Origin of the sequence: Salinicoccus sp. ID82-1 (assembly GCF_021991715.1) — a bacterium.
In the GTDB taxonomy this organism is placed as follows: domain Bacteria; phylum Bacillota; class Bacilli; order Staphylococcales; family Salinicoccaceae; genus Salinicoccus; species Salinicoccus cyprini.
The window spans coordinates 286,416-344,086 of record NZ_JAGFLY010000002.1 but is presented as its reverse complement, the minus strand read 5'-3'; the positions used below and the strand labels follow the sequence as shown (position 1 = coordinate 344,086).

The window sequence follows — 57,671 nt, the reverse complement described above, 5'->3', positions numbered from 1 at the left end:
CGTTCACCCATACATATCCGACAGCCCCTGCAAGGACGAGGTAGAAGATGGTCGGAATAAGGAGCCTTGATATCAGTGTCCCCTCTTTGCCGATCAGCCCTGCAGCGGCACTCGCAGCGACAACATTATGCACACAGATCATATTTCCTGCTGCCCCGCCGACTGCCTGGAGTGCGACGATATAGAGCGGGTTGGCTCCAATCTCGTCGGCCACCCCGAACTGGAACAGACCGAACATCATATTGCTGACCGTATTGCTGCCGGCGGCAAAGGCGCCCATCGCCCCGATTGCAGGAGACACGAGCGGCCAGTTATCTCCGAACAGGCTTGCAGCACCTTGTGCCAGTACAAGCGGCATGGAATCGAACCCGGCGTCGTTGAGTCCTGAATTGATGAACACCTGTACAAGGGGTACGGAAACAATCAGCGCTGCCATGGCTGCCACTATCGTCCTGCCCGAAACCTTGAATGCATTTGCCATCCCCTTGCCGTCAAGGCCATGCAGCCATCCTGAAAGGATTGCAACCACAATGAATACGACACCTGGAATCATGAGTGGCGTCAGATTGTGCGTGATGTCGGTCCCCAATATATTTTCAAAGGAAATGACCCAGCTTGAAACGATTGCCTTGAGTCCGAGTGCCTCGACGCGTGTGATAACCAGCAGTAGTGCCACGAGCACATAAGGCATCCAAGCCTTGACCATTGAAATCTTCTTTGTCGGCTTAACATCTGCAGCAATATCGCTGAGCCATGACTTCTGCCATGATTCACGCGGCTCAAAATCGAATGTGGTTTTTGGCATCAGGAATCCTTTCTTCGCTAATGGAATGACGATTGCCATCCCAATAAGGCCACCGAGCAGTGACGGAAATTCAGGTCCCAGGAAATTGGCGACCAATGTAAAGGGAATGACAAATGCAAGCCCTGCAAAGATTGCAAAGGGCCATATTGCGAAGCCTTCCCTGAAACTTCTGTTCCTGCCGAAGAATTTTGTCAGCATGGCCGACATGAGAAGCGGCACAAATAGACCGACAATGGCATGGAATATTGATACTTGACCGCCCACCTCAAAGATGAAGTTCGACATTTCCTGACCGCTGCCATCTATGTAGTTGTTGACGACAGGCTGATTTTCAAGACTTGTATTCACCCCGACGAGGATCGGCGTCCCTACCGCGCCATATGAAACCGGTGTGGACTGCAGCATCAGTGCAACCATCACTGCAGCCAGTGCGGGGAAGCCGAGCGCAATCAGAAGCGGACCTACAATCGTTGCCGGCGCCCCCCATCCTGCTGCGCCTTCGAGAAATGTTCCGAACAGCCAGGCAACGATGATTGCCTGGACCCTTCTATCCGGAGATATGCTTGTAAATGATGCCCGGATCGTATCCACTGCACCGCTCTCCTTGAGCATATTCAGCAGAAGTACTGCGCCGAAAACAATAACACCGACCTCAAGCGCGGTCATGACACCCTTCAGCGACGCTGCTGTGATGCTGACAGCCCCCATCTGCCAGCCGAAATACGCAATAAGCACCGTAATGATGAAACTGAAAAACATCCCTTTTCTGGCTGACCACCTTAATATGACGAGAAAGAAGAAAATGGATAAAATCGGCAAAAGACTCATTAGAATCAGCATGAATAACCTCCATACTCCATATTTGGCTACAGTCAACCAGTCATCAGATGACTATATCTCTCCATATTCTATGAAAGCGATTTCTTTTTGTCAAATTATTTTTAAAAAAAAGAGACCACCAGGTCTCCCAGATTGAAGACAAACCCCGTTTTGACACGGTGTTTGTCTTCTTTTTTGTATTTTTATGGATCCCGAATCGTGGGCGCTACCATGGCGAGTTAGAGGGCTAATTCACCATCGTGGGCGCTACCATGGCGAGTTAGAGGGCCAACTCACCGTCGTGGGCGCTACCATGGCAAGTTAGAGGGCCAACTCACCGTCGTGGGCGCTACCATGGCAAGTTAGAGGGCCAATTCACCATCGTGGGGTCTACCATGGTGAGTTAGAGGGCCAACTCACCATCGTAGGCGCTACCATGGCGAGTTAGAGGGCCAACTCACCGTCGTGGGGTCTACCATGGCAAGTTAGAGGGCCAATTTACCATCGGGGTCGATTGTGATGATGACCGGCGACGGACTATTATCGTTCAGGGGAATCGGCTTTTCCATCCTGCACCCGCTGTCTGTTGGTTTCAGCATACTCTTCCCCCTGATCTGCAGATTCCCATACATCCAGATAAAAAGACTGCAGACATGTCATTTTAATATGACTTTGTCTACAGCCTGAGAGACCTCCAGGTCTCCTCTTCCATTCATTTATGCTGTTTCAAAAGGACCATCGCCACTTCTTCAAGGTGTCTGAGCATTGCGCCTGTTGCTTTTCCCGAATCTTTTTCTGCAATGGCTCTATAGATGGCCTGATGCTCATCAAAAATCTTCTGTATCGATTTCTTCTCTTCATACAGCCATATTCTTCTTGTTTCCTTCATCGTCTCAAGCATTTTCTCCGATACATCACCGAGCAGATCCACGAGCATCTGATTGCCCGTCGATTGTGCGATTGCCATGTGGAATTCATAGTCAGCCTGTTCTCCGAGCTCATTGTTCATTACAGCTGTACGCATCTTGCCGAGCGCATCCTGCATCCTTCCCAGATCTTCTTCATCTGCATGGCTGCATGCCAGCTCCGCGCAGCCGACCTCGATGATTTTACGGAGGTCCAGCAGGTTTTCGATATCCTTCCGTGTGATGATCTGGAACTCATGTTCGAAACCGAGAGGCATACGTTCTTTTATATAGGACCCCTGGCCATGCTTGACTTCTATGACGTCCATTACACTCAGAGTATTCAACGCTTCCCTGATGGAAGCCGAAGACACCTGGTAGTGCTCAGCCATCCTGGTAATCGATGGCAGCTGGTCGCCTGGATTCAACACACCATCCTTGATATCCTGCATGATCAGGTCCGCAATTTCTTCATATATTTTTTTCCTTGAAATGCCCATTGGATCGACCTCTTTTGAATTCTTAATGTCCGTATTATGATAGCACATATCAAATCTTTACAGTAACTTATCAATATATTAGTAATTTGTAATGAAAATGAAATCGAAATTATCAGAAAATATGTTGCTTTATGCTTCCGAACTTGTTAAGATGTATACAATTTTCAAATATAGGGAGGCATTAGATATGTTGACACTTACATTTTCCATTCTACTACTTATTCTTGGCTATATGGTGTATGGAAAAATTATTGAGAGAATTTTTGTCATCGATGACAGCAACGAAACACCGGCATACAAGAGCGGTGACGGTGTCGACTATATTCCTATGCACCCGATCAAGGGCTGGCTGGTACAGCTGCTCAATATCGCAGGACTTGGTCCTGTGTTCGGCGCAGTCGCGGGTGCATTATACGGACCCGTCGCACTCATCTGGATTGTCGCCGGCTGTATATTCGCTGGCGCAGTACACGATTACTTTTCAGGAATGCTGAGCATGCGCAACAATGGCTCACAGTTTCCTGCCCTTGTAGAGAAATACCTCGGTAAAAGTGTAAAGCTTTTCATCTATGTCGTTTCACTGGCGCTCATGATCCTTGTCGCTGCGGCATTCACTGCTGGACCTGCCGAGCTCATTTCACTGAAGACAGGCGGAGCCATCCCGTTCTTCGTTGCTCTGGTCGTCATTTTCGCCTACTTCCTTATGGCGACAGTTCTGCCGATCAACAAGATCATCGGCAAGATCTACCCGATATTCGGTGCGATACTGATCATCATGGCAGTGTCGGTATTCATCGGCCTCCTCTTCTCAGGCGCCCAAGTACCGAACTTGACACTGTCCACTGCACATCCTGAAGGTTTGCCTGTATGGCCGCTTCTGATGGTCACCATCTCCTGTGGCGCCATCTCGGGCTTCCACTCGACGCAGAGTCCGATCATCGCACGTACTGTACGCAAGGAATCCGATGCAAGACGCGTGTTCTTCGGTGCCATGATTGCTGAAGGCATCATTGCACTGATCTGGGCGACGGCCGGCATGACATTCTTCGGTGGTACGGAAGGCCTTGGTGCAGCACTGGCCAACGGCGGCCCTGCTGGTGTCATCGACACGATCTCCATCGAATATCTCGGCGCAGCCGGAGCATTCCTGGCATTCATGGGGGCAATCGTCCTGCCGATCACGACAGGTGATACGGCACTCCGCTCTTCCCGGATGATCCTGACCGAAGCAGTCGGAAACTTCGTCAAAGTCGGCAACAGGAAGAAGATGCTGATCATGACAGTATGTGTGGCAGTGCCTTCCTTCCTGCTCGCTACAATCGACTATTCCTTCCTATGGAGGTATCTCGGCTTTACCAACCAGACCGTTTCAGCTACAATGCTCTGGGTTGCAACCGCCTACCTCATCAAAGAAGGCAAGTTCCACTTCATTGCAGGCATCCCTGCACTGTTCATGACCGGCGTCGTCGGCACCTACTTCTTCTACGCACCTGAAACACTGAATATGAGCTACGAAATATCACTGGTACTCGGAATGATTCCAGTTCTTGCTACAGCTGCGCTCTACGTCAGAGCCGCCTATAAATACAGAGTCAGAGGCATCGCAAAACCTACGCATATCGGTTAACAATTAAGGAGGAATTCATATGGGACAGACATTACAGATAGAACGGGCAAACCAGTTGAAGAATAAACCGGACGTTTCAACCATCAAGTTCGGTACAGTATTTACAGATTATATGTTTACAAGCAGGTACACACCGGAGTATGGCTGGTCGGAGCATTCCATCATACCGTACCAGAATCTCCAGCTCTCCCCGAGCTGCCAGGCCATCCACTATGGTCAATCCGTTTTCGAAGGACTCAAGGCCTACAAGAATGGCGACGACGTACTGGTTTTCAGACCCGATCAGAATTTCAAACGTATGAACCAGTCCCTATCCCGTCTTTCCATGCCCGAAATAAATGAAGAGAATGCCCTCGATGCCCTACTCGAACTGTTGAAAGTCGAGCGCGACTGGGTACCGGATGGCGAGGGACAGTCCCTATATATCAGGCCTTTCGTCTTCGCAGATGAACCATTCCTTGGTGTCAGACCTTCTGAATCCTATCAGTTCAATATCATCCTCTCGCCGGTAGCGAGCTACTATGGTAATCAGCTGAACCCGTCAAGTCTCTACGTGGAGGATGATTTCGTCCGCTCGGTCCGCGGCGGTGTCGGTTTTGCGAAAGCAAGCGGCAACTACGCAGCGAGCCTGCTTGCACAGAAGAAGGCGAATGAACTCGGCTACGAGCAGGTACTCTGGCTGGATGGTGTCGAACAGAAATATGTTGAAGAAGTCGGCAGCATGAACATCTTCTTCGTACGGGACAATGAACTTGTTACGCCGAAGCTGAACGGCTCCATCCTGCCGGGCATCACCCGCAAATCCCTCATTGAACTTGCTGAATACAAAGGCTATACAGTGAAAGAGGAATCAATCCATATCGACGACCTTGCGAATGATCTGCATAGCGGCAGAATCACGGAAGTATTCGGTGCCGGCACGGCAGCAGTCATCTCGCCAGTCGGCCGCCTGAATATCCACGGTGTCGATCACATCGTCAATGACAACCAGATCGGCCCCGTTTCACAGGACCTTTATGACCACTTCACGGACATCCAGTATGGACGGCGTGAAGACCCGTTCGGCTGGGTCGTGAAACTCTAGCATCAGTAGAAAAATCCCTTTGGAGCAGCCACTATCATAGTGGCACTTCCAAAGGGATTTTCTTATACTTTGACTTCAAATGATACTTTGCCTACATTTTCATACTCGACCTGATAGGTGCCGGTTTCGAGCCTGATCGGCAGATTGAATGTTCCTGATGACACGAAAAGGCCTGGTTCCAGCACTTTTCCTTCCTCTGCAAGTGTCGCGGCAAGCCACTTCATCGCCCTGGCCGGATGGCCAAGCACTTCTGTCGAACGTCCTTCTTTGATGACAGTGCCGTCATGCGACAGTGTGCCTCTGATGTCATCAAGATCATCATAATCGTAATGTTCCGCTTCGCCGTATATGACCGCGCCATTCACCGCACCGTCGGCAATGATCTCATTCAGTGTTGTATTCGGGAACCAGTCCTTATACCTTGCATCCGGCACTTCCGCTCCCGGTGCCACCCGGCACTTCTTCATGATCTCCGCTTCCGTATCCTCCGCAGAAATCTCCTCATCTATCAAAAAGATAAGCTCCATTTCGAGCAGTGGCACATTATAGTCGCCCAGGGTAATCTCTTTTTTTACCGTGCGGTCCGTCATGGCACCATAGAGCGGCGAATCGCTATTGAACAGATTCTGTGTCTCAGGACTCGTCAGGCTGATCTTGTACCCCATCAGCACTTCTCCATTCTCTTCCTTCATCTTCATGACAGCATTCTGGATTCTGTAGGCTTGCTCCATGGAAGCAATATCAAGCGCTCCGAGCGCCAGTGGTTCATTTGCTGAATAGGCAGTGTACAACTGTTCTACAATCGACATGAAACTCCTCCTTTGCTTTATTCCAATATAACATATCTGAAAATAAATATTTATCGCCATTTTCGCATCATTATGAATTAGGCATTGTGACCGCTGTGCAATATTGATATCATATTCCTATCTATTCTTAACGCACTTCATTTTCAATATTGCTAGAAGGAGGCATAACATGCTTGATATCAATCCGATTGTAAAGACAATCCAAGTTCCCGGGATAAGAGTTTTCTCGAATAAGGTGGCCGAATATCCGGATGGCATCAATCTGACCATCGGACAGCCGGACTTCCCGACTCCGGAGAACGTCAAGGAGGCAGCAGTCACTGCCATCCGCGAAAGCAGGACAGGATACTCCCATAACGCCGGACTCCTTGAGCTGAGGCAGAGTGTTGCAGATTTCTTCCAGGATACATACTATTTTTCATATGCTCCAGATGAGGAGATCATCGTGACGAATGGTGCCAGTGAAGGGCTGGATTCGGTGCTCCGGACCATCATTGAACCAGGGGATGAAGTCATCCTCCCTGCGCCGACCTATTCAGGATACGATTCCCTCATCAGACTGAACGGCGGCGTACCTGTCCATATGGACATATCCGTATCGAACTTCAAGCCCGAGGCAGAAGCCATCAGACAGACCGTCACGGATAGGACGAAGGCGATCATATTCAACCATCCTTCCAATCCGACGGGTGTTTCTCTGTCCCATCCCGAGATGGCTGTACTGGCGGAGACGCTGGCAGAACTGGACGTGTTCGTCATATCCGATGAAATATACAGCGAAAATACGTTTTCCGGCAAGCATACCTCCTTCGGTTCATTCGAAGCGCTCCATGACAGGCTGTTCATCATCCATGGGCTGTCGAAATCCCATGCCATGACCGGCTGGCGGCTCGGCTTCATACTCGGACCGGCCGAAGTCATGAAATATGTGCTGAGAGTCCACTTGAACAATTCCATCTGTGCTGCGCTGCCAAGCCAGTATGCAGCGATTGAAGCACTCAAGAATACGCGGCACTTCCCACTCGAGATGAATGAAAGATACATTGAACGCAGAGACTTCGTCCATGGGAAACTGACTGCGATGGGACTTTCGTGCGAGACGCCGACGGGTGCATTCTATATTTTTCCGAGCGTTGAAGGGACAGGATTTGATGACATCACTTTTGCAGAACGTCTGCTTGAAGAGGAGCATGTCGCTGTTGTACCCGGCTCCGCTTTCGCCAAGGAAGGGAGAAACCATATCAGAATTTCCTACGCCAGTGCCATGGAACACCTCGAAGTCGGAATGCAGCGCATGGAACGGTTTGTTAAAAAGTATCAGCCGAAAATAAATGGACAGTAGGACAGGAAATCGAGGAGGAATTGCAATGTTTTGGGAATCACAGCAGCAGCTTGAAGAACTGGTATGCCAGCTCGTCTCGTGGGAAAGCCGGACCGGCACGGAGGGAGAGATTCTTTTCCCCTTCAAGCTGAAGGATGAGCTGGTGAAGCTGGAGTACTTCGAGCGTCATCCGGAACATATTGCGCTTCATGATGCAGGCAGGAACAGAAATGGGCTGTCTGCCCTGTATAAGCATGGATCGACGAGTAGAACCATCATTCTGATGAGCCATTTTGATACAGTACATACCAAGGAATTCGGTTCGAACAGCCATCTGGCATTCTCACCGCATGAACTCGGTCACCGTTTCAAGGAGATTGCGGATGATTTTCCGGAGGAAGTCAGGGCGGATATACTTTCCGATGACTACCTTTTCGGCCGGGGCACGATGGATATGAAAATGGGGATTGCGCTCCATATGCATCTGGTTGAAAAGGCCATCGCGCATGACTGGCCGATCAACCTGCTCCTTCTGACTGTACCGGATGAGGAAGTGGATTCTGCCGGCATGCGGACGGCAGTCGACCAGCTGGAAGGTCTTGCGCAGACACATGATCTCGACTATGCCCTATTCCTGAACAGCGAACCGAGCTTCACCCAGTACCCGGACGATCCGAACTACTATTTCTACTCCGGGACAATCGGGAAGATCATGCCATCGGTCCTCTTCTACGGGGTCGAGACACACGTCGGTGAACCATTGCGTGGCTTGAATGCACACTACATGGCCTCTTTTCTCAACCAGCAGATGGAGTTCACCAATGTTTTTGACGAAACGGCCTACGGTGAACGGACACCGCTTCCGGTAACTTTGAAATATTATGATATGAAGGCCGACTACTCGGCCCAGACATCGAATCATGTTGCATCACTCTACAATGTCTTTGCCATGGAGCAGAATGCGGACGACATCTTCAGCAAGTTCCATGAGCTTGTGGAGGACACGATGACACAGTGCCAGAATCACTACGAAGCGATCTGCCGGAGAGAAAATACGCGTCCGGTCGGCAGCATCCGCACCATGTCCTACCAGGCACTTCACGACTATATACTGAAGAAGCACGGCCAGGTGAAAATTGATGAGATCATCACCCAGTACATTGCCCGTGATGATCTCGATGATCGCGAGAAGTCGATGCAGATCACGAACCGCATGCTCACCTACTGCAAAGAGCTGGTTCCACTTGCGGTAACGCTGTTCGTCCCACCATACTATCCTGCTGTAAACGCTTCAGAGGACCCGCTCGTCAGAAGCATCTCCGGCTTGACGCAGGAGTTCCTGAACAGCAACTACGGCATCGTGCCGAAAGAGATCCACTATTTCAATGGCATATCCGACGCCAGCTATGTCAGCTACGACAGCCATGATGACAGCTGGGAGACCTACAAGGCCAATACCCCCGTATGGGGAAAGACCTATACCATACCGTTCCAGTCCATGCAGAAGCTCCAGGTGCCGCACATCAATATCGGGCCGTTCGGCAAGGATCCGCATAAGCTGACCGAGCGGCTCCATAAGCAGAGCGGATATGAAATCACCCCGAAATTGCTCGAAGCCGTCGTGAAGCACTGCATGACCGTCACAGTCTAGATGCCGAGAATATAGAGGCAGATCGGTATCGTAATGAGACTGAGCAGTGTAGTGACGAGCGTCGAGAAGGAGACCAGGTTCGGTTTGACGTTGAACTGCACGGCCAGCATGGTGGAGTTTGCAGCTACCGGCATGGCATTCAGTATGACGAATACCGCCTTCATCGTGTCGTCGATCGGCATGATCATGACCAGGGCCATCGCAATTACAGGAGAGAGGATCATTCTGACTGCGATGACAGTAGAGATGTTTCTTATTTTGAACTTCTCCTTCGTAATCTGGGCCAGCTGCATGCCGAGAATGAGCATGACGACAGGAATGGAGGCATTGCCGGTCATTTCGATGATCTCCATCAGCTTGTCGTCGATGGTGACGTCTGAAAGCTGCAGCAGGATGCCTGCCAGCGCACCGTAGATGACGGGGATTCTGAAGATGCTGACGATCGCTTCTCTGACAGAGATCGTCGCGCCATTGCCGAATGACGCGATGAAGATGCCGACAGTACTGACGATGAAGCCATGCAGCACCATGAGTACGACCGCATAGTCGAATGCAGTGGCACCGATCGCAAAAAGCACCACCGGCGAGCCATAGTTGCCACTGTTCGGAAATAGAGTGCCGAGCAGCATGGCGGAAATATCTTCCTTGGTGGATTTCATGAAAAAGCCGATACCGATTGTGATGCCTGCGAGAATAGCTGTAATGATCAGCGAGAAGAGGAACAGGTAGAAATAATCCATAGTGATTTCATTGCGGTAGAACGTATTGAAGGTCAATAGTGGCAATAATATGTATAGCGAAAGTGCAGAAACGGACCTGATATCCATATCAAGCAACTTCTGTGCGACATACCCTGCACCGAATATAAGAAAAACAGGGAGTACAATCATCAACAGTTGCATCAGTTTTCATCCTCTTTCTTTATTTTCCATACTTCCATCATAGGACATTCTGAAATGAAAAAGAAGCCGGATTTATCCGGCTTCCATAATTCATACTATTTTCTTCTGAAGAACAGAACGACTGCAGATATGACTGCAAGGATAAGAAGTACAACTGCACCGATGATCAGCAGCGTGTTGGAAGACTCCGCTGTCGCCTGTTCACTCTCCTGTGCGGTATCAATTTCCGCTTCAGTCGTCTCCTCCTCGGTTGGTTCTTCCTCGGTGACCACTTCTTCTGTAGATTCTTCCTCGGTTGCCTCTTCGACAGTCGATGATTCCTCAGTCATCGCTTCTTCAGTAGACGGTTCCGCCGTCGGCTCTTCGGTGGTTTCCTCAAGGGAAGGCTCTTCCGTACTTTCTTCAAGTGCCGGCTCTTCAGTAGATGCTTCCTGCGTCTCTTCAGCAGTCGGCTCTTCTGTTGAAGTTTCAGTACTTGCCTCCTCTGTCGATTCCTCTTCTGCGACTTTCACCTCATTATTATTCTCGAGTGCGGTTGTCAAAGCTGTTGCAGCCTCATCAATCTGATCCTGTCCTGCATTGCCATCTTCCAGCAGCGCATATGCATTTTCAAGGGCAGACTGAAGTTCCGGCGTTCTCGATTCTGCAGACACCTGCTCCACTTCACTGATTATCTGCTCAAGCGCCGCTGTATCGACGACCGGCGCATCACTGACGTTCGTCGTCGTAGCTGTCCTGAAATAGGTGGTCAGCAATGGGGTGTCGTTCTGATCCATTGCACGCACATAGTAATCATAGGTCGTCGATGTTTCGAGTCCACTATCCTGATAATAGCCGTCCTGCGTCGTATCAATCAGCTGATCGTTCCTGTACACCTCATAGTATGCAGCGCCTTCAAGCGGATCCCACGAGAATTCAGCTGTGTTGCCCGTCGTCCCCTGGATGGTGACGAGCCTGTTGTGGAACGACTCCATGAACTGGTACGTCATCGGCGCACGTTCAGCCAGGCGGGCGCTCGCGCTACCGCCGAGATAATACATTGCGAATGTCTCTGCAAAGTATTCCCCAGGCGTATTGAAGTAGGCCGCCACCTCGTGGTCATGGAACAGATTGTCCTTTTCCTGGGCCATGATATTCTGAAACTCCTGCGAGCCACTTACCGTGAAACCGGCGGCATAGCTGTCGACAGCGTGTCCATATTCATGCAGTTCGAGGTTGATCGTCGAATGACCGTTGCCCGGGTTGCTGTAGCCGATCCTGGCGGCAGTTGTGTATCCACCAGCGCCCGGCACATCATCCCACGTACGACCTGTGTTTTCCCAACCTCTCGGTGTGACGCCGGAAAGATATTCAAATTCCGGCAGTTCGGTCAACGGCTGATCCATAAGTATGATTCTGACACCTGCACGATTCGTATGCGCCAGAATTCTTTCGTCCACCCGATTTAGACGGTTGATCATCGCCTGGGCTTCATTCGCATCATAGTTGCCATCCGGATCTCTGATTTCAATCATGTTCTGGAGGCTCGGGCTGGCCGCTGACGCCTGCAGTGGAAAGAATGCTGTAATCATCAGCATCAGACCAAGCATCATCGCGACCCCCGAAAGGGTTTTCTGCTTCATAATATTCCCTACCTTCGCTCTGTTTTCCTTATATTTGTATTCCCTATAATACGCGCTTTAGTCATTCTGGTCATGGAATATCCATCGATGTTCACCGAATCCTCACAAAGACGGACGTCCGGCACCTGCATTTCTGCTGGCCACTGGACGTCCGCACTCCATGTTATTCTTTTTTCTATGCCAGACTCTCCCGGACCACACGCTTATAGTAGACAAGTGAAAGGATTGCAAAGAGTGAATAGAATGCAGTATAGACAGCCATGACGATGAGCATCGGCGTCCACATCTCCGTTCCGAACATGAACCATCCGGCGTTCACTGCAAAATAGGCATGCAGCAGACCGATCAGCAGCGGAATGCCGAACGTGATGATCATCTTGATGGAAAGCCCTCTCGTAATTTCCCGCTGCGAAAACCCGAGCTTTCTGAGCACATTGTAGCTGCCACGCTCATCCTCACTCTCACCCACCTGCTTGAAGTACAGGATGCATCCTGATGTCAGTAGGAAGGAGAAGCCGACAAATGCGATGACGAACATCGTCATGCCGAACATCTGCATCTGTGTCGTATAATTTTCGATTTGGGAATCGAAATATGGGTTTTCCTCCTGGTCCATCATGTTGAATATCTCCATACTATCTTCTCCTGTAATATCGAGCGCATACATGGTTCTGACGCCCTCACCCTCGACTTCGGGTGACTGGTTGCTGGAAAATTCCTGATAGACCGAGTCATCAACAATTGCTGTAGGAAAACCGAATGTTACCATGCTTGGCAGAATCGACTGTCCCTGTACATCCGCGAGTTCCAATGAATGCTTGTAATCCCCGGACGTGAACGTTAGCGGCTCATTTACGCTGTAGTCGATGAATGTCTGCATCACACCCGAAGTCCCGGTGATGACCGTTTCGTTCGGACCCAGATCCATCGATTCGAAATGGGCATCGCTCACGACCATCATCATGAGTATCGAATCATCCATATCCATGAGCTCAAGATCTGCGCTGATTGCCCCTTTTGTTTCAACATTATATTCCATTGCCGGCAATTCAAACGTTTCATGCTCGATCCCTTCCCGGGCAAGCAGGTCGTCATAGAATGACAACCCTTCTGCATCTTCGAAAATATAGTCATGAGGCGTTGAATTCTCCACCATGCTGCCGGTTGAATAGTAGGTGATGTAGGAAAGGGACATCAGTCCGACACTCAGTGCACTGACAATGCTGATCATCGTCAGTAGAAAGGCGTTCGATTTCATTTTGAACATGATGCTTGTCAATGACAGTACATCCGTTACATTGACGTGCCCCTTCTTCGATTTTCTGATCATATTCAGAATGAATGCGATGGAGAACTTGAATGTGATATATGTGCCGATGATGACCAGTCCAAGCACAATGAACATCAGCGGAATGGCCCATTCTATATAATCCACCAGAGCAGTGGAGAGATAGTAGCCCACTGCAATCATGCTGATGCCGAGGATGCCCATCAGTATCGTGCCGACACCAAGCCGTCTGCTGTCGGACTCGTTTGTCCGGTTCAGCGTGATCATGTCGATGAGCTTTGTGCGTTTCAGGAAAATGAAGTTCTGTACCAGCAGCAGCACGAATATGACCACAAACAGTACGGCAGTCTGGAGCACAGCTTCCATGGAAAAGGTAAGACCTACAGAAAGCTCGACCTGCATGACTCTGAGAAGAACCATCAGCAGTATTCTGGATAGCAGAAAGCCGAGAAGGATTCCGATGACCAGACTGCCGAAGTAGATGATGGCATTTTCCTGCAGCAGTATTCTGAACACTTTGTTTCTGTTCAGTCCGATGAGCTGGAACAAGGCAAGCTCGGTATTCCGTCGCTTCAGGAATATGGAGTTCGCGAACATGACGAAAGTGACGATGATGATGACAAGCAGCACCGACCCGACAAGGAAGCCGGTCGACATCAGTGTGCTCGATGACAGCTCTTCTGCTGCGCTCTCATCTTTTGACATGAGTACAAACGAGAAATACAGCGAAACACTGAAGATGAGCGCGAAAATATACAGGCCGTAGTTTCTGATGTTCCTGAAGAAATTTTTCAGGATGATCCGATTAAGACTCAACGCCGACACCACCCAATACGCTCTGAGTACTCATGATCTCCTTGTAGAACTCCTCCTGTCGGCGCTCCCCTTTCCGGAGAGTGGAATAGACGAGACCATCCTTCAGAAAAATAACTCTACTCGAGTAGCTTGCAGCTGTAGCATCATGTGTCACCATCACAATGGTGGAACGGCTGTTGATGTTCATCTGCTTCAATTTATTCAGAAGGCCGCTTGCAGACTTGGAGTCGAGTGCACCTGTCGGTTCATCCGCAAAAATGATTTTCGGCTGGTGGACGAATGCACGTGCTGCACTGGTCCGCTGCTGCTGGCCTCCGGAAATCTCATTCGGGTACTTGCAACCCAGTTCATGGATGCCGAGTTCATTCGCGACTGTTTCGAACTGGCGCTCCACTTCACCCTTCTTCATGTTCCTGATGGACAGCGGCAGCAGTATGTTCTCCTTTACAGTCAGCGTATCGAGCAGGTTGTACTGCTGGAAGATGAACCCGAGATCATTTTTTCTGAAGTTCGCGAGTTTCTTGTCTTTCATCGCAGTAATATCTTCTCCCTCGATGAATATATGTCCACTGCTCACCCGGTCGATCGAGCTCAGTACATTGAGCAGTGTCGTCTTGCCGGAACCCGATGCCCCCATGATGGAGACGAACTCTCCCTTCTCTATATCCAGGTCGATGCCTTTCAGCACTTCAGTGCGGTTGAAACGGTTGCCATACGATTTTTTGATTCCCTTCGCTTCAAGTATCATCATGACGCCTCCTAAGTTTTTTATCATACCCCTATTCTATCTGTACTCTTCATCACGGTCGTTTGATTCCGGTGACAGAAACAGAAAACCATGTGACGTTTCTGTCACATGGTTTTCACTTTATGGTAGGCATTCTGCTGTGCGAAAGTGAGGGTCGTCTTTGTTCCGTTACCATATTCGGACTGGACATCGATATCGAGATGCATGGCTTCTGCAGCCTGATTGGCAAGATACAGACCCATTCCTGTAGACTGGCCGTCACCATGGTTGCTCGTCGAAGTGAACCCTGATTCAAATATACGCGGCAGGTCTTCCGGCCGGATGCCTCTGCCATGGTCCTCGACTGTCAGGGACACGGCGCCATCCACCATGCTGCTTGAGATTTCTATCTCGTCATCTTCAGTATACTTTACGCTGTTTGTAATGATCTGGTCGAGAATGAATGACAGCCATTTGACATCCGTTTTTACTTCAGGTGCAGACAGCGTAATATCAAAGCCGATATCCTTCTCCATGCAGAGTGTCCTCAGCTTCTGTATGCTTCGTCCGATAATTGGTCCCAGTTCAGCCGTTTCGATGTATAGGTCATTCTGTATGTTTGGCAGACGTTTCATATAGAGCATCTCATTCAGCATGCCTTCAAGCCGCTGCCACTCATTGAGCAGCTTCACACGCCGCTGTCCATCGACATCATCCATGAGCAGTTTCAGCGTTGTCATCGGCATTTTCATATCATGGATCCACCGCGTCATTTCGTCCATGTTTTCCTTCGTCTTCATGGATTCCTGATCCATGCGATCATTATGGGACTGTCTGACGCGTAGGAGACGCTCCTGAAGAGCGCGCTGATAACGGGTTGTCGGGACAGGAAGCGATTCTATATCTTCAATATCATTCATTTTCATCAGCTCTTTCTCATAGTGTCTGCCGCTTGCATACTGCCAGATGGCGAACAGCACCATGATGATACTATTGATGACGACGATGTAGAGGATCGACAGATTCGATATGGACACATCGAGCAGTCCGATGCCGAGCGTCACAGCATTGATCAGTATGAAGAGCAGCCACCATGGCAGATGCTGCGTAAAATACATGGCATTCACTCCTTCAGCATATATCCGAGTCCCGTCTTGGTGATGATGGCGTCCTTCAGGCCCATCTCCTCGAGTTTCTTGCGGATGCGGTTGATATTGACGGTCAGTGTATTGTCACTGATGAACTTCGCATCATCCCACAGCTGCTCGATCAGTGCTTCCCTTGAGACGACCTGATCCTTGTTCGCTGCCAGAATGGACAGGATGAAGGACTCATTTTTCGTCAGATGGATGATATGCTCCCCTCTGGCACCGGTCAGCTTTTTGAAATCAAATACAGCGTCCCTGACTCGGATGACATCCATGCTCTGGTTCTGATACTGGTAGGCGCGTCTCAGCAGCGCATCGACCTTCGCCACCAGCACGTCGAAATTGAATGGTTTCTGAATATAGTCATCGCTGCCCATCTGCATGCTCATCACCATGTCGGACGGGTGGTCCCGTGATGACAGGAAGATGATCGGCAGGCTCGAAATATCACGGATCCTTCTGCACCAGTAGAACCCGTCATACTTTGGCAGTGTGATATCGATGATGACGAGCTCCGGCTCGAAGCGGATGAAATCATTCAGCACATTCGAAAAATCGGTTACGCCGGAAATCGTATGATCCCATTCCTGAAGCCGTGATTTCAATTCCCGGAAGAGCGGCATATCATCTTCGATGATGAAGATTCTGGACATTGCAAGGACCCCGCTTTCATTTTCTATAAATAAATATCCAGTTCCCATTATAAAGGAAACTGGATAAAATGCATCGGTTCATCTATATCTGTCTGGCTCTCATCAGCAGCCACAGGAAATATGGACCGCCGATCAGTGCGACGACAATTCCTGTCGGAATGATGGCCGGGGCAAGGATAAGCTTGCCGAGGAGATCTGCTGCCGTAAGCAGTACACTGCCGATCAGAAGCGAGGAGAAGAACAATATTTTCATGTTCTGACCAAAGAGCATCCTCGAAATGTGCGGCGCAATCAGGCCGATGAAGCTGATGGCCCCACAGACGCTGACTGCAAGACTCGACAGCATGGCAGAGAGGACGATCAGGATGATCTTCTCCTTGTTCACGTTCATGCCGAAGCCGGTCAGCATCTCGTCATCCAGGTTCAGCATGCCCATCTCACGGATTCTGAAGAACACGAAGAGCGAGATGATCAGGATATATGGAACCGAGATATAGACGAACGGCCACCTATCGCCCCATATGTTGCCTGCAAAGTAGCGGTTCAGCATCTCCATCTGGGTCTCGTCGAACACGGATGTAAATACGTAGACGAAACCTGTGACACCCATCGCTGTCGCAATGCCGATCAATATGAAGATGTTGCTCTTGAACGCACCGCCGATGAATGACAGGAAGAATATGATGAGTACAGTCAGCAGTCCACCGACAAAACTCATCAGTGGCAGTGCATAAAGATGCTGGCTCATCGATCCGCTGATGAAGGTGATGAACAGAACCACGCCGAATCCACTGCCGGCGTTGACGCCGATGATGCCCGGATCGGCCAGCGGATTCTTTGAGATGACCTGCAGAATGAGTCCACTCAATGCCAGGGCTGCACCACAGACCAGCACGACGAGAATCCGCGGCATTCTGAATTCGAACAGTACAAGCCTGACGTCGGCACTTGCCTGATTGGTCAGTATATTCAGCAGATCAGTCCATGTCAGGCTGAATGTACCCGTGAACAGATGTGTCACTAGAATTGCAACGAGAAGGGCAATGATGATGATGAATTTGAACTGGTTACGCATATTTTGCCCCCCTCTTCTTGATGATATAGATGAAGAAAGGCAGGCCGATCACGGCGATGATGGCGTTGACCGGTGTTTCATTGAACATTCTTGCGAGCATGTCGGAGAGCACAAAGATGATGGCACCCGCAAGCCCCGTATAGACGATGGTGAACCGGTGCAGGTTGCCGAACAGCATCTTGATGATATGCGGCACCAGAAGACCGAGGAACACGACATTGCCGACCATGGCAACGGCCATGCTGGCAAGCATGATGGCGAGTGTCAGCGTCACCCTGCGGTACAGTGCCTGGTTCTGACCGAGCGATACAGCCATCTCATCTCCGAACAGAAGCACGTCAAGCTCTTTTGACAGAAAGAGCAGAATGATGACCAGTACGACCGCAATCGGAAAGACGAGCGCAATATTCGACATCGACTGCCCGGCTGCACCCCCTGCTGTGAAGAAGGCGACATACTGCCCAAGATTGAATGTGATGACCAGGAAGTCGGTCACCGCATAGAGCAGCAGACTGATGCCCGCACCTGCCAGAATGAGATGCATCGGCGAGCGGTAGCGGGTCATGGACAGAATGAACAGTCCGACGATCATGCCACCGATGAAGCCGCTTGCCATCACACCGATAAACGGCAGTGCCGGCAGTAGAAGTGCCGCCAGGATGATCGCAAGGTTGGCACCGGCATTGACCCCGAGAATGCTCGGCTCACTCAGCTCATTGTGTGTCACGGACTGGAGGACCAGTCCCGAAATGCTGATCATGAACCCGGCAAGCAGGGCACCAAGCACTCTCGGCAGCCGTATTTCGTAGAGTATCTGGTGGCTCTGGTCCGTCATGTCCAGGTTGAAGATGACATCGAACACCTGGTTCAGCGAATATGTATTTGTTCCGAACATCATTGCCAGCACAAAAGACAAAAGAATGCCCATCACAACGATGGGCAAAGGATACCATTTACGATCCATACTGGACCTCTTTGACTGTCTGGCAGAACAGATCGTAATCTGCAAGAATCGGTTTGCCTGTCAGCGGGTCGATCGTGATCTTACCGTTTATGTTGAATACATTGTTGAGGATATCATTGGTCAGTACATCACTCGGATGACCACTTTCAATGATTTCACCCTCGTTCATGATGACAAGATGGTCGGAATATTTGATGGCGTGGTTGATGTCATGAAGTACCATGACGACTGTCTGCTTCGTCTGTTCGTTCAGACGTCTGACGATGTTCAGTGTTTCGAGCTGATGATGGATGTCGAGATATGTGGTCGGTTCATCCAGCAGCAGAACGTCCGCTCCCTGTGCGAGCAGCAGGCTGATCCAGACGCGCTGCGCCTGTCCACCTGAAAGTTCACTCATCATGCGTTCGCTGAATTCATTCGCGCCTGTCTCCTTCAGCGCCCAGTCGATGATCTTGTAGTCATCGGGCTTCAGGCTCTGGAACCTTTTCAGATGCGGATAGCGGCTGAAGCCGACAAGATCCCGCACTCTGACATCATACTGCAGACGGTTCTTCTGTGAAAGGATGCTGATCTTCTTGGCAATGTCCTTCGACTTCATCTGACGGATATCCATATCGTTGATATAGACCCCGCCCTCCTTGGCGGAAATGATTCTCGAAATCGTCTTCAGCATCGTCGACTTCCCACAGCCGTTCGGCCCGATGATCGTCGTCACTTTGCCTTCCATCAGTTCCATATTCGTATGCTTCAGGATTGTGCGTTCATTCAGTTCGACTTTGACATCTTTTAGCATTACACTCGTCATGCATGACACCTGCCCAATATTATTTAGTCAATGCTTCCATAATGATATCCTTCTGATATTCCAGTGAGTATGGATCATTATAGTAGAAAGTAGGAGAGTCGAATTCGACGACCCTGTCGTTCTGTACTGCTTCAAGGTTTTCCCAGACGGCTGTATCCCTGTAGGCATTATCTGCACCGGAATCTCCAGTGCCGACAAACATGTAGTCGCCGGAATACTTCTCTATTTCTTCTGCGGATATCGCTTTCCATCCTGTTTCTACGACATCATTCTGTATGGCCTCGGGCACATCGACACCAAGTCCCTGATAGAGGATCTCCGTACCGCGTCCCCAGTTTGTACCGTATACGTAAATGTCCTTCGCGTACTGTTCGATGACACTGGCTGTCGCATCTGGACCGATGGCTTCCTCGACGGCCGCCTTGTCTTCTTCAAGTTCCGCTTCCCAGCCTGCAATCCATTCCTCGGCCTTTTCCTCGGTATTCGTAATCTTGCCGAGTTCCCTATGGATATCGAGGTAGTTCCACTTGGCGTAGTCGATAGGTACAGTTGGTGCGATTGCTTTCAGTTTATCTAAATTCTCGTCGGAATTAAAGGCTATGATCAAATCCGGATCAAGATTCATCACTTGTTCAATATTTCCCTCTTCCACAAGTTCGATATCTTCAGTGTACGGCTCCAGTACATCACTCTCCGTCACTCTTGCGTGCGCACCGACAACATTCGCATCCAGCTGCATCACATTGCCGAAATAGCTTGTCGCCATGACGACCACACGCTGCGGGTCTTCCGGTATTTCGATCTCTTCACCGCCATCTGTCGTATATGATACCATGCCACCAGATGCTTCCGATGACTCTGCTGACGTCTCTTCCGAAGTTTCGGAAGCAGAACCTTCCGATTCTTCAGCGGATTCCTCCGTGGATCCACCGGAGTTGCTGCATGCCGCAAGGACAAGCACCATCATCAAAGCAATGATACTGATAAATTTCTTCATATTGCTACCCTACTCTCACCGTAATGTATTGGAATGCTTTAGATTGATAATCATTCTCATTGCCTATATAATATAGGAGAATGAAAGAGATTTCAACAGAAAAGAGGAATAAGTATGAATATTTCAGATACACTCATCATCGGTGGCGGCCCCGCCGGACTCTATTCCAGCTTCTATGCCGGCCTGCGGGGTATGAGTGTCCAGCTGATCGACCATCACTCGGAGCTCGGCGGCAAACTGAACATATATCCTGAGAAGATCATCTGGGACATCGGCGGGGTCACCCCCGCTCCAGCTGAAGACATCAAACAGCAGATGATCCGTCAGGCAAAGACGTTTGATCCGGATATTCATGTCTCGACGACGTGCGAATCGATCATCCAGCATGAGGATTATTTTGAGACTGTGACCGACCAGGGATCCTTCTACAGCCGGACCATCATCATCGCTTCGGGACGTGGCATCTTCACTCCGACCCGGCTGACGATAGAAGGGGCCGATGCATTCGAGCTGACGAACCTCCACTATACGGTCAAGCGCATCAGCCGCTTCAAGGACCAGCATGTCCTCATATCAGGGGCCGGCAATACAGCCATCGACTGGGCGGATGCGCTCAGTGATATTGCCGCCTCTGTCACAATGGTCTATAGAAGTGAAGAAATGAAGGGCCACGAAGCAATGATCGCAGCCCTTCACAGGAAAGAAAATATATATATGTGCGGCCAGTGCCAGATCGATACACTGCTGCCGAATGAAAATGGCGATGAAATCGCCGCAGTCCAGCTGAGTGACGGCCGCCAGGTCAAAGTCGATGACGTACTGATCAGCCATGGATATGAATCCAACTGCGCGTTCCTCGATACACTGGAAGGCAATTTCGACTACAACGAGTACTATATGATCGAAACAACGGAGACTGCAAAGACACCGGTACCCGGCATCTTCGCCTGCGGCGACCAGACGACGCATGAAGGGAAGATCCACCTGATCGCGGGCTGCTTCCCGGAAGCGGCGCAGGCTGCCAACCATGCCAAGACTTTCCTGCAGTCGGACGCACCGGCAGAAGGCATGGTCTCCTCACACAATGACATCTTCAAGGAGAAGAACAGGCAGCTCATGAAGAAGATGCACTAGCTTTCTACATTTCCTGCATCGTTGCCATGAACTGCATGATGGCAGGACTCAAGAGGATGATGAAGAGTGTCGGGAAAATGAAAAATACCATCGGAAACAGTATTTTGATCGGTGCTTTCATCGCCTTCTCCTCCGCCCGCTGCTTTCTCAGTTCACGGATTTCATCCGTCTGGACACGGAGGACGGTCACCATGCCGATACCAAGCTTTTCAGCCTGCACAATGCTGAACACCAGACTTTTAAGCTCTTCAATCGGGAGGCGCTCGGCCATTGCGGTCAGCGCCTCTTTTCTCGTTCTGCCAAGCCGCACCTCTTCCAGTACGCTTCTGAACTCGCCTGACAGTTCACCCGGTTTCTTCGATACCACCTTGCTGAGCGCAGCATCGAATCCGAGCCCTGCCTCCAGGCTGATGGTCAGAAGGTCGAGAAAGTCCGGCATTTCCCTCAGTGCCTGGCCCTGACGCTTTTTCGCCCGTGTGTTCATATACAGCTTCGGCAGTGTGATGCCGGTCCCGATGGCTGTGACAAACAGCAGCAGACCATGGATAAGTGAGAGATTCGCAAAGTACATGGACAGTGTGGCAAATACCATCAGAAATCCTGTCACCATCCACTGGATCATCTTGAATTCGATGGGACTGAGCTGCATGCCCGCCTGCTGGAGGCGCACTTCCATCTGGTCCACCTTCTCCTTATCCAGCCGGCGTTGGGATTTCTTTTTCAGACTCTTCCAGAGTGGTTTGATCATGCGGTCTCTAAACGAGCCCATCTCATCCGCCTCTGTTTCGCCGGCCGCGCTTCCATCCGGAAAATAGAGGCCGATCCGTGCCATTACCATGCGGTTCCTATGGGCAGGAATGGCGAGTACCGCATAGATCAGCAGTGTCATGGAAATAAAAAAGCTGAATGTAAGGAACAGCATATCTACACCTCGATTATTGTCATTTTACGGATGAATATGAAACCGATGATTTCGGAAACAGCTGCTCCGGCAAGCAGCATGCGACCCAGTGGTTCAGTAAAGAGCAGGCTCATATAGTCGGGGTTGATGACATAGATCAGCGTACCGACAGCAACCGGCAGCAGGCCGATGATCAGACCGGAGAGCTTGCCCTGCGCGGTCAGCGTGCGGATCTGGTTGGCAAGCCTTGTCCGCTCGCGTATCGTTTCAAGAATCTTATCCAGAAGATACACGAGGTTGCCGCCGACTTCCCTCTGGATGAGTATCGATTCCACGAGCATGTCGAGTTCAGGACTCGGCATGCGGCGCTTCCAATCGAGCAGTGCATCCTCGAGACGCGTGCCATACTGCAGCGCCTTCAGTACATACTGCACTTCCTCCTTCAGAGGCGAGTAGGATTCCTCCTCCACCATCTGGAGCGACTGCAGCAGACTGAAACCGGCCCGAAGGGACCCGCTGATGGAAGTGATCATGCCTGGGAGTGATTCATTGAACTGCTTGACCCGCCTGCTCTTTTTCCTTGAGACGATCATGGAAGGCAGGAAATACCCGAAGACACCGCCGATGAATGACAGGAAGAAGTTGTTCGTTACAATGTACAGCAGGCCGCCGACGATAATGAAGGCCATGACTTTGAAAGCAATGAATTCCTCCACTTTCATCATGACGCCTGCAGCAGTCAGTTCGCTTTCAATCGTTTCGCGCTTCCGGCTCTTCTTCCCCCGTCTGACAAGCAGATGCTTCAAGTTGCTGTTGGCCCGCTTCAGACTGTCCTTCACGGAAAATGGAGGTTTCGACTGTTCCTTTTCTTCATTTCTCAACGAAAAAATAAACAGAAGCAGCAGGAATATGGTAATGAAACTGCCAGCAATCAGGGCAACTTCCATATGATCACTCCTTCTCCATGAACAGGGAGGCCGGCAGATCGATACCTTCCCGCTCCATGATTTCGTAGAACTGCGGCCTTATGCCTGTCGGGACAAGCTTGCCGATGATCTTGCCATTTTCGTCCACGCCGTTCTGCTTGAAGACGAAGATGTCCTGGAGGACGATGATGTCCCCTTCCATGCCCTGCACTTCCGTTATGTTGGTGATTCTTCTTGTACCGTCGCTGAGACGGGTCTGCTGGATGATGACATGCAATGCGCCTGCCACCTGTTCGCGAATGGCTTTGATCGGCAGGTCCATGCCCGCCATCAGAACCATCGTTTCAAGTCGCGAGACCATGTCACGCGGACTGTTCGAGTGGCCGGTCGCAAGGGAACCGTCGTGGCCGGTGTTCATCGCCTGGAGCATATCGAGTGCCTCACCGCTTCGCACCTCACCGATGACGATGCGGTCCGGGCGCATACGCAAGGAATTCTTCACGAGGTCCCGGATGGTCACGGCGCCTTTGCCTTCAATGTTCGCCGGTCTTGTTTCGAGTGACACCACGTGCTCCTGTCCCAGTTGCAGTTCCGCTGCATCTTCAATGGTTACGATGCGATCCTTGTTGGAAATGAAGGAGGACAGCACGTTCAATGTCGTTGTCTTGCCGGAACCTGTACCGCCGCTGACGAAAATGTTCAGCTTCGCTTCGACACAGGCCTTGATGAATGCAGCCATCTCTTCTGTCAGTGTACCGAACCGGATCAGGTCATGGATGGTGAACGGGTCTTTTGAGAATTTCCGGATCGTGATCGTCGGTCCTGCGAGGGCGAGTGGCGGGATGATGGCATTCACACGGGAGCCATCCTTCAGACGCGCATCGACCATCGGGCTGCTTTCGTCCACCCTTCTGCCAAGTGGTGACAGGATCTTTTCGAGTACTGCCATGACATGGTCGTCATCCCTGAAAGTGACGTCCGTCAGGGAGAGCTTCCCATTCCGCTCCGCATAGACCATCTTTGGTCCGTTGACCATCACCTCGGAGACTTCATCATCAAGAAGCAGTGGGTTGATCGGCCCATATCCTGTCAGATCATTCTTCAGTTCGACTTTAAGCTTCTCTATGTTGCCGATATCCTGGATGTGGTCATTTTCCTGGAGAATATCCTGGATGATGCCATCCATATCCACAACGATGCTTTCAATATCTTCGTTCTTGCGTTCTTTAAGAATATATTTCAACGTCAGGTTCTTCAGTTCCATATATTCGCTGTCCGGTGCTTCAACCGGTTTCGGCGCCGGTTTCTCCACCGTCTCCATTTTTGATGAAGACCGTGCCGCTTCGCTCTCCGCCACTACAGGCACTGCCACTGCTTCCTTAGGTGCCGCAGCCGTTTCGCTTTTTTCAACTTTTGTCTGCAACCTCGCCAGTAGACTCATGCTTCAACCACCTGCCTGCTGCCGTGGGTAAAAATCTGTGCCGCCACTTTTTTCAATTTCTTTGAAAACTTATGTTTCGGACTGCCGGATATGACAGGTACACCCCGATCGAGCGAATAGGAGATGTCCTTCAACGCATAGGGCAGGAAGAATACGTTCTCCCGGTCGATTTTCAATAGGTCGTGCACCTTTTTCGTTTCCATCAGTGTCGGGACAGAGTGCTTATTGACGATCAGCTTCGTCTTTTCTTCATGGCCGAGTGCCCCGAGCGTCTCCACCATGAGACGCGTATTCTTCAAGGCAGCCATGCCCGGTGTCGTCACCACAAGAATACGATCTGCCAGATCCATCAGTACCATATTCTGTTCGGTCAGGCCATGATGGGTTTCGACAATGATGACCTCTGCCTGGGATTTCAGATTCTCTATGGCTGCTGCCAGATCTTCCGCATCCACCAGGTCCGCAAACTCCGGACGTGGCGGTGCAGGAAGCAGCCGGATACCGGAAGGATGTCTTGTGCAGAATGCATGGATATTCAAAAAATCATTGCGTTCCACCGCCTCCTTGATACTGATGCCAGGATCGAGATCCAGTGCAAGTGCCATGTCCCCAAACTGCAGGTCACCATCCACCAGAATCGTTCGCCTCCCCTCCGCCTGGAGTGCCATGCCGAGGTTCGTTGCAACAACAGTTTTTCCTGCACCCCCTACGGCACTTGTTACAAGTATGATTTCAGCAGCCATCGCCACCACACCTTTCCATTATCATTCATTTTCCATCTTGATGATGCGGCTGCTGATCCAGCCCTGTGTTCCCGATTTCGTCTCGACATGCATCCAGATCCGGCCATCCGCATCCGCCGCTTCCTCGTTTTTCGTCACCAGTTCATCCCCGGCATCAACCACCGTCAGCACATCTGCATCCAGAGAAGGACCATTTCTGACATGGGCACGTTCAGGCAGGACGATGATGTCGGACGATGCACTTTCCTCAGTTGCATCAGCCGTCTCCTCGACTGGCAGTTCAGACGCTTGCGCTTCCCCCTCAGGCACTGACTCAGCCGCTCCATCAGCCGCTTTCAACCTGCTGCTTACAACAAGCTGCAGGGTACCACGGTTGCTGGCGTCTATAACTTCCACTGCAGCACCTTGCGTCATCTCGAGCGTTACAGCCACATACTCGCTCCCCGCTTCCCCTTCAGTCTTCTCTTCCATTCGCTGGCCCACCGCCAGCACTTTGACATCTTCAAATAGTATTTCTGCCGGCGCTGCCACTTCCTCTCCTTCAGCGACAGGTGTCAAGATCACATCCACCCTATCCTCAGGTTCAACCATGTTGGAGACGGATTTGACGTAGTCGACACTGATCGATACCGCCCGGTGCCCATCCGTTACTTTCTTCGAGATGATATCCGCATCCCCTTTCTGCTCGATATGGTGGCCAAGTAGCACCTCCCCCGCAACAAGCGGATTGGCAGTAAACTCTCCAACTGCTTCAGTCTTATCCTTGATTGCCGCCGGATGCACTTCCGACTCGCGCATTTCAACCATCTGCAGATTCTCATCAGTGAGCTGCACATTCTCCCCGACATCCGCTGCTGCAGAAACCACCTGCACCATCACCGGCTGTTCCACTTCCGCTTCGGTATTCTGCTGCATGAATATATAGAACACACCCGTTGTCAGCAACCCTGAGAAGATTGCCAGCAACAGTATTTTTTTCGGTTTCATCCATTCCACCTACCGTGTTAGTTTAATCGTATATGCACCGCGGTCGAGAGAAGCCTCGCCAGTGGATTCTCCTGATCCAGCTCTTTTGATGAAGACCCCTTTAATCGAGTCATCTTTACTGTTCATCGGGTCAGACAGATAGAAATATGCAAATCCGGTAATTTCTACACTCTCAAGTTTACTGCCAACAATATGCGGCTTGTATACAGGAATCAGCATGATTCTTGCACAGTCCCTCTCCTCGGGATTTCCATCAGGGCAGTCATCAATGCGGTAGTTGACCCCTTCCCGTGTCGCTCCAGCAATGTTCCCGGTCTGTGTATTCACAATATCACCGACTTCCAATGGTTGGTCGAATCCATATTTCAGAGATTCTCTATAGGATCTTGCGCCAGGGCCATCCAATGCCAGTATGCCAAAATTTCCATTTTCCGAATCTCCGGCATCAACTTTCAATGTATAGGTCTGTCCATATACAAGATCCATTGATTCGTCCATACCAAGTGGTACCGTACCAATCCCTGAAGTCATTGAAAGCAATGAAGCTTTCGCGTCGGCACTGAGCGTGACGCTATCGATGCCGAATAATGATGAGAAGAATAAAGGCACTTCTCTGCCAACACCAACATGAAGCAGTTTCTCCGACTCCACATTGGAAAAAAGAAGGCTGCCCGATTCATTATGGTGACCGAGAATCTCACCAACCACCTGATCCACACTTTCCTTTGAATTCGGCAGTTCCTGTGCGCCCGATACAGCAGCCGCATTGGCAGTCTTCTGCAGATGGCTTTTGGTCATGTAGAGTTGTCCGCCATCAATAACCAGTCCAAGGATTCCGATTGACAGAAACATGGTCAAAGCCATGAGCAGATACATGTTTCCATTTTCGTCACGAAACAGTTTGCGCATCATATCACTCCACTCTCGTCGTCGAGCTCGTGTTTACTGTAAATGGAATGGAGTAGTCGCCAAACATGTTGAATATGCTCTCAGGGTAGGTCATTTCCACCGTAACGTAAGTGCCCGAGTCCTTTTCACCGCTGGGGGAAACGGTGACATCCAGCTTTGATGAATCACCTGAGACGAAATTATCAAGTGCATATGACTTCACCATCTCATCAGACTCCCCAAGACCCGCCATGCGTGCTGCATCCTGGGTGACGAGTTCAAGCTGAAGCTGCGAATGGATGACACGTCCGAAATCAACAATACCTATCAGTAACGCAAAAACCAGAGGAACGAGGATTGCGAACTCTACAAGAGACTGACCATCTTCTTTTTTGATCATAATAATGTCACATCCATCAGCAGCGCCACGACAGCACCACCTGCAATTGCTACTCCGTAAGGCATACCAATGCCAAGAGATTTCTTAAATCCACCGCGCATAATGATAACCATTATTGCGAGCAGACCACCAATCAATGCCATATAGACAAAGGATTCGAGGACAAACGCATAGCCCTTCAGTGCACCGATCAATGCCATAAGCTTCACATCACCGGCACCCATTCCTCCAAGAATGTACGGAATGAGCAGCAAAACAAGACCGACTAAAAACCCAATAATCGACTCTCCAAATCCACTGAATCCCCCCATTGCTGTATTCAGAACAAATGCAGCAATGAGTGACGGGAAAATCACCTTGTTATATATTTTTCGTTTGCGGACATCCGTTGCAACACAGACGGCGAGTATCATTATCAAAATGACGTTGATCAGCATACATCCTCTTCCTTCCGTTTAATCTATCTATAAAAAAACAGACCCATTGATAAATATGGGTCTGCAGGTGCATCAAGTTGTTCTAGTTTATGATCCTGCTGGCGGATTAACTGCATTTGATATCGCATTACCGAGACTAGTCATAATACCTTCAAATTGACCTGTAAGGAATCCGAAAGCTGCAACAACTGCGACAACAAGAAGACCAAGAATCAGACCGTATTCCGTCATGCCCTGTCCTTCTTCTTCCATTACCAGACCTTTAAAAAATTCCATCATGTGTATTTCCCTCCATTTATATAATGAGTAGCGTCAAGCTATAGTGCATGGGTTCATTCAGCAAATGCCAGAGTATCGCCAGTGGAGACGCCGTAGAGTTTGCCTGCCGGCAGCTCTATGACTGAACGGGCTTCTTTGTATCTCCAGCCGATCTTTCCTGGAATGAGGTTTGTTTCGATACCGACCACTTTGTTTTCTTCATCGAGGTAGATGACATCGATGCTGAACTTCATGAAGAAAGTGTGGATGGATCTGCACGGATAGAGATGCAGTGCGCTGTCACTCGGCATCGAGCACTTGAACATCAGTCCTTTGAATCTGGACCAGAAGCTGTATGCCTGTCTGAGATCATTTACCAAGACTGTATCCGTTGTGCTGTTGACCAGTTTCATTCCGGTGTGTTCCTCCCTGTGCGCCTTTGGCTTTGCTGTTGATTACAATATGAATTATGCACTGGAACCGAAACTTCAACCATCCCCCATCGTTCCCATTGTGCGCAATATCTTCCAATGGGAACGTGGTCTTATATGTATAGGAGCAGTGTCCTACTCTGCTCCTATAGAATACAAAAAAACGGAGAATGATTTCTCATCCTCCGTCAGTTTCGCTGATTCATTCCATTATGGGTTCATTTCAAATTCTGAAGTGGCTTCGGGCTCGTGATATCTATATCTTTTCTGCCCCGACGCATGAAGCTGTTCAATAATCCCTTGTTTTTCCAGCATCTCCATAATGGATTCGAGATCCTCGGCTGGTTGATCCAGCTTATTCGAGAGCTCTTCGAGTGAATGGGACGACATCGGGTCGGATTGAAATAGCATGATGCACTCCATCTGCAGCGGCAGACATGTCCTATTGTTCATCCCTTCCCCCTCCTCACCTGATTCGGCAATACAGATCCTGTCGATTGCCGTCTTCTTTTAAGCATAAGCAACTTCTACTGCCTCTCCATCATAGCGCTATTAGGAAAATAAATAAATCCGCTTCCATTCCTTAATTGCAAAACGCCGGTCACGGACATAGGAAACGAGGACTAGAACTTGATGGCCTCATCTCCTATACCCTTCCCGGCGCTATTTATGGAGGTGGCTGTAAACTTTTGAAATGGCACTCACCCTGTCTGATACATTCAGCTTGTGGAAGATCTTAGTCACGTGGTTTTTGACGGTATGACTGCTGATATAGAGGGTTTCTGCGATTTCCTGATTATTCTTTCCTTTTGACAGCAGTGTCAGTACTTCCCGCTCTCTCGGCGACAGGTCATCCAAACTACTTACAGCATCAGCGATGGCTGCCCTGTCATCTGTTTCTCGATCACCTGGAAGGTCGAAGACCACTTCACTGATCTGGGTGTTTTTTGTCAGTGAGAGGAAGGTTTCGCGCACCTGGCTGTCAATGCAACGGAGATTCTCGGCCGTCTCCATATCCTCTGCGGTGCATAGGGCATATATATAGCCTGCCGTACTGTGCGGATGCGTCTCGGATACTGACTCATGTGCTGCAATTGCGCTTCCGGCCTCCATGATTGCCCCCATATCCCTCTCAGGAAACATTTTTCTGATGAATGCAGGTGAATAGTAGGACAGCTGGCAGGCGCGCACGATGTAACGGGCGGTCTTTTCAGGCAGTTCCAGTCTGGTGGTGATGACTGCTGCGAGTTCTGCACTTTCTTTTGATTGTTCGTACGCTGCAGGGTCCATTTCCGCCACGGCAAGATGAAGGGCTTCCGTTTTCTCTGCAGCGACACATATATCCTTATGTCCCGCAAGCTGGAGCGAGACCCCACCGATGATGGATAGTGTCTGCAGGAAGGCGATATGCTCAACCATGTCGATTTCCTTTGTATCATTGATGCCGACTGACAGTATGCCCATCAGATCACTGCCATAGGATAACGGACATTCGATGACCCGCTCTCCATCCGGAAGGACCTGGATATGGGGCTCACTGCTTGTGCTCTCAGGAAAGCGGGTGAGCCGGCCTGTCCGGTCCATCACCGACCTGACGTACTGGTTGACATCTCCACTGTAGGTGCCTCTCGTGAAGAGCTTGCCCTTCCCATCTTTCTCATCCTTTATGAGTATGAGTGAGAATGGCCCTTCAACCAGATTGATGCTGATATCAAGGAGAATGAGAACCATCCGCCTCGGATCCGGCGTCGATGCCATCAGGCCGCTCAGCTCGACCAGTGAAGTGAGACGCGAGAGCTGCTGTGTATTTTCATGACGCAGTCCTTCAACCATCATACTGGATTCGACCAGTATGGAAGCCATCTGCATGATGGTTCTGGTGGAAGGACCGGCTTTCTTTTTTGACAGACTGCCCCCGAAGATGACCGATATGGAGCCATCCGCCATTTTTATTACATCTATGAACAGGAACTTCGGACGCGTGTGCATCGGAGAGAAGAACTTTGCACGTCTGTCGTGTCCGATATCTTCCCAGTACGAACGCTCCTCCATCAGGGCTGCCCTGCCGAGAAACCCTTCTCCGACAAGAAACTTCCTGCCCTTCAGCACTTCCGCTTCCTCGCCCATGATCTTTGTGACCGTATATGTATCTTCGCCTGTCTGTTCCGCTATCCCCATGAAGTCGATTTCTCCATCTTTCCCGGTCACCTGGGAGAACATTTCCGCACTGGCGTCCTTATGCTCCTGCATATACTTCCTGAATTTCTCCATGCAGAATCCGGCGAGCGGCGTGTGGGCTTCATTTCTCATGCAAAGGGAGGCAAGCTCTGCCATGCGGTCGATGAGGTCTATCCACTCCTTACGGTCTGCTTCATGCAGTACAGGGATCGTCTCCGCTGTTTTCAAATATCCCTGCACTTCAGCATCCTGCTCCACAAGCACACCTGCCCATAGATAGTATGTTGCGCCCTGTTCATCAGTGACCGGGGATACCATGACATGGATGCCCGAGCCCACTTCGTAGATCAGGGATCTGCTGATTCTTTCGTTGTTTTTCAGTATGCCTTCAATTTCCTCCAAAAGTCCTTCTTGCTCCAGCATGACCATGCACAGTCTGTTGTTTCCCTCGACCGAGGTGACCATTTCCCCTTTTTCATCAGTGAGAAAGAACGTCAATCCATACTGTGATGCGAAAGTCTGCTGAAACTTCTCTATCAACTCAATCGCTGTAGCCATCATCCAACATCTCCTCTGCAGATTTCTTCGGTTGTATCAGTATACCGGGAAGTCTCTTTAAAATTTTACCCGAAGATACTAGAAATATGTAGAGTGCATGTAAATAAATTCAATTTCAGTCAATTGCCCGGTCCAGTCTTTCTGCGATGTCCCCTGCAGGTCCGAGACTTTCGAAGGCGAACTTCTCATCATTGATGAAGACCGTCGGAACCGCTGTAATGGAGCGTTCCAATGCTTCTTTTGTAATATCAAGGCTCAGATTCATTGTGCTGCGCTGCTCGCTGCATCCATACTCCTGCTGCATCATCTTTTCGATCTCACCACTGTCCAATAGACGCCATTCCCGCTGGGTTCTAAAAAGGGAATGCAGAAGTTCATACGCACGCTCCGGCTGATTGTAGTCGATATGCAGGTTGGCGATTGCTCCGTGCAGCAGTCTCACTTTAGGCTTGTCATAGTGTTTGATGGCGTATCCTACTTCCCCCGCTTCGACTCGTGGCATCAGTACCTCGTGTGCTGCCAGAAAGAAATTGACACAATAGGGGCAGGCGGTATTCAGAAATACTTCTACCTGTTTTCCGGCGTCACTGCGACCCAGAATAAGAGGTGGTGCATGTTCCATATGGTAACGCTCCCTTCCATCGTTCTGATTTGCCATTCAAGTATAGAGGAATTTCCAGAAATTTAAAAGATTGAATAATTACACAATTTCAAAATGATGAGTCAAAATTATTTCTCGTTGACATGGCAGTAAAAAGGCGGTAAAGTTTGTTTAAAATTAAATCGAATGATTCTTATCCAGAGAGGTGGAGGGACTGGCCCTTCGAAGCCTCGGCAGCAGCTCTTTGAGCCCCGTGCCAATTCCAGAAGCCTAGTGCTTGAAAGATAAGAAGAGATGGATCGCTGCCCTCTTCTTTATGGAGTGGGCTTTTTTGTTTCTCTGGACCAATCATCCACTGGAGGTATACATTATGAAAAATAACAACCGAGGGAATCCTCTCGCGCTACTCCCCCTTCTCGTCTTCGTGGCACTGTTCATCGGAACCGGCATCGCTGTACAGGACTTCAAGGCAATGCCGATTACCGTTGCGCTCTTTATTGCCATCATTGTCGCTGTACTGCTGAAGCCGAACGATCGGCTGAGTGAAAAGATTGCCATATTCACCAGAGGAGCAGGCCGTGAGAATATCATGCTGATGGTACTCATCTTCCTGCTTGCCGGTGCATTCTCGCAAGTCGCTGAAAACATGGGTGCCGTGGAGTCGACAGTCAATCTCGGTCTGTCACTGCTGCCGAGCAATCTACTGCTGGTCGGCCTGTTCATCATCTGCTGTTTCATTTCCATCTCCATGGGAACATCCACAGGTACAGTCGTCGCTCTGGCACCAATCGCCATCGGTATCGCCGGACAGACGGATCTGCCGCTTGCACTGGCACTGGCGACCGTCATCGGTGGTGCCATGTTCGGGGACAATCTGTCCGTCATCTCCGATACGACCATCGTCTCCACACAGTCCCAGGAGGTCCGGATGGTCGACAAGTTCAAGACGAATTTCTTCATCGTACTGCCTGGAGCCATAGCGACCATCATCATCCTATGGTTCATTACAGCCGGCCAGACGACGACACCTGCAACAGATCTTGATTATAGCCTCATCAAAGTGCTGCCCTATCTGGCTGTGCTGGTCATCGCACTGCTCGGTGTCAACGTGCTGATCGTACTGATCGGCGGTACCGTATTCGCCGGACTGATTGGTCTGATTGATGGCTCCTACACGTTCACTTCATTCATCGCAGCCGCTGGAGAAGGCATCGACAATATGCAGAATATTGCCATCATCGCCATTCTGATCGGCGGACTCATTGCGCTGATCCAGCACTATGGCGGTATCGACTATCTGCTGCATTTCATCACCAGCAGAATCCGTTCCAAAAAGGGTGCCGAATTCGGCATCGCCGCGCTTGTCAGCGCGACGGATCTGAGTACAGCCAACAACACGATATCCATCATCATCACCGGCCCGCTTGCCAAGGATATCGCCGACGAATACGGTGTCGACCGCAGAAAGTCAGCCAGTCTGCTCGATATTTTCGCTGCCGCCTTCCAGGGCCTCATCCCCTACGGTGGACAGATGCTCGCCGCAGCTGGGCTCGCCACAATTTCACCCGTTGCCATGATTCCGTACTCCATCTACCCGGCTACACTGCTCATCTGCGGTATTATCGCCATACTGATCGGCTTTCCGAGGAAGAAGACGGCGTGATTTTCATGCAAGATGGCAGACCACCTGTCATATGGAAAAATAAGAAGAGCCTGGTCTCAAGATGACATTTCATCTCGAGATCAGGCTTTTTGCTTGTGCTATCCCTTTGTCATCCCGAGTGCGGTATGCACCATCATTTTGACGCCATCGATGAAGCCGTCTTCATCGATGCCGAACTTCGGATGGTGGTGCGGATATTCCATATCCTTCTCCTTATTGCCGGCTCCGATCCATGCATAGGTTGCAGGAATGACGCGGGAGAAGGCGGAGAAGTCCTCGCCGCCCATGGCGAGTGGGAATTCGAATACTTTGTCCCCGAACTCCGACACAGCAATCTCCTTCACTCTTTCAGTCATCGCTTCGTCGTTCACAACAGCGGAATAGCCGACATTGAATGAAAATTCATATGTGGCACCATACATGGCACATACGCTCTCGACCGCTTTTTCCATTCGTTCACTGACAACAGCACGTGTCTCATCGCTCAACGTCCGCACGCTGCCTTCAAGCATCGCAGTATCCGGAATGATGTTCTTCGCACTGCCGGAATGGAACTTGGTCGTTGAGATGACGACCGAATCGAGTGGTGATGTGATCCGGGAGACGATGGTCTGGAACTGGTTCAGAATCTGGCCTCCGATGATGATCGGGTCGATGGCATTTTCAGGCTGGGAGGCATGTCCACCGCTGCCTTGGATCTTCAGGTCGAAACTGTCCGAATTGGATGTGATTGGTCCACTCTTGATGCCGATCCGACCGGTCGGAATCGGTGTGAACAGATGCTGGCCGTAGATGAAGTCGAGGTCATCGAACAACCCGGTCGCCACCATTTCAGCAGCACCGCCCGGCGGCACTTCCTCTGCATGCTGGAAAATCAAGTACACTTCCCCGTGCAGTACATCGAGGTTCTGCACGAGCACTTTTGCGGCACCGAGCAGAATCGCCGCGTGCCCATCATGACCGCATGCATGCATCGCGCCTTCATTTTCAGAAGCGAAATCGATATCGTCCCGCTCCTCCTGGATCTGAAGCGCATCGATGTCTGCGCGCAGTCCGACCTTCCTGCCTGGATTCTTCCCTTTGATGATGCCGAGCACACTCGTTTCCGTCGGCCTTGAAACTTCAATACTGCCGATCTTCTCGAGCTCCGCTTCTATATAGCTGCTCGTCCAGTGCTCCTGGAATGAAATCTCCGGGTGACGGTGCATTGTGCGGCGCCATGAAATGACGTCTTCCATTACATTTTCAATATGCTGATCTATACTCATTGTTTCACTCCTCATTCAGTTTGTTTTCTACGATTCAGGCAGATGAATCGGTCCATCGATGCCTACCGGTATGCCGAGCAGATACCACACAATCAGCAGGGCTGACCAGGCGAAGAACAGCACAATCGCGTATGGCAGCAGGGCGGATATGAGTGTACCGAGTCCGGCATTCTTATCATATTTCTGCGCGAAGGCGAGCAGTAGCGGCAAGTATGGCAGCATCGGAGTAATCGGATTCGAGAAGGAATCACCGATGCGGTAGAGCAGTTGTGTGAACGCCGGGTCATAGCCGAGCAGCATGAACATCGGTACGAATACCGGCGCCAGAATGGCCCATTTTGCAGAGGCACTGCCGATCAGCATGTTGATCAGTCCGGCAAGCAGAATGAAACCGATGAACAGCGGAATGCCGGATGCGTCCACTGCTTCGAGCAGATTGGCTCCTTTGATGGCAATAATCGGACCGAGGTTGCTCCAGCTGAAGTAGGCGAGCATCTGTGCGGCGAAAAATACAAGGACGATGTAGCTGCCCATCGTCGCCATGGAATCACTGAGCATCCGGCCGAAGTCCTTCGTCGAACGCAGCGTGCCCGACACGAGACCATAGACGAGACCGGGAATGAAGAACAGGATCGTCAGAATGAACACGATCGAATCCATGAATGGCGACTCCTGCACAATCGATCCTGTTTCAGGATTGCGCAGAATGCCATTTTCAGGAACCAGGAAGATCATGAAGAAGATTGCGGCCAGAATGACTGATATATTCGCCCATCTGAGCGCCTTCACCTCTTTACGTTCAAGGGGTTCGTTGCTGACCGTCTCCTGCCCCTGATATGTACCAAGACGCGGAACAGTAATCTTCTTCGTCACGTAGTAGATGATGAACAGCAGAAACACCGTCGCCACAGCTGTGAAATAGTAGTTCATCAGCAGATTGCCGGTATAGTCCGGATTGATGATCTGGGCGGCAGGCACGGTGAACGCCATGGCCAGTGCCTCGGACATGCCCGGAATGACATTGGCGGAAAATGCACCGAGTGCCGCTGCATATGCCATGACCAGACCGACGAACGGGTGATAGCCGAGACGCATGACGACCATTGCAGCAATCGGCGGCAGGATGATCGGACCGGCGTCCCCCGCTACGTTGCCGATGATGCCGACCAGGATAATGGCCGGTAGCATCAGCTTTTTCGGCGACACTTCGATCGCCCGTCTCATCGCAGCTTCAAAGTAACCCGACTTCTCCGCAAGGCCGATGCCGATCATGACGACCAGGACCATGCCAAGCGGCGGAAATGCACTGAAATTGCTGATGGCTTCGGTCAGAATGCGGACCATTCCGGCACCCGACAGCAGGTTGACCGCTGTAATCGTCTCGCTATCTGCTGGATTGACTGCTTCAAGCCCTGCTATTCCTGCAAAAAATGAAGCAACCAGTATTGCGACCATCAGTATGATGAACAGGACGATCGGATCCGGCAGCCTATTGCCAAGACGTTCAATCACATTCAGAAAACGGTTGAACAGTCCCGGCCTTTCTTTCTTTTCCATAAGATGTCCTCCTTTTAGAAATTTTCAAACAATAAAACATATTATTTCAAATTTCGTAATAAAGTGCAAGATGATATGGCAGTAGATTTTCCACGCGGTCCATCTATGGAAAATAAAAAAGATGCCCCGTAGGACATCCTAGTCTTTCATATACCCCTGCCATATGAATAGCGCAATCAGTGAGAGCACTCCGATGAAACCGTATAGCCATATCGACAGCATTTCATTGACGAACATCATGACCCTCCCCCTTCTGCGGGCTGTGCTTCAGTGGATGGGCGCAGTACCCATGAAGCGACATTGATTGTAGCGATGCCGATGAATGTCGCAGTTGCTCCTGCTGACATCGTGCTTGGAATGATGCCGCTGAAATAAAGGAAGAGGTAGGAACCGAGCCCGATGAACATCGACAGTTCGGCAGCACGTGCGGGTGCCTTCCTTTTTGCATAGACAGCCTGCAGTATCGGCCCCATGGTGCCGGCGGCAATGCCCGAGATGCCGATCCACATGACGTCCCCCATGTATTCCGGTGGGCGGATGACAATCAGCAGTGCCAGCAGTCCGATGATTGGAACAGTCAGCCGGCTGATACGGAAAGCTGTGCGTTGCGCCTGCTCATCGCTTGTTCTGATGATGCCTCTTCTGACCAGAAACTTCAGATAGATATCATTGGCGAATACTGTTGAGATGGAGACGAATATGCCATCGGTTGTGGACATCGCAGCTGCCAGGATGACCACGCCGAACAGCGCCACAAAAATGGCGGGAAATGCCCAGATGATGTAGTCGACAAGTGCCAGATCGGTCGCTGCCACCGCACCGCCGAGAGCCGCCCGGCTGTACAGTCCGCCGAAGAGCACAAGTACACAGAGTGATGCGACGATGACATATGTCGCAATCATCTTGCCAAGATCCTTTTCATTTTTCAGTCCCAGTACTTTATTGAACAGATGCGGTGCAGAGGCGAAAGCCCATTGTATGGAAATTGCACCGAATACAGCACCGAAGGAGTAGAAGTGCAGAGATTCCGGGTTGAACACCGCTACCAGATTCTCATTCTGGGCAGCAAGGTCTGCGGAAATGCCGGCAAATGTGCCGGAAAGGCTGCCCTGCCAGAAAATTACGAGACCTGAGATGAAGATGATCAGGGCAGTCACTGCCATCAAGACCGCCTGGATGGCATCTGTGTATATATCCGCCAAGGCACCGCCTGCAAATACATATGCAACGACGATGGCCGCAATAAGCAGAAGTCCAGTCGTATAGGACATGCCGAGCAGGTATTCGAAGATTCTCGCCCCGGCGACGAACTGGGCGGCAATATAGAATATGTTGAACAGCAGGATCAGTGCAGTGCCCACTCTTAGGATGTCACTGTTATAGAAATCTCCCAGCCAGTCCGGCAGGGACAGGGATTTCTGCTTCGTGTTGAGCCTTCTGATCCGCTTGGCCACCATCAGCACGCCGATCGGTCCACCGCCGATCATGGCCAGAAACAGCCAGAGGTTGGACAGTCCCCACTCATAGGACCATCCCGGGTAGCCGAGAAATGTTGCAGCACTCAAGTATGTCGCTGCAAATGAAAAGCCGAGCACATACGGGCCGAGACCGTTCCCGATCGCAAAATCGCTCATCGTCTTCATCTTCTTTGAACTCAGATAGCCGACTGCCGCCATCAGCAGCAGAAATACTGCGAAACCAATCCATGTATATAAAGTGATCAGTTCCATGAACATCCCCTCCTATTTGATATGACTGGCCAGTTTCTGTCTTCTCGCTGGATGGTTCTCCGCAATATGTGCCCTGCCCTTGCCGAACATGTTCTCACGCAGCGTCTCTCCTTCATATTCGGTGCGGTAGATGCCGCGCGCCTGAAGTTCAGGGACGACAAGGTCCACGAACGCCTCGAAAGTCCCCGGTGAATCCCCCTGGGCCACGTTGAACCCATCGGCGTCCCCTTCGGTCGCCCATTCTTCAATCCGGTCCGCAATCTGTTTTGGTGTCCCTATGAACTTCACTGTGCCGTTGCCGAGACCATGATTTTTGATCGCCTCCCGCAATGTCCATCTGCGGTCCGGGTCTTTTGCATACATATCAAGATTCCCCTGTACTGCATTTGTCTCAATATCTTCAATGTACTGGTCCGGATCATATCGGGAGAAGTCGATGCCGGTGTGACCGGACAGCAGTGCCGCCGTCCCTTCATAGCTGACGCTGTCTTTCAGCGCTTCATATTTCTCATATGCTTCCGCTTCCGTACGGCCGACAATCGGCAGGATCATCGGAAATACTTTGATATCATCCGCCTGCCGCCCCTGTGCTACAGTACGTTCTCTTATATCCTTCACATAGGCCGAGAGGGCGGCGAGCGAATGGTTTTTCGTGAAGACCGCTTCTGCATGCTTTGCTGCAAAGTCACGCCCTTTCGGCGATGCACCAGCCTGGAAAAGTACCGGTGTCCGCTGCGGTGAAGGTTCAACAAGGTGCGGTCCCGGTACGTCGAAGAATTCGCCATGATGATCGATCAGATGCACTTTCTGCGGATCAGCGAATGTATCACTGACCCGGTCATATATGACCGCATCATTTTCCCAGCTGTCCTCCCACAGCTTATAGACGACTTCGAGGAATTCATCGGCACGGTTGTAGCGCATCTCCTTCGGCAGCCGTGTCTTGAGGCCGAGGTTCACCGCTTCGCTCTCGAGGTAGGATGTCACGACATTCCAGGCGACCCTGCCCTCTGTCAGATGATCGAGTGTCGAAAGCTGCCGTGCCAGGGCGTAGGGCTGGGCATATGTCGTCGATATCGTCGGTGCAAACCCAAGGTGCTTCGTGACTGCCGCCATGGCCGGAATCACGAGTGTCGGATCGTGGGCAGGCAGCTGGACGGCATGCTTCACCGCCGCATCATGGCTGTCTCCATAGACGCTGTATGTACCCAGTACATCTGCAATGAACATTGCGTCAAACTTTCCCCGTTCAAGTGTCTTTGCCGCATCCGTCCAGTAGTCCAGGCGGTTGTGGTGGGTGCCCTGATCCTTTTCATGCTTCCATAGTCCTGTAGAGTGCGGTGATGGCGAGTTCTGGATGAATCCATTCAGATGAATCTGCTTCTTTGTCATAGTCATGCCTCCATTTTCAAAATAAAAGCCCCCACTTCTTTAAGATAAGAAGAGGGGGCTTCTGTATATATGAATACATGCATCCCTTCTTATCTTCTAGCAAGTCGCTACTGGAATTGGCACAGTACACAATTGGTCTGTTGCCGAGGCTTCAAAGGGCCAGTCCCTCCACCTCTCTGGATAAGAATATTCAGAAAATATTAAGTTGTGATGACTAGAATATACCATCACAGCAATGGTGTCAATAGTAAATTATAGTATTTAAATAGGAATTATAATGCGCCGTATCGTTTGATTTTGAATATTTCAGAATCTATAATCATAAGTGTACAGATTAGAAGAATTATAAATTATAGCCTATCCGATTGATATGTTTTCAGTACCATACGATTTTGGTTGAATGACTATTTCATAGGAGGTTTTGATTTTGGCAGATAAGAACTATCAGAAGGAAAATGAAATCCCACGCGAGAAGGAAGCGAAACGCGATACACTGACGACCCGCCAGGGCCGCCCTGTTACAGATAACCAGAATTTGCGCACCATCGGTGACCGGGGACCGGCGACGATGGAGAACTATCATTTCCTTGAGAAGATGTCCCACTTCGACCGTGAGGAAGTGCCGGAGCGTGTCGTTCACGCACGTGGTACCGGCGCATTCGGCTACTTCGAGACGTACGGCAAGGTCGGCGATGAGCCGGTCGAGAAATATACCCGTGCAAAAGTATTCTCGGGCGAAGGGAAGAAGACACCGCTCATGGTACGCTTCTCCACCGTTGCAGGTGCCAAGGACTCACCGGAAACGGAACGGGATCCGAGAGGATTTGCTGTAAAAATGTATACTGAGGACGGCAACTGGGACCTCGTCGGCAACAATCTGAAAATCTTCTTCATCCGTGATGCCATGAAATTCCCGGATATGATCCACGCCTTCAAGGCCGATCCGGTATCGAACGTCCCTGATCCGACACGCATGTTCGATTTCGTCTCCCGCTCACCGGAAGCGACGCACATGATCACCTTCCTGTTTTCCCCGTGGGGCATTCCTGCGACGTACCGTCATATGCAGGGGTCCGGGGTCAACACGTATAAATGGGTGAATGATGAAGGTGAAGCTGTACTCGTCAAGTACCACTGGGAACCGAAGCAGGGCATCCGCAACCTGACACAGGAGGATGCAAACTATATCCAGTCACGGAACGTCGCCCATGCCACACAGGACCTCTATACAGCAATCGAGCGTGGCGAGTATCCGGAATGGGAACTGTTCGTCCAGATCATGGAGGACGGCTACCATGAGGAACTCGATTTCGATCCGCTTGATGATACGAAACTCTGGCCCGAGGACCAGTTCCCTTGGCTGCCTGTCGGCCGCATGGTACTCGATGAGAATCCGACCGACTTCCACGCACAAATCGAACAGGCGTCATTCGGTACCGGTGTCCTCGTCGATGGCATGGACTTCTCCGATGACAAGATGCTGATTGGCCGGACGTTCTCCTACTCCGATACGCAGCGCTATCGCGTTGGTGCCAACTACCTTCAAGTGCCGGTCAACGCACCGAAGAACAAAGTGCGCACCAACCAGCATCGCGGCCAGCTCGATCACCGCAATCCGGAGGAAGGCAGCAGCGACCCGAGCATCAACTACGAACCATCCATGATCGGCGGACTCGAGGAAGCGGAAGAAAAAGCACCTCAGCATCAGCCGACATACAATGCAGCAGCAATGACCAAGCCGATCGATCGTCCGAACAACTATGGACAGGCCGGCGAAACCTACCGCAACCTGGCCGACTGGGAGCGCGAAGAACTGATCAGCAACCTTTCGAACGTGCTGTCACAGTGTGACGAACGCATCCAGGAAGCAATGGTCTATCACTTCAGCCAGGCCGACGAAGAATACGGCCGCCTTGTCAAAGAAGGCATCGAAAAGAAAACCCAGGAAATGAAAGACATGCAGGAAGAGGAAATGCCAGGCCGTGAAGCCGGAGAGCAGTCCAGATACGGCAAAGGTACCAAGAGCCAGCAGAAGGCCACAGAAGAAGCAGTGGATAAAGGCAACGAATCCGAACCATATTAGAACCAAACTGCATATTATGTATGATGCCGGAACAGAGATCTTAGGCATTCAATGGAAAGACGAGCCCCCTTCATCAGCCTTCGATGGTTGATGAAGGGGGCTTTATTGCGACGATTATCGAAAAGATGTCAGTTCATCGGCACTTTTTTGAACCTCAGTATCGCAAGCATGAAAAACACCAGTGTTGCAGCCCCTGTTATGACCGAAGACCACAGGACATCCCCGCTTTCAATCTCCCCGGCAAGCAGACCAATATTGCTCCCGATCAAGTATTGCGGCAGGTATTCTGCAATATCCGGATGGATGCTTGCCATCAGCATCACGATGACGAGGGCCAATACACTGGACAGCACTGCAATGAAACTAGTGGTGAAGAAGGTTGAGGCCAGCATGATGAGACTGATGACAAACAGGCCATACATCCATGTCATTGCGAATGATAGTACCAGATGGTTCGCTGACTCATCCCAATAGTAGAGGGTGTAGACATATGTCACCAATGCGCTGATGACGTATCCAAGCGTCCAGAGGAACACGAGAAACAGCGATTTTACAACGATGACATTTGTCCGTTTCAGCCCTTTTGTCACCAGGTTCACCAATGTGTTGCGGCTGAACTCATGGGTGAGGATGCTGCCGAAAATAATGACGAATATGGCCAGCCCCATCTGATTCATATTGCTGAAAAACTGTGTGTATGAATCCAGCGCTGTAGATTCCGGAATATCCGCCTTTATACCTGAATCTTCCATGACCATGCTGAGGATATCCGGCATTATGAGTGCTGTAAAGGGGCTGAGCACTCCGATGATGATGAATACGATGAGGAAGGCCATCGATTTGAAGTTGCGCCAGGACTCAATGAGCTCCTTTCGGAACAGTGCAGATATCTGTCTCATGATGTCACCTCCAGAAACACATCTTCAAGCGATTTCTGCTCTTTTATGATTTTTGAAGGATATATTTCATGGTCATGGAGCGTGTCATAGATCTCCTTCAAGGAATGATTCGCTACGACGTATGTCGTCCCTTCCGCATGCTGGATATCCAGCAACGGTTTCAATGTTTCATATGCAGCCCGGTCCAGCTCGATGGCAATACCCTTTTCACCGAGTGCGTCCTGATTCAGATCGAAAGCCTTCACAATCGAGCCACCATAAAGAATCCCCACCCTGTCACAGATCCGTTCGACATCAGACAGTATATGGGTTGAGAATATGACCGTCGTCTCCTTTGTGATCTCTTTCAGGATTTTCAGTATCTCCATCCGTCCTTTCGGATCAAGGGCACTTGTCGGTTCATCACAGATCAGCAGTTTCGGACGATGGATGAGTGCCTGGGCAATACCCAGCCGTTGTTTCATACCTCGCGAATAATTCCTGATCTTCGTCTTTTCACCGTCCAGCCCGACGAGTTTCAGCAGTTCATCGATCCGTTTCCCCTGCGACAATTTCTCCACTCGTGTAATATCGGCGCATAGCTTCAAGTATTCCACTGCATTCATATAGGTATAGAATTCAGGAACATCCGGCAGATAGCCGACATGGCGGTTCGTCAAAGTATCTCCGAAGCGCACCTTCTCATCACACACATATATATCGCCTTCATCCGCCGCAAGCAGACCGAGCACCATTTTCATTGTCGTTGTCTTTCCCGCACCGTTGCTGCCGATAAAACCATATATTTCATTAGCCTTCACTTCGAGGTTCAGATTTTCTATGACCGCTTTCTCACCGAACGCCTTCTTAAGCCCTTCTATCCTTAAAATATCCATATCATCTACGCTCCAATACAAAGTATAGGATCGGCCCGATAATATTAAGGATAATTACAATAACGATCCATATTATTCTGTTGAAGTATCTGAATCTCTGCTGTCTGATGATCATGATGAGTGCAGTCACCATCAGGACCAGCTGCAGCAGAAATAAAGGAATCAAAAATGGCAGATATTCCTGTATATCCATATTCATATCAATTTTCCTCCACAATCTTTTTCAATCTATGAACAATATTCTTGAACGCTATATCATCTTTCAATTCCATGAAAGCGGGGTTATCGACAAGTGCATTCACCAGCTGTTCCTTGGCAATACCGAAATTTACCGGTACGTCCTTACCGATGTCGAAATCTGCCACCCACTCATCGATTTCCGTAAAGAATTCATCCCCATGCAGATAATAGTCGCTGAGCAGATTTTCCACAGATTCCAGAAACGCACTGAGATGATGGAAGCATCGTTCCCGATCATCGACAAGCTGCATGGCTGACACAAGATAGAAGTTCAGCATGGCATTCGGATGAAGTGCTTTGAGATTGAATACTTCGTCCATTGCTTCACCTTTTTTGATCAGCTTTTCAAGATCATCGTATAGTCCACTCTTTATCATCATTGTAAAATCTCCGATGATGAAGACGATATTCTGATAGACCTCAATCTGCAGAACAGCTTTCGCTTTCTGGTTTTCCCCTTGCATCTGATAGGACTGTGCCAGAAGGGTACTCGCCGGCAGCTTTGGAAGGGCAGCATCCTTAAGCAGATCCACCGCTTCTGTCGACTGCTGCTCCATCAGATGAATGACAGCTCTGAAAAATGTGACCTGCTCCTTGAGATGAAGAGAGTCCGAATTCAGAAGCACCCTCGAGATAAGCTGCTTTGCAAGCTTAAATGTCTCTCTCTTATCTTCATCCAAGTAGGCGTGGTTGATCAGCAGTCCCGTCAGTACAGTCAAAAAGCGATAGCAGCTGTAATAGCGATGGGCATGGTTCTGAACCGCTTCAAGAGCTGCATCATAATCATCACTCTCGAACAGGCCGGCAAGCTTATGATATAAAATCCTGATCTGCTGTTTCGAAAGCTGGGGTGAATAACTGACCAGCTCATCGAGCGTAGTGTCGAACAGTACGGCCAATCTTGCGAGATAGTTGATTTCAGGCAGGGAGTGCCCCTTTTCCCACTTCGACACTGCAGCCTTGCTGATGTTCAGAAAAACTGCGATATCAGACTGTGTATATCCGATCCGCTTCCTGTTGCTCAAAATGCTCTGTCCTACATTTATATCATTCATGCATCTGCCTCCTCTATTTTCATCATAAATCGTTTCAGTCGGTATATATATTACTAATATATAGATAAATGCGACATAAGTTAACCACAGGTTGACTTTCAGGAAGCAATATAAATAAGGGAGGTTACAGCTTATACCGGAAGGGGTAGTAGAGAAAGATGTCAGCTGAAGGAGGATGAGGCAGATGGTTTCTGCTTTAATGTGGGGAGCGATTGCTGGATCAGCAAACCTGCTCGGTGCGCTGATTGTATTGATCATGTCATTGCCACAGCGGCTGATCGCCTACATCATGGCGCTCGGGACCGGTGCGCTGATTGGTGCAGTCAGTTTCGAACTTCTAGGAGAAGCGACAGAGTTGGGCGGCTTGGGGGACATTGCGCTCGGATTTCTGGGGGGCGCCGCGATTTTCACAGCATTTGATGTATTCATCAGCCGAAAAGGCGGTAAGCATCGTAAACGTTCCAGTCGAAAGGATGAAGTGTCTTCAAGTGCTGAAGGCGGATCCGGCCTTGCCATTTTTGTTGGAACCATTATGGATGCCATCCCTGAAACAGCGATAATCGGTCTTGGGATTGCGCAGGGTGGCGGAGTAGGCGCTGCTTTGATCGTAGCAATTTTCATCAGCAACCTGCCGGAAGGCATATCCAGTACAACCGGGATGAAAAAAGATGGATATACGACCAGAAGGGTGATATTCATGTGGACATTCGTACTTGTCGCTTCCGCAGCAAGCTCCCTTCTGGGCTATTCGCTGCTTGATCAGACATCCGAATCCATGCAGGCGGTGATCTCATCATTCGCTGCAGGTGCAATCATTGCGATGGTCGCCTCCACCATGATGCCGGAAGCCCATGAAAAAGGCGGACCCATCGTGGGACTAATCACCGCATTCGGCATTTTCATTACATTGGTACTGGGATGACACAGGTCATAATGCTGAAAACATAAAAAAGGGCAGCCCATGCTGACGTGATACCCAAAAGTTGAACTCCATTCAACTTTAGGGGTGCACGTCATGCAGGCTGCCTTTTATTCGTCTATACTATTTCTCTCCACCAAGCCTGACAAGAATCTTGGACTGGCTCTTGTCGTTCAGCAATGCCTCAAAGCCCTTGTCCACAATCTCGTTCAATTCGATGTGGTCTGTAATGACCGGGAATGGATTGATCTGCCCCGTCTCGATCATCTTCACCGTTGCTTCGAAGATGTCCGGCTCATAAGCGAGCGTGGAAGAGATGCGTACGCCGCTTGCGGTCAGATCCATCGGGTTCAGTTCGATCGGCTTCTCGAAAATGGAGACGATTGTCACCATGCCGCGTGGGCGTGTCACCTTGATGGACTGGTTGACTGTGATGCTGACACCGGCAACTTCGAATGTGCGGTCGACGCCCTCCGGATAGAACTGATGGACATATTCGACCGGGTCCTGGTTGCCGGAGTTGATAGCATGAGTCGCGCCGACTTCCTTCGCTTTTTCAAGACGCTCATCACTGAGGTCGAAGGCGAAAATATCCTTTGCACCTGCTGCCCGCGCCGCAATAATGGTGAGCAGACCGATCGGTCCGGCTCCGAATACCGCAACAGAGTCACTGAACTGCATCTCGGATTCCCGGATGGCCTGCAGCGCGACGGCTGTCGGTTCAACGAGTGCACCGAGCTCGAGCGACGTATTGTGATCCAGCTTGACGACATTCTTTCTGTCGACCAGTACGTAATCGGCGAAACCACCGTCACTGCCGAGGCCGACGAACGTAAATCCTTTATACATATCGACGAGTGGGTTTTCATGCGCTTCCTGGGTAATCAGTGGGTTGATCGTCACTTTGTCTCCAACCTCGAGTCCTTCCACACCTTCGCCAATCTCTTCCACGGTACCTGAGAATTCATGTCCCATGGTGAGAGGCGCCTTCTGGTTCGTCAGCGGAGATGCTTCGCCTTGCGGAATGAAGATTGGTCCTGCATTGTACTCATGCAGGTCACTGCCGCAAATACCAGCCCATGCGACCTTGACCTTTACCTTGCCTTCACTTACTTCCGGTGTTTCGATGTCCTCAACTCGAATGTCCTTTGCATCGTGGAAAACTGCAGCACGCATTTGATAACCTCCAATATGTTATTTATTTCACAGTTATTATATAACACTTATCAGAGTAATGGAAATAAAAACTATCGGTTCAGCCATGCTTTTGCCTTTTCTGCGGCTTCCTGCGGCAGACTGTGTCCCTGGACCCATGTTGTGGTCACGTCGGCACCCCTGTCTTCGAAAATCCCGACGACTCTCACACTTTCGTCTTCAGGCACAATCGGATCGCCTTTGCCCAATGACAGGAAGACTTCTGCATCAGCGAGATCCTTGCTGTCCTGGAGGGTCATCGGATAGAGCGGTGCAAAGAGGATGGCTTTTTTGTATTTCGCTGATTCCCTGAGCATCAGGTTGATGGCGATGTTGGCCCCATTCGAGAATCCGACGAGTACGACATCTTCAGGATTGAAGCCATGTTCTTCGGATGCTTCGGTGATGAAGTCATGCAGTTCCCCACCGCGGAATTCCAGGTCCTCCAGGTCATACTTCCCTTCGCCATGGCGTTTGAAATAGCGGTTCATGCCGTTTTCCGAGACATTGCCGCGGATGCTGAGCACGTTGTATTCCGGGTTGAGCATTCCGGCGAGTGGCAGCAGATCATGCTCTGTGCCGCCGGTGCCATGCAGCAGTACGAATACCGGTGCGCCTTTTTTCGTTTCATTGTATATATGCTTCATTTCGAATCCTCCTGAACTCATTGTTATTTTGATCGTGTCGTATCGAATGGACGGACTTGTGCTTCAATATATTCACGTCGTTCTTCCAGGAATGGCGGCAGTGCAAGGCTCTCGCCGAGTGTTTCATATGGCTCATCATCCATGAAGCCGGGACCATCCGTGGACAGTTCGATCAGAATATGACCGATGCGTGTGTACAATGCTTCGAAATAGAAGCGGTCGACATTGCCGGAGTGGCGCATGCCACGTTCGTTGTACTTCTCTTCCCATTTCTTGATGACATCGTGATCAGCCACTCTGAATGATACGTGGTGCACTTCGCCATACCCTTGTCTTGCTGAACCTGATTCATCTTTCCTTAAGATGACCTGGCCACCGTTGCCGCCTTCTCCGACATCGAGCAGCGTCACATCCGCCTCTTCCGCAATCGGCTTCATGCCATAGACATCCATCAGCACCTGCTTGAAATCATCATAGTAGCTGACGTGGATTTCAATCGGTCCGAGACCATAGATCGCCTTGTCTTCCGGTACTGGTCCATTCTTCCATGGCTTGCCCGGTGCAACGCCTGTGTTGTTTTCATCTGAAACAAGCTGGTACTTCTGTCCATCCGCTTCCTCAAAAGGCAGCACTTTCTTATCGAAAAGATCCTGGATGCCGTCATGCTTCACTTCGAACTGGTCGAAGCGGTCCCGGTAGAATTCGAGCGCGGCGTCATCCGGCACTCTGAACGCTGTCCGGTAGATTGAGTTGGATCCCGGTGACCCTTTCGGGTTATTCGGGAAATCAAAGAACGTCATGTCCGTCCCGGGGGAACCGACATCATCGGCAAAAAATGTGTGGTACGTGTGGATGTCGTCCTGGTTGACCGTTTTTTTCACAAGACGCATGCCGAGTACATTCGTAAAGAATTCGTAGTTTCTCACTGCATCGTCCGTCATCGCTGTAACATGGTGGATGCCAAGCAGATTTTGGTTTGTCATAATAGAATCCCTCCAAGAGTTATTACACACATAATATCTCGAATTTGAAATAAATTCAAGGTGATTGCCTACACCCTCTTAAATCAGGCTTCCACGCTGAAGCTGAACACTGTCTGCCATCTTTCACTGCCATTGCTGACGATATCAAAACCAAGATCCAGATATTGCGCGGCTGCCGAACGCTCCGCTTCCATGCAGAAGCCCATGTACTGCTTCGATTCTCGGCCCTTGAGTGGCAGCCCACCATCCAGATTGTTCCCTGTGTAGAATACGAGTCCGGGGAAGTCGGTCTTCATGCTCACCTTGCGCCCGCTTTTTGCTTCATAAACCTCAAACCGCGCGTCCGAATCCAGCAGAAAGTAGTGGTCGAAGCCGCCGTTCGCTATTCTGATCTGCGCATCATCACTATTGAATATGTCTGCAAAACGCTCCCCTTCATTCAGATCAAAGACCCCTTCGCACGGTTCTGCTGACAGAGGAATCAAGTCCTCATCCATCTTGAGGTACTGCTTCGCATCACTCGTGACCGTATGATTCGATACCGTCTGATCCGGGTCATTGTTCAGATTGAAGTACGTATGGTTCGTTGGCGCCACCGCAGTCCCACCCGCGCTGTCCACTTCATATTCCAGCTTCAGTTCATTTTCATCATTCACTGAATAGAGAATCGCCATTTCCGGACTGCCTGGGAATGTGCCGTCAATCTTCGTATGGAAACGGACCTTGTAGGTGTCTCCCGCTTCAATGATCTCACTGTTCCAGACTTTATTCTGTGTACCGAGTCCGCCACTATGGAGCGTATGCGGCCCTTCATTCTTCTCCAGAGCATACGTCTGGCCATCCACTTTGATCTCCGCATCCTTCACCCTGCCGGCGATCGGTGCAATCGTCGCCCCCAGCAGATGGAGATTGCCGTAATATTCCTCAATCGTTTCGTTCTGCAGTACCACATTTCTGAAATTCCCGTCACGATCCGGTACATGGACGCCGATGATGCTCGCCCCGACATTGATCACCTCGACCTTCATTCCGTTGTTGTTTTCCAATGTATATACAATTATCTCGTTGTCATGATGCTGCTCGGTAATTTTCATTTATAATCCACCTTCCCGATTATCATCCTACATTTCTGAATATACCCTCACATGGCCGATGGAATCATTTCCGTGTGCTGTATCGACCATGATATTCATATATAATGGAGAAACAGAAATGGAAAGGAGTCTGACCATCATGGAACTGCTCTACGATGATGAAGAATTCTTCAATCAGTACAAGCAAGTCCGAAGCAATCCACTCAGCTACAACGAAGTGGTTGAAATGCCCGAGATGAAACGTGCACTCCCCGATCTCGAAAATAGGACCATACTCGACATCGGCTGTGGACTGGGCCATCTGATCGAACATATGCTGACCCATTCTCCTGAAACAGTGACCGGAGTCGATGCATCGCGCCGTATGATCTCCCATTGCAAAAGCCACTTTGACCGTGAAGATGTAACATTCCTGCATGGCGATTTCACAGAGATGCCATGGAAGGCACAATTCGACGTCATCACCTCGTCACTGGTATTCCATTACATAGAAGATTTCAATGCGCTATGCAGCAAACTTGCCGGAATTCTCAAACCAGGTGGCACATTGCTTTTCACCATGGAGCACCCGATCACCACTGCGGGCAAGACGCCACATATCAAAGTGGATGGCGTTGCTCATAAAGTCGATCACTACTTCGAAGAAGGAGAAAGAAGCGCCTACTGGTCAGGCATAGAGACGTATGTCGGGAAATATCACCACACCATTGAAACGCTGTTCAATGCCCTGATACAGAATGGTCTTTCCATCGACTACGTCAAAGATCTGGGACAGAGTCCCGAAGTGCTCGAACTCTACAGTGAAGAACGTATCGAAAAGCTCAGCCATTTTCCACCATTCATTCTGATTCGTTGCAAAAAAGCATCATGAGCCGCTGTACTGTGACACAGAAATGACGCCCTGGAATCCAGGGCGTCATTTCTTTCTGTTATGGATCAGTCTATTACCAGCTTGCCTTCTTCACGCCTGGAATCTGTCCTTTGTGCGCCAGTTCCCTGAATTTGATGCGGGATAGTTCAAAGTCACGCAGTACGCCTCTTGGACGTCCTGTGACCCGGCATCTTCTTGTGAGACGAGTCGGTGAGGAATCCCTCGGCAGTTTTCTCAAGGCTTCATAGTCATCCTTCGCCTTCAGTTCCATTCTCAATTCACGATATTTCTCCACCATGTCCTGACGCTTCTTCTCTTTTGCGATCTTCGATTTTTTAGCCATTCGTATCTCTCCTTTTTATTTATGCCTGCTGCCGTATAGACCATGCATCGGACGTTTCCTTGTTCTGCTCGAGTATCTAGCGGCGCGCTGCCACCGGTATCGTCTTCAAGAATTGCCGAAATACTTCGGGTGGAACGGCAGTGTCCATCTGTAGACGAAACTGGATATGACTTACTCAGCGGTCTCAGGTGTAATATTGATTTCGCTCATATCATTGACGATGACCGCCACTTTCATGCTTTCTGAATTGTTGAGTATATGGTTCATCAATGTCGTCTTGCCTGCACCCAGATAGCCACTGAGTATCGTCACAGGAATCTTTGTCATATTTTTCATCATGTAAATCGTAATAATTACGTTTTGTATAATAGCACCTTTATAAATATCTTTCAACACTAATTTATTTTCAGCAGGTCATCCGGGATTCGAAAAAAGGTTCTATTGTCTCAAAAAATCAAGTATTTGAAATTTTCTATTGACGCGCCACTAAATCATAGTAGAATTGTATGATATACAAATCAATATATTTGGAAGTGAGGATTCAAAATGAAGAAGTTTTCGTATTACATACTGCTGACACTTACCATTGCGGTGCTTGCAGCTTGCACCGATGATAGTGAAGTGGGAACGGATACCAGCGCGGCATCCGATTCCAATAGTACATCCGGAGATATCGTCCTTTCCCTGCCAAGTGATGCCGTTTCCCTGGACCCGCATGGCAGCAACGACAGTCCATCTGAAAAAGTAAGATCCCACATCTATGAAGGACTTGTGGCACAGGATGAAAACCTTGAAATCGTCCCCGAACTCGCAACCGAGTGGGAGCAGGTGGATGATACGACGTGGCATTTCACTTTGCGTGAAGGTGTAATGTTCCACGATGGCAGTCCATTCAACGCAGAAGTGGCAAAGGCCAACTTTGACCGCCTGCTTGACCCGAGCCGAGGCTCCACCCGCGCGTTTGTACTCGAAATGATCGAGGAAGTGAATGTCGTCGACGAACAGACACTGGAAATTGTGACACAATATCCGTTTGCACCCCTTCCAGGACATCTGACACATGGTGCCGGAAACATCATCAGCAAGGCGCTGATCGATGAAGACTACCAGTATGCACTTGATGAAGCGGGTGTTGATATGACACTTGAAGAATACTACGCACTGCGTGAATCAGGCGGCGCAGAACATGAAGAGGTTGCCAGTCAGATATCCGAATTTACCGGCACAAAAGCCGAGCAGCACCCTGTCGGAACCGGCTATCTGCAGTATGAGGACCGCCAGCCTGGCGAATCCACTACCCTCGCAAGATTTGCAGACTACTGGGACGGACCAGCCAGCTTCGACACACTGACACTGAAAGTGGTTCCGGAGGCAGGTTCCCGTGTGGCCGAACTGGAAACAGGCAGCTCGCATGCCATTGCTGATGTCCCGTCTAGCGATATCGCACGTATTGAGAATGATGAGGACCTCTCACTGGCCAGATCGCAATCGGTCGCAATCGAATACATCGGCATCAACACGCAGAGCGAACCGCTCGATGATGTACGTGTCAGAAAAGCCATCACGCATGCATTCAATAAGCAGGCCGTACTCGAGGGTGTCTATAACGGCGCCGGCATCGTCGCCGATTCCCCACTCGCACCGAACGTCTTCGGTTACGATGAAAACCTCGAAACACTCGACTACGATATGGACAAAGCACGTGCACTGCTTGAAGAAGCAGGCTATGCTGATGGCTTCTCCTTGAATATCATGGTCAATAACGACAACCCGGAAAGAGTCGATACAGCCATCTGGCTCCAGGAATCACTTGCTGAATTGAACATCGACCTTGAGATTCAGCAGCTTGAGTGGGGTGCATTCCTCGATGCCACTGGAGAAGGCAAACACGACATGTTCATCATGAGCTGGGGCAATTCGACCGGTGACCCGGACAACGCGCTGACGCCGCTCTTCCACTCCTCAAGACTCGGCTCACCAGGGAACAGGGCATTCCTCGAGAATGACGAAGTCGATTCCCTGCTTGATGCCGCCCGTCAGGAATCCGACACAGAAGCGCGCGAGGCATTGTACGGCGAAGTGCAGCAGATTCTGATTGACGAAGCACCGGCAATCTTCATCATGCACCCGCAGTACATGAACGCCTACAGCAACAGACTTGATGGACTGACAATCGACAGCTATGACCAGTTCAATTTCAAGAATGCAACATTGGAAGAAGAATAGGTGCTGACCAGCTGCCCCATCAAACGGGGCAGCTTTTTTATTCATATGGATACTATTGTGACTAGAATACAGGGTAGAGATAATGGTCGTTGCCATCACAAACAATATGAATGTGCACCGGCAGATGAAGTGCTATAATCCATATTCATAAGATAGGTTTTAGGAGGCGTATATATTTGGCTACACTACAGTCATTGGATCGTGAGGCGCGTCTGGATCTGACGCGGGAGACTGCCAGGCAGTTCAAGGAGACATCGAAGCAGCACGATCGGGAGGGCACCTTCCCTTTTGAAAATTTCGAGGCATTGAAACAGATCGGCTATCCGCAGCTGTCGATTCCGAAAAATTACGGCGGGGGCGGCATCAGTCTCGAGGAACTGATGCGTCACCAGCAGATCATCGCGGAGTTCGATGGGGCCACTGCCCTTTCCATCGGGTGGCATATGGGCATCATCATGGATACAGGAGAGAAAAAGGCGTGGGATGAGAATAAATACAAGGAGATTGTAGAGGACGTCATCTACAATGGCGCACTCGTCAACAACATTGCCACAGAACCGGCGACCGGCAGTCCGACACGTGGAGGCAGACCTGAGACGGTTGCACGCAAGTCGGGTGACAGCTGGATTCTGAACGGCAGAAAGACATTTGCCACATTGGCACCCGTACTGAAGTATGCCATTGTCAGTGCATCCATCGAAGGCAGCGACGATGTCGGCAACTTCGTAGTGGACACTGCACGGGATGGTGTATCGGTCGATGAGACATGGGATGCCATCGCCATGCGCGCGACGGGCAGCCATGACTTCGTCATGGACAATGTACAGGTGGATGCCGGAGATCTCGTATCCTATCGGACGCCCGGTCAGAAGGCACCGTCTGGCTGGCTGCTGCACATACCGGCATGCTATATCGGCATTGCCCGTGCGGCGCAGAAGTCGGCAGTCACGTTCGCCACGGAATACTCGCCAAACAGTATTGACGGTACAATATCCGAGCTGCCGAACGTGCAGGAAAAGCTCGGGCGAATTGAACTGCTCCTTTTGGAAGCGGAGCACTTCCTCTATTCCGTCGCAAGGCAATGGGATGAAAGCAGTACTGAAAACCGGGCCCGGATGGGGCCGGTACTAGGTGCCGTAAAGACTTCAGCAGTCAATAAGGCGGTCGAAGCGGTGGATCTTGCCATGCGGGTCGTCGGTGCGAAAAGTCTGTCCGAGAACAGTGATCTGCAGCTGTACTACCGCAATGTACGTGCCGGACTGCACAACCCACCGATGGATGATATGGTACTCATCAGTCTTGCAAAGGCATCAATCAATAAAATGGATGCATAATCCAACTGATAAATGGGCATATAAAAGATGAGGAAAGCATGTTTTTCTCATCTTTTATCCTGTAGTAACTACTTTGCCAAAAGGAGGAGGTATGTACATATGAGCAAAAAGACACTGGGACTGGTTACTCCCCCTGGTTACTTGCAGAAAATGGGGAAAAACCTGGAAGCAGATCTTCCCAACATGCTCCAATACTACATCAGTGATGATTACGAATGGGAGGTCATCTACTTTGAAGACGTGCTCACAGGTGGCACGAACGAATCTGACAGAGTCATAGAAGAAACCATAAACAAGACCAGGTCGGAAAAGTGGGACTACGCCATTACACTCACCGATCTGCCGCTATTTAATAAGAATCGTCCGATTGTCGCTGAAGTTGTATGCGATGACAACGTGGGACTCATCAGTCTCCCGGGACTCGGTCTTGTACCGATGCAAAAACGTGTTCGTGAAGCCATACTTCAGCTGATGAATGAAATATATTATGGCATTTCAGATGAAGACAGGGATAGAGCACAGACACGTCTTGACACACAGAACAACCGGAACTACAGTTCCCTCAAGAAAAAAGGATCTAAGAAGCTGCTGGGAAAAAGAATTTTTGAAATCGTCTCTCCACTGGAACGTCAAGTACTGGACGACGACTCGACAGATGTGGATGTAAGATACTCTGTAAAATCAAAGCTAAATGGAATTATACGTCTTGTCTCCGGTATGGTATATGCCAATCGACCCTGGGAAGTATTTCCCGTATTCTTCAAAATCATCGTCGTCGCCTTCACTACAGGATCCTATGCACTCATATTTCCATCCATTGCAAAACTCAGTGAAATATACAGTATCACTCGCCTGGTTCTGATCACACTGGTGGCACTGCTCGCCCTTGTTGCATGGATCATTCTCGCACATGGATTATGGCAGAAGAAAAACATAGGGGAAGAAGGGCACATCCGAAGAATCTATAACATTTCCACATTCTTCACCCTGCTCACGACCGTCATCATGTACTACGGCATCCTATACGTGATGTTCCTTACCACTACTGCTCTTCTGGTGCCCCCATCTAAACTTGAAGCAGACTTGTCGGGAACGAACGACGTTAGTTTTGTAAACTACCTCATCATGGCATGGACGGTAACCACTTTCGCCACTATCATTGGCGCAATCGGTTCGGTGTTCGAGGATAAGGAAGTCATTCTGAACAGCACTTACGGATATAGACAGAGGCAGCGTCATGAAAAAGTGAAAGAAATGGAGAAAGAGGAAGAAGAGAAGAAAGAAAAGGGAGAAGAGAATAGAGAAGAATCGGATAACTAGCTATTTATTCCAGAGCTGCTTTTCCTTAAACAACAATCACTAGACAAAGAGAATGCGCCGTCAATTGACGGCGCATTCTCTTTGGTTCTATTGACGATTTGCCTGAGGCTCATTGCTATGATTGTCGAATTGCAGACATGGTCTTTTACTATTAAATTTCCATCCCGGAACAAGATACTGCATCGCGACAGAGTCATCCCGGTCTCCGAGGCCGTGTTCATAGTACAGTTCCTTCGCTCTTTCAAGTGCATCCAGATCAATGTCCACCCCGAGCCCCGGACGATCGGGTACTTCGATCTGTCCATTTTCTATCTGTAAAGGGTTTGTTGTCAGGTATTGCCCGTCCTGCCATATCCAATGGGTATCGATAGCAGTAATATTTCCCGGAGCTGCCGCGGCGACATGCGTGAACATCGCCAGGGATATATCGAAGTGGTTGTTGGAATGCGATCCCCAAGTAAGACCGAAGTCGTTGCACATCTGTGCGACTCTGACCGACCCCTGCATCGTCCAGAAGTGCGGATCTGCAAGCGGGATATCCACTGACTGCAGCTGGACTGTATGACTCATCTGCCTCCAGTCGGTGGCAATCATGTTCGTGGCGGTAGGAATGCCTGTTGCCTTCCGGAACTCGGCCATCACTTCCCTGGCCGAGTACTCACCTTCGGCCCCGCACGGATCTTCAGCGTATGCCAGGACATCGTGCTTGCCTTTGCAGAGTCGGATGGCATCATGAAGCAGCCAGCCGCCGTTTGGATCGAGTGTGATCCGGGCATCCGGGAAACGCTTTTTCAATGCAGTCACTGCCTGCATCTCCTCATCCCCGCTGAGGACTCCGCCTTTCAGCTTGAAATCCTTGAATCCATACCTTTCGTATGCCGCTTCAGCCAGCTTCACTACGGCTTCCGGCGTCAGTGCTTCTTCATGTCTCAGTCTGAACCATGCATCATCTGCATCGGCGTCGCCGTCGTACAGCAGATCTGTCTTCTTTCGATCCCCGATGTAGAAAAGATATCCCAGCACATCCACGTGTGTTCGCTGCATGCCTTCTCCAAGAAGCTCTGCCACAGGTACTTCAAGATGTTTTCCGAGCAGATCGAGCAGTGCAGATTCAATCGCTGTGACAGCATGGATTGTAACACGCTGGTCGAAAGTCTGGTTGCCTCTGCCTCCGGCATCTCTGTCTTCATACTGTTCTCTGACTTCCTTCAGCATCCTGTTATAGAGGCCGATTTTCTTACCAATCACCAGGTCACTGGCATCTTCAAGCGTCTGACGGATGCGCTCGCCACCAGGAACTTCTCCAACCCCCAGGTTTCCGCTGCTGTCCTTGAGAACAACGATGTTGCGGGTGAAGAAGGGGCTGTGTGCCCCACTCAGATTCAATAGCATGCTGTCTTTTCCAGCGACAGGGTAGACTGTCATTTCCGTTACTACAGGAGTGTGTTCACGTACATTATTCTCAGCCATCATATCACCCGTCTATTATTGTTGTGTTTGTTCGTAGATTTCAGAGTACTTTTCTGTTCTGTCTTCAAAGAGCTGCTGTGTCTCTTCCGGATTCATGTAGGAAACAT

General features: G+C 50.1%; 53 protein-coding genes, 1 pseudogene and 2 riboswitches (2 of these 56 cut by a window edge). Of the genes and pseudogenes, 12 read left to right on the top strand and 42 right to left on the bottom strand.

Translation table 11 applies throughout. The annotated features are described in order from the left end of the window. Together J4760_RS07145 and J4760_RS07140 are read right to left on the bottom strand one after the other, a co-directional pair. On the bottom strand, nt 1-1,645 hold the 5' portion of the coding sequence (locus tag J4760_RS07145; protein WP_237605262.1) for an L-lactate permease. It extends 98 nt beyond the left edge of the window; the window shows 1,645 of its 1,743 coding nt (coding positions 1-1,645); the start codon lies at nt 1,643-1,645; its stop codon lies off the left edge, out of view. 691 nt (nt 1,646-2,336) lie between these two features. Beyond that, nucleotides 2,337-3,029, bottom strand: coding sequence for a FadR/GntR family transcriptional regulator (locus J4760_RS07140; protein ID WP_237605261.1), 693 nt, complete (start codon nt 3,027-3,029; stop codon nt 2,337-2,339). A 187-nt stretch (nt 3,030-3,216) separates the two neighbouring features. Between J4760_RS07140 and J4760_RS07135 the strand changes: the two genes are divergently transcribed. Together J4760_RS07135 and J4760_RS07130 are read left to right on the top strand one after the other, a co-directional pair. Beyond that, complete coding sequence (locus tag J4760_RS07135; protein ID WP_237605260.1) at nt 3,217-4,656, top strand: carbon starvation CstA family protein; 1,440 nt, start codon at nt 3,217-3,219, stop codon at nt 4,654-4,656. 19 nt (nt 4,657-4,675) lie between these two features. Then, the gene (locus J4760_RS07130; protein ID WP_145289414.1) at nt 4,676-5,740 is read left to right on the top strand and encodes a branched-chain amino acid aminotransferase; all 1,065 of its coding nucleotides are present in this window, start codon (nt 4,676-4,678) and stop codon (nt 5,738-5,740) included. 62 nt (nt 5,741-5,802) lie between these two features. On the opposite strand, the gene J4760_RS07125 is transcribed toward J4760_RS07130, so the two are convergent. Next, the gene (locus tag J4760_RS07125) at nt 5,803-6,549 is read right to left on the bottom strand and encodes a 2-keto-4-pentenoate hydratase (RefSeq protein WP_237605259.1); all 747 of its coding nucleotides are present in this window, start codon (nt 6,547-6,549) and stop codon (nt 5,803-5,805) included. Between the two features lie 169 nt (nt 6,550-6,718). Between J4760_RS07125 and J4760_RS07120 the strand changes: the two genes are divergently transcribed. Together J4760_RS07120 and J4760_RS07115 are read left to right on the top strand one after the other, a co-directional pair. Continuing rightward, the gene (locus J4760_RS07120; RefSeq protein ID WP_237605258.1) at nt 6,719-7,891 is read left to right on the top strand and encodes an aminotransferase class I/II-fold pyridoxal phosphate-dependent enzyme; all 1,173 of its coding nucleotides are present in this window, start codon (nt 6,719-6,721) and stop codon (nt 7,889-7,891) included. A gap of 25 nt (nt 7,892-7,916) precedes the next feature. Further along, nucleotides 7,917-9,521 (top strand): M20/M25/M40 family metallo-hydrolase, encoded by a 1,605-nt coding sequence (locus J4760_RS07115; protein WP_237605257.1) that lies wholly within the window; start codon nt 7,917-7,919, stop codon nt 9,519-9,521. Here J4760_RS07115 and J4760_RS07110 read toward each other — a convergent pair. From J4760_RS07110 to J4760_RS07065, 10 genes are all read right to left on the bottom strand, one after another. Continuing rightward, the gene (locus J4760_RS07110) at nt 9,518-10,423 is read right to left on the bottom strand and encodes an AEC family transporter (protein ID WP_237605256.1); all 906 of its coding nucleotides are present in this window, start codon (nt 10,421-10,423) and stop codon (nt 9,518-9,520) included. The two genes, J4760_RS07115 and J4760_RS07110, sit on opposite strands and share 4 nt — an antisense overlap. 95 nt (nt 10,424-10,518) lie before the next feature. Beyond that, complete coding sequence (locus J4760_RS07105; protein WP_145289425.1) at nt 10,519-12,045, bottom strand: anthrax toxin lethal factor-related metalloendopeptidase; 1,527 nt, start codon at nt 12,043-12,045, stop codon at nt 10,519-10,521. Between the two features lie 175 nt (nt 12,046-12,220). Continuing rightward, nucleotides 12,221-14,149 (bottom strand): FtsX-like permease family protein, encoded by a 1,929-nt coding sequence (locus J4760_RS07100; protein ID WP_237605255.1) that lies wholly within the window; start codon nt 14,147-14,149, stop codon nt 12,221-12,223. Beyond that, nucleotides 14,139-14,900: an ABC transporter ATP-binding protein gene (locus J4760_RS07095; protein WP_237605254.1), complete on the bottom strand. Its 762-nt coding sequence runs from the start codon at nt 14,898-14,900 to the stop codon at nt 14,139-14,141. Before J4760_RS07095 ends, J4760_RS07100 begins: the two co-directional genes overlap by 11 nt. Before the next feature lie 101 nt (nt 14,901-15,001). Continuing rightward, nucleotides 15,002-15,994 (bottom strand): sensor histidine kinase, encoded by a 993-nt coding sequence (locus tag J4760_RS07090; RefSeq protein WP_237605253.1) that lies wholly within the window; start codon nt 15,992-15,994, stop codon nt 15,002-15,004. A 5-nt stretch (nt 15,995-15,999) separates the two neighbouring features. After that, nucleotides 16,000-16,677 carry a response regulator transcription factor gene (locus J4760_RS07085; protein ID WP_237605252.1) on the bottom strand — a complete coding sequence of 226 codons (678 nt, stop codon included), beginning with the start codon at nt 16,675-16,677 and terminating at the stop codon, nt 16,000-16,002. 82 nt (nt 16,678-16,759) lie between these two features. Further along, nucleotides 16,760-17,752 (bottom strand): FecCD family ABC transporter permease, encoded by a 993-nt coding sequence (locus J4760_RS07080; protein WP_237605251.1) that lies wholly within the window; start codon nt 17,750-17,752, stop codon nt 16,760-16,762. After that, nucleotides 17,745-18,716 (bottom strand): FecCD family ABC transporter permease, encoded by a 972-nt coding sequence (locus J4760_RS07075; protein WP_145289441.1) that lies wholly within the window; start codon nt 18,714-18,716, stop codon nt 17,745-17,747. The genes J4760_RS07080 and J4760_RS07075 overlap by 8 nt, the downstream gene beginning before the upstream one ends. Continuing rightward, on the bottom strand, nt 18,706-19,521 hold the full coding sequence (locus J4760_RS07070) for an ABC transporter ATP-binding protein (protein ID WP_145289444.1): 816 nt from the start codon (nt 19,519-19,521) through the stop codon (nt 18,706-18,708). The genes J4760_RS07075 and J4760_RS07070 overlap by 11 nt, the downstream gene beginning before the upstream one ends. Before the next feature lie 19 nt (nt 19,522-19,540). Beyond that, on the bottom strand, nt 19,541-20,518 hold the full coding sequence (locus J4760_RS07065; protein WP_237605250.1) for an ABC transporter substrate-binding protein: 978 nt from the start codon (nt 20,516-20,518) through the stop codon (nt 19,541-19,543). A gap of 114 nt (nt 20,519-20,632) precedes the next feature. Between J4760_RS07065 and J4760_RS07060 the strand changes: the two genes are divergently transcribed. Further along, nucleotides 20,633-21,652: an NAD(P)/FAD-dependent oxidoreductase gene (locus J4760_RS07060; protein ID WP_237605249.1), complete on the top strand. Its 1,020-nt coding sequence runs from the start codon at nt 20,633-20,635 to the stop codon at nt 21,650-21,652. Between the two features lie 4 nt (nt 21,653-21,656). Here J4760_RS07060 and J4760_RS07055 read toward each other — a convergent pair whose 3' ends face one another. From J4760_RS07055 to J4760_RS06995, 13 genes are all read right to left on the bottom strand, one after another. Then, nucleotides 21,657-22,574, bottom strand: a complete 918-nt coding sequence (locus J4760_RS07055) for a type II secretion system F family protein (RefSeq protein ID WP_237605248.1) — start codon at nt 22,572-22,574, stop codon at nt 21,657-21,659. Nucleotides 22,575-22,576: 2 nt separating this feature from the next. Then, the gene (locus tag J4760_RS07050; protein WP_237605247.1) at nt 22,577-23,500 is read right to left on the bottom strand and encodes a type II secretion system F family protein; all 924 of its coding nucleotides are present in this window, start codon (nt 23,498-23,500) and stop codon (nt 22,577-22,579) included. A gap of 4 nt (nt 23,501-23,504) precedes the next feature. Further along, nucleotides 23,505-24,920, bottom strand: coding sequence for a TadA family conjugal transfer-associated ATPase (locus J4760_RS07045; protein WP_237605246.1), 1,416 nt, complete (start codon nt 24,918-24,920; stop codon nt 23,505-23,507). Next, nucleotides 24,917-25,663, bottom strand: a complete 747-nt coding sequence (locus tag J4760_RS07040) for a CpaE/TadZ family protein (RefSeq protein WP_237605245.1) — start codon at nt 25,661-25,663, stop codon at nt 24,917-24,919. Before J4760_RS07040 ends, J4760_RS07045 begins: the two co-directional genes overlap by 4 nt. A 21-nt stretch (nt 25,664-25,684) precedes the next feature. Further along, nucleotides 25,685-26,650 carry a Flp pilus assembly protein CpaB gene (gene cpaB, locus J4760_RS07035; RefSeq protein ID WP_237605244.1) on the bottom strand — a complete coding sequence of 322 codons (966 nt, stop codon included), beginning with the start codon at nt 26,648-26,650 and terminating at the stop codon, nt 25,685-25,687. Between the two features lie 9 nt (nt 26,651-26,659). After that, entirely contained in the window at nt 26,660-27,559 is a 900-nt protein-coding gene (locus tag J4760_RS07030; RefSeq protein WP_237605243.1) for a pilus assembly protein TadG-related protein, read from the bottom strand. Nucleotides 27,560-27,563: 4 nt separating this feature from the next. Further along, the gene (locus tag J4760_RS07025; protein ID WP_145289467.1) at nt 27,564-27,938 is read right to left on the bottom strand and encodes a TadE/TadG family type IV pilus assembly protein; all 375 of its coding nucleotides are present in this window, start codon (nt 27,936-27,938) and stop codon (nt 27,564-27,566) included. Further along, nucleotides 27,935-28,375: an A24 family peptidase gene (locus J4760_RS07020; RefSeq protein ID WP_237605242.1), complete on the bottom strand. Its 441-nt coding sequence runs from the start codon at nt 28,373-28,375 to the stop codon at nt 27,935-27,937. The genes J4760_RS07025 and J4760_RS07020 overlap by 4 nt, the downstream gene beginning before the upstream one ends. 87 nt (nt 28,376-28,462) lie before the next feature. Beyond that, nucleotides 28,463-28,654 (bottom strand): Flp family type IVb pilin, encoded by a 192-nt coding sequence (locus J4760_RS07015; RefSeq protein WP_237605241.1) that lies wholly within the window; start codon nt 28,652-28,654, stop codon nt 28,463-28,465. Nucleotides 28,655-28,707: 53 nt separating this feature from the next. After that, entirely contained in the window at nt 28,708-29,046 is a 339-nt protein-coding gene (locus tag J4760_RS07010; RefSeq protein ID WP_237605240.1) for a DUF192 domain-containing protein, read from the bottom strand. A gap of 228 nt (nt 29,047-29,274) precedes the next feature. After that, nucleotides 29,275-29,517 carry a hypothetical protein gene (locus tag J4760_RS07005; RefSeq protein ID WP_145289478.1) on the bottom strand — a complete coding sequence of 81 codons (243 nt, stop codon included), beginning with the start codon at nt 29,515-29,517 and terminating at the stop codon, nt 29,275-29,277. A gap of 210 nt (nt 29,518-29,727) precedes the next feature. Beyond that, nucleotides 29,728-31,800, bottom strand: a complete 2,073-nt coding sequence (locus J4760_RS07000) for a LuxR C-terminal-related transcriptional regulator (RefSeq protein ID WP_237605239.1) — start codon at nt 31,798-31,800, stop codon at nt 29,728-29,730. A 115-nt stretch (nt 31,801-31,915) separates the two neighbouring features. Next, entirely contained in the window at nt 31,916-32,422 is a 507-nt protein-coding gene (locus J4760_RS06995) for a thioredoxin domain-containing protein (RefSeq protein ID WP_237605238.1), read from the bottom strand. Between the two features lie 169 nt (nt 32,423-32,591). Then, nucleotides 32,592-32,692, top strand: a riboswitch (SAM riboswitch). A gap of 79 nt (nt 32,693-32,771) precedes the next feature. Between J4760_RS06995 and J4760_RS06990 the strand changes: the two genes are divergently transcribed. Next, the gene (locus J4760_RS06990) at nt 32,772-34,064 is read left to right on the top strand and encodes a Na+/H+ antiporter NhaC family protein (RefSeq protein WP_237605237.1); all 1,293 of its coding nucleotides are present in this window, start codon (nt 32,772-32,774) and stop codon (nt 34,062-34,064) included. 98 nt (nt 34,065-34,162) lie between these two features. Here the strand turns inward: J4760_RS06990 and J4760_RS06985 are convergent, their stop codons facing one another. The 4 genes from J4760_RS06985 to J4760_RS06970 form a co-directional block, all read right to left on the bottom strand. Then, nucleotides 34,163-35,332 carry a M20 metallopeptidase family protein gene (locus J4760_RS06985; protein ID WP_145289486.1) on the bottom strand — a complete coding sequence of 390 codons (1,170 nt, stop codon included), beginning with the start codon at nt 35,330-35,332 and terminating at the stop codon, nt 34,163-34,165. Between the two features lie 27 nt (nt 35,333-35,359). Beyond that, nucleotides 35,360-36,889, bottom strand: coding sequence for an AbgT family transporter (locus tag J4760_RS06980; protein ID WP_237605236.1), 1,530 nt, complete (start codon nt 36,887-36,889; stop codon nt 35,360-35,362). 236 nt (nt 36,890-37,125) lie between these two features. Then, nucleotides 37,126-38,619, bottom strand: coding sequence for a sodium:solute symporter family transporter (locus tag J4760_RS06975; RefSeq protein ID WP_237605235.1), 1,494 nt, complete (start codon nt 38,617-38,619; stop codon nt 37,126-37,128). A 12-nt stretch (nt 38,620-38,631) separates the two neighbouring features. Further along, nucleotides 38,632-40,011 (bottom strand): LLM class flavin-dependent oxidoreductase, encoded by a 1,380-nt coding sequence (locus J4760_RS06970; protein ID WP_237605234.1) that lies wholly within the window; start codon nt 40,009-40,011, stop codon nt 38,632-38,634. Nucleotides 40,012-40,097: 86 nt separating this feature from the next. Beyond that, nucleotides 40,098-40,198: riboswitch (SAM riboswitch) on the bottom strand. Nucleotides 40,199-40,438: 240 nt separating this feature from the next. Here J4760_RS06970 and J4760_RS06965 point away from each other — a divergent pair. Further along, the gene (locus J4760_RS06965) at nt 40,439-42,094 is read left to right on the top strand and encodes a catalase (RefSeq protein ID WP_281287302.1); all 1,656 of its coding nucleotides are present in this window, start codon (nt 40,439-40,441) and stop codon (nt 42,092-42,094) included. A gap of 128 nt (nt 42,095-42,222) precedes the next feature. Here J4760_RS06965 and J4760_RS06960 read toward each other — a convergent pair whose 3' ends face one another. From J4760_RS06960 to J4760_RS06945, 4 genes are read right to left on the bottom strand one after another with little or no spacing between them, the layout of a single operon-like run. After that, a complete protein-coding gene (locus J4760_RS06960; protein ID WP_145289497.1) occupies nt 42,223-42,993 on the bottom strand; it encodes an ABC transporter permease in 771 nt (256 codons plus the stop codon). Then, nucleotides 42,990-43,868, bottom strand: a complete 879-nt coding sequence (locus J4760_RS06955) for an ABC transporter ATP-binding protein (protein ID WP_237605233.1) — start codon at nt 43,866-43,868, stop codon at nt 42,990-42,992. The genes J4760_RS06960 and J4760_RS06955 overlap by 4 nt, the downstream gene beginning before the upstream one ends. 1 nt (nt 43,869) lies before the next feature. Then, nucleotides 43,870-44,067: a PLDc N-terminal domain-containing protein gene (locus J4760_RS06950; RefSeq protein WP_145289503.1), complete on the bottom strand. Its 198-nt coding sequence runs from the start codon at nt 44,065-44,067 to the stop codon at nt 43,870-43,872. 1 nt (nt 44,068) lies between these two features. Next, nucleotides 44,069-45,163 (bottom strand): helix-turn-helix domain-containing protein, encoded by a 1,095-nt coding sequence (locus J4760_RS06945; protein WP_186365543.1) that lies wholly within the window; start codon nt 45,161-45,163, stop codon nt 44,069-44,071. A 184-nt stretch (nt 45,164-45,347) separates the two neighbouring features. On the opposite strand from J4760_RS06945, the gene J4760_RS06940 reads away from it, so the two are divergent. Next, nucleotides 45,348-46,085, top strand: a complete 738-nt coding sequence (locus J4760_RS06940) for a ZIP family metal transporter (protein ID WP_237605232.1) — start codon at nt 45,348-45,350, stop codon at nt 46,083-46,085. Between the two features lie 120 nt (nt 46,086-46,205). Here J4760_RS06940 and J4760_RS06935 read toward each other — a convergent pair whose 3' ends face one another. From J4760_RS06935 to J4760_RS06920, 4 genes are all read right to left on the bottom strand, one after another. Then, nucleotides 46,206-47,258 (bottom strand): 2,3-butanediol dehydrogenase, encoded by a 1,053-nt coding sequence (locus J4760_RS06935; RefSeq protein ID WP_237605231.1) that lies wholly within the window; start codon nt 47,256-47,258, stop codon nt 46,206-46,208. Between the two features lie 71 nt (nt 47,259-47,329). Then, on the bottom strand, nt 47,330-47,923 hold the full coding sequence (locus J4760_RS06930) for an alpha/beta hydrolase (protein ID WP_237605230.1): 594 nt from the start codon (nt 47,921-47,923) through the stop codon (nt 47,330-47,332). Nucleotides 47,924-47,946: 23 nt separating this feature from the next. Then, a complete protein-coding gene (gene mhqE, locus J4760_RS06925) occupies nt 47,947-48,906 on the bottom strand; it encodes a ring-cleaving dioxygenase MhqE (protein ID WP_237605229.1) in 960 nt (319 codons plus the stop codon). A gap of 83 nt (nt 48,907-48,989) precedes the next feature. Further along, nucleotides 48,990-50,000, bottom strand: a complete 1,011-nt coding sequence (locus tag J4760_RS06920) for an aldose epimerase family protein (RefSeq protein WP_237605228.1) — start codon at nt 49,998-50,000, stop codon at nt 48,990-48,992. 118 nt (nt 50,001-50,118) lie between these two features. Here J4760_RS06920 and J4760_RS06915 point away from each other — a divergent pair, with 118 nt between their 5' ends. Further along, nucleotides 50,119-50,871, top strand: coding sequence for a class I SAM-dependent methyltransferase (locus J4760_RS06915; RefSeq protein ID WP_237605227.1), 753 nt, complete (start codon nt 50,119-50,121; stop codon nt 50,869-50,871). A 73-nt stretch (nt 50,872-50,944) separates the two neighbouring features. Here the strand turns inward: J4760_RS06915 and rpsN are convergent, their stop codons facing one another. Continuing rightward, a complete protein-coding gene (gene rpsN, locus J4760_RS06910; RefSeq protein WP_145289525.1) occupies nt 50,945-51,214 on the bottom strand; it encodes a 30S ribosomal protein S14 in 270 nt (89 codons plus the stop codon). A 183-nt stretch (nt 51,215-51,397) separates the two neighbouring features. Beyond that, nucleotides 51,398-51,553, bottom strand: a pseudogene (locus J4760_RS06905) (GTP-binding protein); the annotation flags it as partial. A gap of 207 nt (nt 51,554-51,760) precedes the next feature. Here J4760_RS06905 and J4760_RS06900 point away from each other — a divergent pair. The 3 genes from J4760_RS06900 to J4760_RS06890 all read left to right on the top strand — a co-directional run bounded on the left by J4760_RS06900 (nt 51,761) and on the right by J4760_RS06890 (nt 56,094). Continuing rightward, the gene (locus J4760_RS06900) at nt 51,761-53,440 is read left to right on the top strand and encodes a glutathione ABC transporter substrate-binding protein (protein ID WP_237605226.1); all 1,680 of its coding nucleotides are present in this window, start codon (nt 51,761-51,763) and stop codon (nt 53,438-53,440) included. A 176-nt stretch (nt 53,441-53,616) separates the two neighbouring features. Continuing rightward, nucleotides 53,617-54,774, top strand: coding sequence for an acyl-CoA dehydrogenase family protein (locus J4760_RS06895; RefSeq protein WP_237605225.1), 1,158 nt, complete (start codon nt 53,617-53,619; stop codon nt 54,772-54,774). Between the two features lie 99 nt (nt 54,775-54,873). Next, complete coding sequence (locus tag J4760_RS06890) at nt 54,874-56,094, top strand: hypothetical protein (protein ID WP_237605224.1); 1,221 nt, start codon at nt 54,874-54,876, stop codon at nt 56,092-56,094. Between the two features lie 87 nt (nt 56,095-56,181). Here J4760_RS06890 and gudD read toward each other — a convergent pair whose 3' ends face one another. Together gudD and J4760_RS06880 are read right to left on the bottom strand one after the other, a co-directional pair. Next, nucleotides 56,182-57,567, bottom strand: a complete 1,386-nt coding sequence (gene gudD, locus J4760_RS06885; protein WP_370637545.1) for a glucarate dehydratase — start codon at nt 57,565-57,567, stop codon at nt 56,182-56,184. A 12-nt stretch (nt 57,568-57,579) separates the two neighbouring features. Beyond that, a protein-coding gene (locus tag J4760_RS06880; protein ID WP_237605222.1) for a tripartite tricarboxylate transporter substrate binding protein crosses the window boundary here: on the bottom strand, nt 57,580-57,671 show its 3' portion. Its footprint extends 901 nt past the window's final position; only the last 92 of its 993 coding nucleotides appear in the window; its start codon lies beyond the right edge, outside the window; its stop codon occupies nt 57,580-57,582.

Coding starts and splice junctions, on each gene's coding strand:
- J4760_RS06915 (WP_237605227.1), top strand. CDS start 50,119: ATGGAAAGGAGTCTGACCATCATGGAACTGCTCTACGATGATGAAGAA.
- J4760_RS07090 (WP_237605253.1), bottom strand. CDS start 15,994: ATGTATTTTACGCAGCATCTGCCATGGTGGCTGCTCTTCATACTGATC.
- J4760_RS07005 (WP_145289478.1), bottom strand. CDS start 29,517: ATGAACAATAGGACATGTCTGCCGCTGCAGATGGAGTGCATCATGCTA.
- J4760_RS07030 (WP_237605243.1), bottom strand. CDS start 27,559: ATGCGCAAACTGTTTCGTGACGAAAATGGAAACATGTATCTGCTCATG.
- J4760_RS07115 (WP_237605257.1), top strand. CDS start 7,917: ATGTTTTGGGAATCACAGCAGCAGCTTGAAGAACTGGTATGCCAGCTC.
- J4760_RS06950 (WP_145289503.1), bottom strand. CDS start 44,067: ATGAATATGGATATACAGGAATATCTGCCATTTTTGATTCCTTTATTT.
- J4760_RS07020 (WP_237605242.1), bottom strand. CDS start 28,375: ATGCTGATCAACGTCATTTTGATAATGATACTCGCCGTCTGTGTTGCA.
- J4760_RS07095 (WP_237605254.1), bottom strand. CDS start 14,900: ATGATGATACTTGAAGCGAAGGGAATCAAAAAATCGTATGGCAACCGT.
- J4760_RS07125 (WP_237605259.1), bottom strand. CDS start 6,549: ATGTCGATTGTAGAACAGTTGTACACTGCCTATTCAGCAAATGAACCA.
- J4760_RS06990 (WP_237605237.1), top strand. CDS start 32,772: ATGAAAAATAACAACCGAGGGAATCCTCTCGCGCTACTCCCCCTTCTC.
- J4760_RS06945 (WP_186365543.1), bottom strand. CDS start 45,163: ATGAATGATATAAATGTAGGACAGAGCATTTTGAGCAACAGGAAGCGG.
- J4760_RS06890 (WP_237605224.1), top strand. CDS start 54,874: ATGAGCAAAAAGACACTGGGACTGGTTACTCCCCCTGGTTACTTGCAG.
- J4760_RS07105 (WP_145289425.1), bottom strand. CDS start 12,045: ATGAAGCAGAAAACCCTTTCGGGGGTCGCGATGATGCTTGGTCTGATG.
- J4760_RS06985 (WP_145289486.1), bottom strand. CDS start 35,332: ATGAGTATAGATCAGCATATTGAAAATGTAATGGAAGACGTCATTTCA.
- J4760_RS07025 (WP_145289467.1), bottom strand. CDS start 27,938: ATGATCAAAAAAGAAGATGGTCAGTCTCTTGTAGAGTTCGCAATCCTC.
- J4760_RS07045 (WP_237605246.1), bottom strand. CDS start 24,920: ATGAGTCTACTGGCGAGGTTGCAGACAAAAGTTGAAAAAAGCGAAACG.
- J4760_RS07135 (WP_237605260.1), top strand. CDS start 3,217: ATGTTGACACTTACATTTTCCATTCTACTACTTATTCTTGGCTATATG.
- J4760_RS07075 (WP_145289441.1), bottom strand. CDS start 18,716: ATGGATCGTAAATGGTATCCTTTGCCCATCGTTGTGATGGGCATTCTT.
- J4760_RS07085 (WP_237605252.1), bottom strand. CDS start 16,677: ATGTCCAGAATCTTCATCATCGAAGATGATATGCCGCTCTTCCGGGAA.
- J4760_RS07050 (WP_237605247.1), bottom strand. CDS start 23,500: ATGGAAGTTGCCCTGATTGCTGGCAGTTTCATTACCATATTCCTGCTG.
- J4760_RS07015 (WP_237605241.1), bottom strand. CDS start 28,654: ATGATGGAATTTTTTAAAGGTCTGGTAATGGAAGAAGAAGGACAGGGC.
- J4760_RS06900 (WP_237605226.1), top strand. CDS start 51,761: ATGAAGAAGTTTTCGTATTACATACTGCTGACACTTACCATTGCGGTG.
- cpaB (WP_237605244.1), bottom strand. CDS start 26,650: ATGAAACCGAAAAAAATACTGTTGCTGGCAATCTTCTCAGGGTTGCTG.
- J4760_RS07070 (WP_145289444.1), bottom strand. CDS start 19,521: ATGACGAGTGTAATGCTAAAAGATGTCAAAGTCGAACTGAATGAACGC.
- J4760_RS06995 (WP_237605238.1), bottom strand. CDS start 32,422: ATGGAACATGCACCACCTCTTATTCTGGGTCGCAGTGACGCCGGAAAA.
- J4760_RS07110 (WP_237605256.1), bottom strand. CDS start 10,423: ATGCAACTGTTGATGATTGTACTCCCTGTTTTTCTTATATTCGGTGCA.
- J4760_RS07000 (WP_237605239.1), bottom strand. CDS start 31,800: ATGGCTACAGCGATTGAGTTGATAGAGAAGTTTCAGCAGACTTTCGCA.
- J4760_RS07060 (WP_237605249.1), top strand. CDS start 20,633: ATGAATATTTCAGATACACTCATCATCGGTGGCGGCCCCGCCGGACTC.
- J4760_RS06970 (WP_237605234.1), bottom strand. CDS start 40,011: ATGACAAAGAAGCAGATTCATCTGAATGGATTCATCCAGAACTCGCCA.
- J4760_RS06940 (WP_237605232.1), top strand. CDS start 45,348: ATGGTTTCTGCTTTAATGTGGGGAGCGATTGCTGGATCAGCAAACCTG.
- J4760_RS07065 (WP_237605250.1), bottom strand. CDS start 20,518: ATGAAGAAATTTATCAGTATCATTGCTTTGATGATGGTGCTTGTCCTT.
- J4760_RS07080 (WP_237605251.1), bottom strand. CDS start 17,752: ATGCGTAACCAGTTCAAATTCATCATCATCATTGCCCTTCTCGTTGCA.
- J4760_RS07130 (WP_145289414.1), top strand. CDS start 4,676: ATGGGACAGACATTACAGATAGAACGGGCAAACCAGTTGAAGAATAAA.
- J4760_RS06960 (WP_145289497.1), bottom strand. CDS start 42,993: ATGAGACAGATATCTGCACTGTTCCGAAAGGAGCTCATTGAGTCCTGG.
- J4760_RS06930 (WP_237605230.1), bottom strand. CDS start 47,923: ATGAAGCATATATACAATGAAACGAAAAAAGGCGCACCGGTATTCGTA.
- J4760_RS07040 (WP_237605245.1), bottom strand. CDS start 25,663: ATGGCTGCTGAAATCATACTTGTAACAAGTGCCGTAGGGGGTGCAGGA.
- J4760_RS07140 (WP_237605261.1), bottom strand. CDS start 3,029: ATGGGCATTTCAAGGAAAAAAATATATGAAGAAATTGCGGACCTGATC.
- mhqE (WP_237605229.1), bottom strand. CDS start 48,906: ATGACAAACCAAAATCTGCTTGGCATCCACCATGTTACAGCGATGACG.
- rpsN (WP_145289525.1), bottom strand. CDS start 51,214: ATGGCTAAAAAATCGAAGATCGCAAAAGAGAAGAAGCGTCAGGACATG.
- gudD (WP_370637545.1), bottom strand. CDS start 57,567: ATGATGGCTGAGAATAATGTACGTGAACACACTCCTGTAGTAACGGAA.
- J4760_RS07120 (WP_237605258.1), top strand. CDS start 6,719: ATGCTTGATATCAATCCGATTGTAAAGACAATCCAAGTTCCCGGGATA.
- J4760_RS07010 (WP_237605240.1), bottom strand. CDS start 29,046: ATGAAACTGGTCAACAGCACAACGGATACAGTCTTGGTAAATGATCTC.
- J4760_RS06935 (WP_237605231.1), bottom strand. CDS start 47,258: ATGCGTGCTGCAGTTTTCCACGATGCAAAGGACATTCGAGTTGAGGAC.
- J4760_RS06980 (WP_237605236.1), bottom strand. CDS start 36,889: ATGGAAAAGAAAGAAAGGCCGGGACTGTTCAACCGTTTTCTGAATGTG.
- J4760_RS06975 (WP_237605235.1), bottom strand. CDS start 38,619: ATGGAACTGATCACTTTATATACATGGATTGGTTTCGCAGTATTTCTG.
- J4760_RS07055 (WP_237605248.1), bottom strand. CDS start 22,574: ATGCTGTTCCTTACATTCAGCTTTTTTATTTCCATGACACTGCTGATC.
- J4760_RS06955 (WP_237605233.1), bottom strand. CDS start 43,868: ATGGATATTTTAAGGATAGAAGGGCTTAAGAAGGCGTTCGGTGAGAAA.
- J4760_RS06920 (WP_237605228.1), bottom strand. CDS start 50,000: ATGAAAATTACCGAGCAGCATCATGACAACGAGATAATTGTATATACA.